The organism is Pseudomonas reactans (assembly GCF_013385825.1).
Taxonomy (GTDB): Bacteria; Pseudomonadota; Gammaproteobacteria; order Pseudomonadales; family Pseudomonadaceae; genus Aquipseudomonas; species Aquipseudomonas reactans.
Genome location: NZ_JACAPG010000012.1, coordinates 1 through 56,221 on the forward strand (window position 1 = coordinate 1; position 56,221 = coordinate 56,221).

Consider the following 56,221-nt stretch of genomic DNA (forward strand, 5'->3'; position numbering starts at 1 on the left):
CCGTAAGGGCGGAACCAATAGCAGCCGTGACCGCAGGAATGGATATGTACTCCGATGATCCAGCCCCACGCCTTTTCGCCCAGCGGACTGCCGCTCCCCCCCATTTCCCGTTATACTCGCCGGCTTTCAAAAGTTCGCCAACGAGTGCTGCCCGCCATGGAAATCAACCCGATCCTTAACACCATCAAGGACCTGTCCGAGCGCTCCGAAACTATTCGGGGGTATCTTTGACTACGATCAAAAGCATGAGCGTCTGACCGAAGTCAATCGCGAGCTTGAAGATCCTGCTGTCTGGAACAAACCTGAATACGCCCAGGAACTGGGCCGCGAGCGCGCTGCGCTGGCGCAGATCGTCGATACCCTTGACGAACTGAACACCGGTCTGGCCGATTGCCGCGACCTGCTGGACATGGCCGTCGAAGAAAACGACGAAGGCGCAGTGGGCGATGTCGTCGCCGAGCTGGCCCGTCTCGAGGAAAACCTCGCCAAACTCGAATTCCGTCGCATGTTCAGCCACGAGATGGACCCGAACAACGCCTACCTGGACATCCAGGCCGGTTCCGGCGGCACCGAGGCCCAGGACTGGGCAAACATCCTGCTGCGCATGTACCTGCGCTGGGCCGACAAGCGCGGTTTCGAAGCGACCATCATGGAACTGTCCGCCGGTGAAGTCGCCGGTATCAAGGGCGCGACCGTGCACATCAAGGGCGAATACGCTTTTGGCTGGCTGCGCACCGAGATCGGCGTACACCGCCTGGTACGCAAGAGCCCGTTCGACTCCGGCAACCGTCGCCACACCTCGTTCTCCGCCGTTTTCGTCTCGCCAGAGATCGACGACAAGGTGGAAATCGAGATCAACCCGGCCGACCTGCGCATCGACACCTATCGCTCCTCCGGTGCCGGTGGTCAGCACGTAAACACCACCGACTCGGCCGTACGTATTACCCACGTACCGACCAACACCGTGGTCAGCTGCCAGAACGAACGTTCCCAGCACGCCAACAAGGACACCGCCATGAAAATGCTGCGGGCCAAGTTGTATGAGCAGGAAATGCAGAAACGCAACGCCGCATCGCAAGCGCTGGAAGACACCAAGTCGGATATCGGCTGGGGTCACCAGATCCGCTCTTATGTGCTCGATGCGTCGCGGATCAAGGATCTGCGCACTAACATCGAACGCAGCGATTGTGACAAGGTACTCGACGGTGATATCGACGAATACCTTGAAGCCAGCCTGAAATCGGGCCTGTAACACCCCAATCTGTGATGGAAAATTTAAAGACATGAGCGACCAACAACTCGACCAGGCCCTGCAACAGGAAGAAAACTCCCTGATCGCCCTGCGCAAGGAAAAGCTTGCTGCCGAGCGCGCCAAGGGCAATGCCTTCCCCAACGACTTCCGCCGCGAAAACTACTGCGATGCCTTGCAGAAGCAGTACGCGGACAAGACCAAGGAAGAGCTGGCAGAGGCTGCGATCCCGGTCAAGGTGGCAGGTCGCATCATGCTCAACCGTGGCTCGTTCATGGTGATCCAGGACATGACCGGTCGCATCCAGGTTTACGTCAACCGCAAGACCTTGCCGGAAGAAACCCTGGCCTCGGTGAAAACCTGGGACATGGGCGACATCATCGCTGCCGAAGGCACCCTGGCCCGTTCCGGCAAGGGCGACCTGTATGTGGAAATGACCAACGTGCGCCTGCTGACCAAGTCGCTGCGCCCGCTGCCGGACAAGCACCACGGCCTGACCGACACCGAACAACGCTACCGCCAGCGCTACGTTGACCTGATCGTCAACGAAGAAGTGCGCCACACCTTCCGTGTGCGCTCACAAGTGATCGCGCACATCCGTACCTTCCTGATGCAGCGTGACTTCCTGGAAGTGGAAACCCCGATGCTGCAAACCATCCCGGGTGGTGCCGCAGCCAAGCCGTTCGAAACCCACCACAACGCGCTGGACATGGAAATGTTCCTGCGTATCGCGCCGGAGCTGTACCTCAAGCGTCTTGTTGTTGGCGGCTTCGAAAAAGTGTTCGAGATCAACCGCAACTTCCGTAACGAAGGCGTTTCGACCCGTCACAACCCAGAATTCACCATGTTGGAGTTCTATCAGGCCTACGCCGACTACGAAGACAACATGGACCTGACCGAAGAACTGTTCCGCGAACTGGCGCAGTTGGTCCTGGGCAGCACCGACGTGCCGTACGGCGACAAGGTGTTCCACTTCGGCGAGCCGTTCGTGCGTCTGTCGGTGTTCGACTCGATCCTCAAGTACAACCCTGAGCTGACCGCCGACGATCTGAACGACATCGACAAGGCTCGCGCCATCGCCAAGAAAGCCGGCGCCAAGGTGCTGGGCTTCGAAGGCCTGGGCAAATTGCAGGTGATGATTTTCGAAGAGCTGGTCGAGCACAAGCTGGAGCAGCCGCACTTCATTACCCAGTACCCGTTCGAAGTGTCGCCGCTGGCCCGTCGCAACGATGACAACCCGAACGTCACCGACCGTTTCGAGCTGTTCATCGGCGGCCGCGAAATCGCCAACGCCTACTCTGAGTTGAACGACGCGGAAGACCAGGCCGAGCGCTTCATGGCCCAGGTGGCCGACAAGGACGCTGGCGACGACGAAGCCATGCACTACGACGCAGACTTCGTCCGCGCCCTGGAATATGGCATGCCGCCAACCGCCGGTGAAGGTATCGGCATCGACCGTCTGGTGATGCTGTTGACCAATTCGCCGTCGATCCGCGACGTGATCTTGTTCCCGCACATGCGGCCACAAGCGTAACCGAAGCGAAATCCGAAGCCGCCTTTTATAAGGCGGCTTTTTTATGTGGCGTCTTTAAGCGTCAAGCAAACAGCGCCAGGTTTTGATCTATTCAAGGATGTGAGTCGTGAACCGCGTAACCGCTCAAGAAGGCGCCGCCGGCATTGCCGCTGCCGTGGCTGAAAGCGTCCAGTACCAGGGCCGCAAGGCCAGTCGTCGGGGTAGCGAGCAACGCAGACAAGACATTCTCGATGCAGCCATGCGCATTGTGGTGCGTGATGGTGTGCGGGCTGTGCGCCATCGCGCGGTGGCCGCGGAGGCGGGGGTGCCGTTGTCGGCCACCACCTACTATTTCAAGGACATTGATGACCTGCTCACCGATACCTTCGCCCAATACGTCGAGCGCAGCGCTGCGTTCATGGGCAAGCTGTGGGTGCGCAACGAAGGCCTGCTGCGCGAGATGGTCGCCTATGGCGATGGCAGCCCGCAGTCACGTTCGCAACTGGCGGATGACATTGCGCGCCTGACTGCCGATTACGTCTTGCGTCAGCTGACCAACCGTCGTGAGCACTTGATGGCTGAGCAGGCGTTCCGTCAGGAAGCCTTGCTCAACCCGCGTCTGGCCGAGTTGGTACGTTCCCACCAGCAGATTCTGTTGCAGGGCACCGGGCAGTTTTTCCAGGTGCTGGGCTCCCGTGAGCCACAACAGGATGCCAAAGTGTTGACGGCGATAATCAGTCGGATGGAATATCAGGGCCTGCTGGGCGGCGCAGAGCCTCTGACCGGTGAAGAGATGCTTGAGATTCTCAAGCGTTACATGCATTTGGTGTTGGCCTCGGTCTGACACCGGGGGATGTTCAATGAAAACCTGGCGTGTGGTTGTAATCGCCTTGTCGTTCCTGCTGCTCAGCGGTTGCCTGGTGACTTTCAAGGACCCGCTGCCGGCCCATGACGCCGCGCCGCAGGCTTTGCTGGGCCAATGGTCGAGCAAAAATGCCTGGGGCGAGCCGCTCAACCTGCACATCAGCGCCGTTGGTGATTACCGTTACAAAGCCGTGAGCTACCCTACAGCCAAGCCGGGCCAGCGTGACGAGTATCTGTTCAGCGTTTCGCGCCATGGCAGCCGCTGGTATTTGTCGGCGCCGCTGCCGGCCAAGCTCGGTGGGCATTTCATCCTCGCGGGCTTCGAAATCAACGAAAAGCATGAATTGGTGGTCTACAACCTCGACCTGGAGCAGATCCATCAAGCCATAGACCAAAAGGCGTTGCACGGCAGTACCGTGGAAACCGTCGAAGGTGCTGGCGTGTTGGTGGACAGCCCCTTGGACCAGGTGTTTGCCTACCTGGATGACCCGGCCAACGCCGATGTATTCGTGGAAGCCGTGCGCTACCAGCGTGCGGGCAAATAACGTTTAAAGAGGAAGCACCGGGTGGACGATTACCAGCAGACGATACGCACCTTGTCTGATCGCATTGTGCTGGCGCAAACACCGATTCGCGTCCTCGACGCCGTGAAGTGGGACGAGAATATTCGCCAGGGATTCCTCAAGGCCAAGGGCAAGGAAATGCCGGCGGTGAGTCGCGACTACTACCTCAACCGGCCGCTGGCGTTCGACTCCAGCGCGGTGAAGCTGGAGTTCCAGAACATCGAGCGCGACATCACCCGTCGCCTCGGCCAGTTCAGCCCGGTGGGGCAGATCATGCGCCGCATGTGCAAGGAATACCGCATGGTGGTGCGCATGCTCGAAGCGCGCGGCACCGAGGATTTCGGGCTGATTTCCCAGGAGCTTTATGGCGCCGCCTCCGATGCGTTTCACGCCGGCGACCCGACGCTGGCCGACCTGGGTCTGATGCTTTCGGACTACCTGAACAATATCGACGGCCGTGGTGACCTCAAAGATGAAGCCAAGACCCTCACCGCGAAGGACGCCGTGGCCCTGCTGCAAACCCGCTTGAACAAAGTGTTTGGCGAGGCCGAAGAGACCATCCGCGTGTTCGAGTCCGACGGTATCGTCGCCGACGCGGCGGCGGGCGCCGACTACATCAAGATCCGCGCCGATGCGATGTTCAACGACCGCGACGTGCGTGCCCTGGAGGTGCATGAAGGCCTGGTGCATGTCGGCACCACCTTGAATGGCCAGAACCAGCCGATCTGCACCTTCCTGTCCAAAGGCCCGCCGTCGTCCACCGTGACCCAGGAAGGCCTGGCGATCCTGATGGAAATCATTACCTTCGCCTCCTACCCGAGCCGCCTGCGCAAGCTGACCAACCGCACCCGCGCCATCCATATGGTGGAAGAGGGCGCCGACTTCCTGCAGGTGTTCGAGTTCTTCCGCGAGCAAGGCTTTGAAATGGCCGAAAGCTACGGCAACGCCAGTCGCGTTTTCCGTGGCTCGGTGCCGACCGGTCTGCCGTTTACCAAGGATTTGTCCTACCTCAAGGGCTTTATCATGGTCTACAACTACATCCAGCTCGCCGTGCGCAAAGGCAAGCTGGAACAAGTGCCGCTGCTGTTCTGCGGCAAGACCACCCTGGAAGACATGCGTACCCTGCGCCAACTGGTGGACGAAGGCCTGGTGGTACCGCCAAAGTACCTGCCGGAGCAGTTCCGCGACATGAATGCACTGGCGGCGTGGATGTGTTTCTCCAACTTCCTCAACCACTTGAGCCTGGATCGGATCGAGGCGGATTACTCCAATATCCTTTAATTACCGTCTCCCTTGTAGGAGCGAGCTTGCTCGCGAAGAAACTTAAGGCGCCGCGTGCTTTCAGGGGACCCGCGTCATCGTTGACGTTTTTCGCGAGCAAGCTCGCTCCTACGGGAGGGCGCTATTTCTGATGAGGCTTCAACGGATGAGAATCCTCGGCATTTTGTGCCTGCTACTCACATTGAACGGCTGCAGCTCGCTGCTGTTCTATCCCGAGCTCGGCCTGCCGTTCACGCCGGAAAAAGCCCACCTGCACTACCGCGACGTCACCCTGACCACCACTGACGGCGTGAAGCTCCACGCCTGGTGGCTGCCGGCCAAACCCGGTGTGCCGCTCAAGGGCACGGTGCTGCATTTGCACGGTAACGGCGGCAACCTGGCCTGGCATCTGGGCGGCAGTTGGTGGTTGCCCGAACAAGGTTATCAAGTTCTGCTGCTGGACTATCGCGGCTACGGCTTGTCGGAAGGCAAACCCTCGCTGCCCGCGATCTATCAGGATGTGGACGCGGCGTTCCGCTGGATCGACAAGGCGCCTGAAACCCATGGCCAACCGCTGATCGTCCTCGGCCAAAGCCTGGGCGGGGCGTTGGCGGTGCATTACCTGGCTGCCCATCCGGAGCGCCAATCCCAGCTCAAGGCCCTGGTGCTGGACGGTGTGCCTGCCAGTTATCGTGACGTAGGACAATTTGCCCTGAGTACCTCCTGGTTAACATGGCCATTCCAGGTGCCCCTGTCCTGGCTGGTGCCGGACGGCGACAGTGCAATCTATGCCATGCCCCAACTCACCGGTGTGCCGAAGTTGTTGTTCCACAGCCTGGACGACCCGATTGTGCCCGTGGCCAATGGCATCCGCCTCTATCAGGCCGCACCGCCGCCACGGGTGTTGCAACTGACCCGGGGTGGGCATGTGCAGACCTTTGCCGACAAGACCTGGCAAACCGTGATGCTGCGCTACCTGGACGACCCGCAGCACTTCAACGGCTTGCGCCGCCTGGGCGAAATTCCGAACTACCCCATTCCTAAAGTTGATTCATCAGAGAGCCCGCAATGAGCGAAGAACGCAACATGATCCCGCTGATCCTCACCGGCATTGGCACCATCATCGGCACCGTCGGTTGCCTGTGGTTCTACGGTTACCTGCACTTCGCTAAACCGGAAGATGCGTTGCTGCTAAGCGACTTCACCATGCTCAAGACCGTGCCGGGCGAGGACTACAAGATCTCCCTGACCCCGGCTGCGCAAGTGGCGCAGTGCGTGGATGGCGTGCTGGTGATGTTCGATACGGAGCAGAAAGGCCTGACGGGTGTGCTCGTGAACAATAAGAAACAGGCGGTGCGTTGCATGGGCCAGGAGACGCCGCAACTGCAGCAATAACCGAGACAGGCGGAACCATATTTCGTACGAGACCACTGATGGGGGTGTCAGCAAAACTGAGACACAACTTCTTTGATCGTGGACTTACGGAGCGTGAATATGGTGGATGGTATCGGTGGCGCGGGGAATATGGTCGGCAGCCTATTTGGTGGTATGGACCAGATGCAGCAGGCGGGTGGCCAGCAGAAGCAGCAGTTGGACCCGGAAATGCTGAAGAAGATGCTGGAAGATATGTTGGCCGGTGCGAGTGGTAGCCAGGGCGGCGGCGGAGCAGGGGGCGGTGGTAATGATCCTCAGGCCGAAGGCCAGCGTCAGCAAATCCAGATACCCCAAATGAACAGTGGCCAAGTTAACTTCATGTAAATAAAAGAACCCCGCCGAAGTGCGGGGTTCTTTTTACAGCAATCGATCAGTTGGCAACGGAAGAGCGTGGAGCAACTGGCTGATTGTCGTTGGAGATGGTCACTTCAACGCGGCGATTCATGGCACGGCCGGAGACGCTGCCGTTATCGGCAACCGGGTATTCCTTGCCGTAACCCTGAGTCACGATGCGTGAGATGTCCACGCCCTGCTGAGCCAGTGCACGTTGCACGGACGCTGCACGACGCTCGGACAGGCTCTGGTTGTACGAATCGGAACCGGTGCTGTCGGTGTAGCCTTCGACGATCACCTTGCGGTCCGGGTTGTCGCGCAGGAACTGAGCCAGCTTGGTGATATTCACCAGGCCGCTGGATTTCAGGTCGGACTTGTTGGTGGCGAACAACACATCACCAAACGTCACCAGGGTGCCGCGGTCGGTTTGCTTGGCGTTCAAACTGTTTTGCAGTTGTTTGATCTGTGCATCACGGGCATCCAGCAGAGCGCGAGCCCGTTCGTCGCCGGCGTTTTTCAGCTTGGCTTCGGATTCACGCAGCACGATGGTGTCTTTGGCCACTTCAACGCGCTGGTTGGTCAGGTAAGCCAGTTGGTCGACTTTCTTCTCGTCTTCCTTATCGCGGTAGGCCTTGTCAGCCTTGTCCAGCCATTCGCTGGCGTCCTTGGTTTCCAGTGCCGCAAGTTTGGTGGCTTGCGGGTTGGTCTGCAGGGAGGAGAAGTTGGTCCGCGCGTTTTCCAGGTTCGCGTTCGGCGGAGTGGAGCAGGCCGCCAGTGCAACGCTCATCGCCAGCAGGGCAGGGATCATCAATTGTTTACGCATAGTCGTGTCGTCCTTTCAATTCTTTAACGGGTGCGATTTAGTCACAGGAGGCGTCTTACTTCTGCTGGATAGCAGCCGGACGCATGCCTTCCTTACGCAACTCATCAACAGCCTTCTGGGAATCCTTCACAGCCTGTTCAGCCTTGGCGGCCTGGGATTTGCGCTCTGCGACACGGGCGTCCCACTCGGCTTGTTCAGCCAACTGGCGAGCTTTGTCGTAGTTCTTGTCGTGCATGGCAATTTCGGCTTCTTTGAGCTTGTCCTGGGCCGACTTCATTTCCACCGCTGCGTACTCAGTACCGCCGGCGCTGACAGCGCTGTTCACGGCGGACTGGGTGACCGCGTACTGCTCGGTTGGAGGGTTGCCGGCACAGCCCGCCAGAACGAAGCTGGTGCCGATTGCCAGCGCGGCCAATTTGAGCCCGCGCAGGTGGTTAAACGAGGATTTGGCAGTGCTGGTCTTCATCGTCTTCAACTCCATTGGATAACTCCTGATAAACATCAAAATCCATGTCACTGGTCTGCGGCGGCGGGCTGTGCACTGATGCGCAAATTGCCCTTTAAAACGACCGTTCCAAGTGATGGCTTACTGGCTGTGACCGGAGGCTTTTTTCAAAAGTTCAGAGAAGATGGCGATTTGCCTAAAAAAATATTTGACTGATTGGTCAGCGTAAAAAAGTTGGAACTTCTGCGTTGCGCAGTGGTACGCCGGGCCCTTGAGGAGCCCGGAATACAGGGGGTTGGTGGGGTTGTGTCAGTGCTTCTGTTCGTCGCTGCTGGCCGACAAATCATGCAGATAGCGTCGCGACAGGGTCAGAAAACGAGGGGTGGGGCCGACGTCTTCGTACAGAGGATCGCCTTCTTCATCGGTGGCAATGACGTGCTGGCCCTTGATGTAGGGGAAGCTGGCTTCCAGCTCTTCAAGCGCGGCGCCGATCAATTCTCCGAGCAATTCTTCGGGGTGGCGCTTGGGGTACATCTCGGTAATGGCGGCCAGCCGCGCCGCGGACTCCATATCCAGGTGGATGGCGTACTCGGTCTTGGTCAAGCGACCCTTGGCGTTCTCTTCCCAATGCTGGGCCAGTTCTCGAATTTTCATGGCAACCTCAATGAAGCCCGCTTTTAGCAGGCGGTGATGAGTGTCCAGTCGCCTGCGCGGATAAACGCGACGACTTAAGCTTGAGACTAGCTGCAACTCACAAGGTTTAAAGTCTTGTCATAAATCGAGGCTGGCGGCACTCTGGCACACCTGCGCGTCCCGGATTTCTGGCTGGAGATTGGCTGATGAGTGATATCGATGCACGCTTGCGTGAGGATGTTCACCTGCTGGGTGAGCTGTTGGGCAACACCATTCGAGAGCAGTATGGCGATGATTTCCTCGACAAGATCGAGCAGATCCGCAAAGGTGCCAAGGCTGACCGGCGCGGTGCCGGCGATGAGTTGAGCACCAGCCTCAACCAGTTGCAGGAAAACGAACTGTTGCCGGTGGCCCGTGCCTTCAACCAGTTCCTCAACCTGGCCAACATTGCCGAGCAGTACCAACTGATCCACCGGCGTGATGAGTCGCAGCCGGCACCGTTCGAATCCCGCGTGTTGCCCGAGTTGCTGGCGCGCCTGCAAAGCGAAGGCCACAGCAACGAATCCCTGGCCCGCCAGTTGGGGCGCCTGGAGATCGAACTGGTCCTCACTGCCCACCCCACCGAAGTGGCGCGCCGCACCCTGATCCAGAAATACGATGCCATCGCCGCGCAATTGGCGGCCCAGGATCACCGCGACCTCACCAGCGCAGAGCGCGAGCAGATCCGCCAACGCTTGCAACGCTTGATCGCCGAAGCCTGGCACACCGAAGAAATCCGCCGCACCCGACCCACACCTGTGGATGAAGCCAAGTGGGGCTTCGCGGTGATCGAGCACTCGCTGTGGCACGCGATCCCCAACTATCTGCGCAAGGCTGACCAGGCGCTGCACGCCGCCACCGGTTTGCGCTTGCCCCTGGAGGCCGCACCGATCCGCTTTGCGTCATGGATGGGCGGCGACCGTGACGGCAACCCGAACGTCACGGCACCGGTCACCCGAGAAGTGCTGCTGTTGGCGCGCTGGATGGCCGCCGATTTGTACCTGCGCGATATCGACCACCTGGCCTCTGAACTGTCGATGCAGCAAGCCAGCCCGGCGTTGCAGGCCAAGGTCGGAGACAGCGTCGAGCCTTATCGCGCTTTGCTCAAGCAACTGCGCGAACGCCTGCGCGCCACGCGCCAATGGGCGCACACCGCGTTGAGCAGCAGCACCCCGGCGCCGGCCGAGGTGTTGCAGAACAACCGCGACCTGCTGGAGCCGCTGGAGCTGTGCTACCAGTCACTGCACGAATGCGGCATGGGCGTGATAGCGGATGGGCCTTTGCTCGATTGCCTGCGCCGCGCGGTGACCTTCGGGCTGTTCCTGGTGCGGTTGGACGTGCGTCAGGATTCCAGTCGTCATTCGGCCGCCATGACCGAAATCACCGACTACCTCGGCCTGGGCCGTTACGAGGACTGGAACGAAGAGATGCGCATCAGCTTCCTGATGAAGGAGCTGGCCAACCGTCGACCGCTGTTGCCGGGCTATTTCAAACCGTCGGCGGACACTGCCGAGGTGCTCAACACCTGTAAGGAAATCGCCGCCGCACCGGCTGCATCGTTGGGCTCGTATGTCATCTCCATGGCCGGCGCTGCCTCGGACGTTTTGGCCGTGCAACTGCTGCTTAAAGAGTCGGGCGTGCAACGGCCGATGCGCGTGGTACCGCTGTTCGAAACCCTCGCCGACCTGGATAACGCCGGCCCGGTGATCGAGCAACTGTTGCTGCTGCCGGGCTATCGCGCGCGTTTGCAGGGGCCGCAGGAAGTGATGATCGGCTACTCGGACTCGGCCAAGGACGCCGGCACGACCGCCGCCGCCTGGGCGCAGTACCGGGCGCAGGAGCGCCTGGTGGATATCTGCCGTGAGCAACAAGTGGAACTGCTGTTGTTCCACGGTCGTGGTGGCACCGTGGGGCGTGGCGGTGGCCCGGCTCATGCGGCGATCCTGTCGCAACCGCCGGGCTCGGTGGCAGGGCGGTTCCGCACCACCGAACAGGGCGAGATGATCCGCTTCAAGTTCGGCCTGCCGGATATCGCCGAGCAGAACCTCAACCTTTATCTGGCTGCCGTGTTGGAGGCGACGCTGCTGCCCCCGCCGCCGCCGGAGCCAGCCTGGCGGCATTTGATGGATGAATTGGCGGCAGACGGTGTCAGCGCTTACCGCGCCGTGGTGCGGGAAAATCCGCAGTTCGTCGAGTATTTCCGTCAGTCCACGCCGGAACAGGAGCTGGGGCGCTTGCCCCTGGGCAGTCGCCCGGCCAAGCGCCGTGCGGGCGGGATTGAAAGCCTGCGCGCGATCCCGTGGATCTTCGGCTGGACCCAGACCCGCCTGATGTTGCCGGCCTGGCTCGGCTGGGAAGCAGCGCTGAGCAAGGCTCTGGAGCGCGGCGAAGGTGAACTGCTGGGACAGATGCGTGAACAGTGGCCATTCTTCCGCACCCGCATCGATATGCTGGAAATGGTGCTGGCCAAGGCCGACGCCGACATCGCCCGTCTGTATGACGAGCGGCTGGTGCAGCCGGACCTGCTGCCATTGGGTGTGCATCTGCGCGACCTATTGTCGCAGGCGTGCAACGTGGTGCTTGGCCTGACTGGCCAGTCGCAACTGCTGGCCCATAGCCCGGACACCCTGGAGTTCATCCGCCTGCGCAACACCTACCTCGACCCCTTGCACCTGCTGCAGGCCGAGTTGCTGGCCCGTTCACGCCAGCAGGAAGCGGCGCAGGACAGCCCTCTGGAACAGGCGCTGCTGGTCTCCGTGGCCGGTATCGCCGCAGGTTTACGCAACACTGGCTAGGGTTTTTTGCGTGTTCTCAATAGCTTGCAGATAAACCACGGCGGCCGCCCTGAAACGGGCGGCCGGCGTTTGTGGGGCCGGGTTGCACCCAGGCACACCCTACCTATGACGCATGCCCTGCGCGGGTTCCTGCGACTTTTGGCGGCTTGTGTGGTTAAGGCCTGCTGTGTATCTTGATCAGCCTTTGGCCGCTTGGGCGGCCCGAATTCTATTTTTACGCGATTGGCCCACCGCGGCGAATCCGAGCGTCATCTCTATAAAAAATTGAGGAGCACATCAATGCGCGTCATTCTGCTGGGAGCTCCCGGGGCCGGTAAAGGTACTCAGGCAAAGTTCATCACTGAAAAGTTCGGCATTCCACAAATCTCCACCGGCGACATGCTGCGTGCGGCCGTCAAGGCTGGCACCGAGCTGGGCCTGATCGCCAAGAGCGTGATGGACAGCGGTGGCCTGGTGTCCGATGACTTGATCATCAACCTGGTCAAGGAACGCATCAGCCAGGAAGACTGCAAGAACGGTTTCCTGTTCGACGGCTTCCCGCGCACCATTCCCCAGGCTGAAGCCCTGGTGAAGGCCGGCGTTGAGCTGGATGCCGTGGTTGAAATCGCGGTGGAAGATGAAGAGATCGTCCAGCGCATTGCCGGTCGTCGCGTTCACGAGGCCTCTGGCCGCGTGTACCACACCGTCTACAACCCGCCAAAAGTCGAAGGCAAGGACGATGTGACCGGCGAAGACCTGGTACAGCGTAAAGACGACACCGAAGAAACCGTGCGTCATCGCCTGTCGGTCTATCATTCCCAGACCAAGCCGCTGGTGGATTTCTACCAGAAGCTGTCCGCTGCCCAGGGCAAGCCGAAGTACAGCCACATTCCTGGTGTCGGCTCGGTTGAAGCGATCACCGCCAAAGTGCTGCAAGCACTCAGCTGATCCCTTCATCGGCTTCACGGATAACGGCCCGCTTGCGGGCCGTTGTTGTTTATACTGGCGCACTTTTTTTCGACCTGGACACCCGCACCGATGAGTACCCTGTTGGCCCTGGACACCGCGACTGAAGCTTGCTCCGTTGCCCTGCTGCACGATGGCAAGGTCACGAGCCACTACGAGGTGATCCCGCGTCTGCACGCGCAGAAGCTGTTGCCAATGATCAAGCAACTGTTGGAAGACGCCGGCACTACGCTGACCGCGGTGGATGCCATCGCCTTCGGCCGTGGCCCGGGTGCGTTTACCGGTGTGCGTATTGCCATTGGTGTGGTGCAGGGGTTGGCATTTGCGTTGGAGCGCCCGGTATTGCCGGTGTCCAACCTGGCCGTACTGGCCCAGCGCGCCTTGCGGGAACATGGCGTTCGTCAGGTTGCGGCGGCTATCGATGCACGCATGGATGAGGTGTATTGGGGTTGCTACCGCGAAACGGCAGGCGAGATGCGCCTGGTGGGTGTAGAAGCCGTGCAGCCGCCTGAATCCTCCGTATTGCCGGGTGATGCCAGCGGTGACTGGTTCGGTGCCGGCACCGGTTGGGGTTATGGCGAACGCATTGCTGTGCCGTTGATTGGCCAGGATGCTGCGATGTTGCCGCATGCTGAAGATTTGCTGGCCCTCGCGCGGTTTGCTTTTGAACGTGGAGAGGCAATTCCTGCAGACCAGGCAGCACCCGTTTATCTACGCGATAAAGTGGCTCAGACCAAAGCCGAACGCGGCCTTTAATTGTGGCGAGCGGGTTTGTCGAATCGTCGAACCGCCCGCGTTGGGCTGCGAAGCAGCCCTAAAAACCCGCGATTCACCGCTAATCTGCACCAATCGTCAGAATTTGCCCCCCGTTTTAAACCTTTTTCAAATTATGTGTTCTAGTTATCACCAGAGCATTTGCGCACCATGGACGATGCTGCCAAAATGCCATTACTGATAGCGAGTTCGCGCCCATGCGTATTGATGGCTTTTCCTCACAGTCCTACCCAATCAAGCGCAAGCCACGTAAGGCAAACGTCACGGTAGACGAGTCCGTCGAGGATTCGCCAGACTTCATCGAGGTCCAGTCCGACGCACAGGCCAACGCTCAAGCCCGTATCAGTGGTCTTCCCGCCCGTCAGCAAGACATGGTCTTCCCACGCTCCATGAGCAAAAGCGTCGCCACCGCCCTGGCCAGTTACCTGACCACCGCCGGTTTTGTCGAATGGGATATGGAAGTGCTGGGCCTCGACATCCATATCTGATGCGTCTGCCTTACTACCTCGGTTGCCCGTCCTGGAGTGAAAATGCCTGGCGCGAGTACCTGTACCCCGCCGATGCCCGCTCCAGCGATTACCTCGCGCTCTATTCCCAAGTCTTCAATGCCGTCGAAGGCAACACCACGTTCTACGCGCGTCCATCAGCCGCCACGGTGCAACGCTGGGCTGAAATCATGCCCGACAATTTCCGTTTCACGGCCAAGTTTCCCGGTGATATCAGCCACAGTGGCAACCTGATTGAACAACTGCCAGCTGCGGAAAGCTTTGTGGGCTTGATGAGTCCCCTGGGAGAGCGCGTGTCCCCGCTATGGTTGCAACTGCCCGCGACGTTCACACCGCAGCGTCTGGGGGAGTTGGCAGGCTTCATTGATGGCCTTGAGCGGCCCATGGCGGTGGAAGTTCGTCATTCGGAATTCTTCGCCAAAGGCGACGCCGAGCGCATGCTTAACCGCTTGCTACGGGATCGGGGCGTTGAGCGCATCTGCCTGGACCCCCGCGCATTGTTCAGTTGCACGTCCACGTCAGCCGCCGTGCTGCACGCCCAATCGAAAAAGCCCAAGGTGCCACCACGGCCGGCGGCACTGACGCAGTTTCCCCAAGTGCGTTTTATCGGGCATCCCGAATTGGAAGCCAACGACCCGTTCCTGGTGCCGTGGGTGGAAAAAGTCGCCGGTTGGATTGAAGAAGGCCGCACACCCTACGTGTTCCTGCACACTTCGGACAATCGCCTCGCCGCCCAACTGGCGCTGCGTTTCCATGATCAGTTGATGGCCCGCCTGCTGGGCCTGCCCGCATTGCCAGTGTTGGATCGTGCCCCCGCCGTGGAGCAACTGGGGTTACTCTAAGGCTCCTTTTCCCGCCAGGAGCCAGACATGGATGCCCAAACCCTTCGCGCCGAAACCTTCAAGGCCTTGCACGAACGTGACCGCGCATTCGTGATGCCCAATCCGTGGGATGCAGGCTCTGCCGTGATGCTGGCCAGCCTGGGGTTTGAAGCCCTCGCCACCACCAGTGCGGGCTACGCGTTCAGCCTGGCGCGCCCGGATGCGGAAGGGGCGTTGTCCCTGGAAGACACCTTGATCAACGCCGGCATGATTGCCCAGGCCACGGCGTTGCCGGTGGCGGCGGACCTGGAGAACGGCTTCAGCGACACCCCCGAAGGCTGCGCCCAGACCATCCTGCGTGCCGCCGCCACCGGCATTGTCGGCGGCTCCATTGAAGACGCCACAGGCATTGCCGCTGACCCTATCTATCCTTTCGACCTGTCCGTCGAGCGTGTAGAAGCCGCGGTGGCTGCCGCGCGCAGCCTGCCATTCCCGTTCACCCTGACGGCCCGTGCGGAAAACCTCCTGCATGGTCGCCTGGATTTGCCCGACACCATCCGCCGCTTGCAAGCCTACGCCGAAGCCGGTGCCGACGTGCTGTATGCGCCGGCCCTGCGCAGTGCCGAGGAAGTGCTGGCGGTGGTCAAGGCGGTGGCGCCCAAGCCGGTGAACGTGTTGATGTCCGGCGGCTTGAACCTCAGCGTCGCGCAGCTCAGCGCGATGGGGGTGCGGCGGATCAGTGTCGGCTCGGCTCTGGCGTTGGCTGCCTATGGCGAGTTCTATCGTGCCGCCCAGGAAGTGTACGAACTGGGCACGTTCACGTTTACCGAGCGCAAGATGCCGTTCAGCCAGGCCAACGAGTTCTTCAAGGGCTAAGGGGTGCGTTTTTTCAAGTTGATGGTCGTGCTGCTGATCCTGGCCGGCGCCTTTGCCGTCGGCGTCTGGCGTGGCTGGGTGCCGCTGCCGGCCGATTGGAACCCTTGGGCCCCGCTGGATGTGCGCGCCAGCCCGAATTTGCTCACCCGCTACAAGCTGGGGCGCCTGCAGGATGACCCGGCGTTGTGCGACCAAGTGCTGGAGACCTCGGGCCTGCGCGTCAACCATCAAGCCGATACGCCCGCTGATGCGGCGTGTCCGCTGCGCAACACCTTGCGCGTTCAGGGTGCCGCGGTTGGCCTGAGCAGCAGTTTTCTCGCCAGTTGCCCGCTGGCGGTGGCGTTCGCCCTGTTCGAGCGCCACAGCCTGCAGCCGGCGGCCCAAGCGGTGTTCGGCCAGGCGGTGACGCGGGTCGATCATCTGGGCAGCTTTGCCTGCCGCAATATGTACAACCGCGCCGAAGGGCGACTCAGCCAGCATGCGTCGGCCAATGCTCTGGATATCGCCGGTTTCCGCCTGGCGGACGGGCGCAGTATCAGCGTACTCAAGGATTGGCCGGGGGACGGCGATAAGGCGCGGTTCCTGCGTCAGGTCCGCGACAGTGCCTGCGATGATTTCAACGTGGTGCTGAGCCCGGATTACAACGCCGCGCACCGAAACCATTTCCATTTGGACATGGGGCGTTGGTGGGTGTGTCGCTGAGTGTCAGGCGGCCAGGCGCAGGTTCTGGGTGACCAGCGGGCGCGCCCAGTAGTAGTCGAAGTCGAGCGCTTTTTGCTGCGCGACCAGCTCTTCGGTCGGGTACGGCGTGGCGGCTGGCGGCAGCAGGTCCAGTTCGAATTCGGCGATGGGCAAGTGCAGTGGGCGTGGCTCCGGCGCCGGGCCAGGCTCTGGCAACGGTTGGCCGGCGGTCAGCACGATTGGGCGCACCCAACCGCTTTCGAAGTTCTGCTGGCGCTGCTGGGCGACGATTTCTTCTTGCGGGAATGGCGTGGCAGCCGGTGGCAGCAGCTCGGTTTCGAACTCGGCGATCGGCAGGAACAGTGGCTCCGGTGGGGCGATTTCGGTGTCTTTCACGTCGCACTCACGCTGGGTGAGGATCTGCGATAGCAGGTCGGCGCCGGCGCTGGGTTCTACCGCTGGGTCCGCCGGTGCCTGCGCCTGCACGGCCAGCGCGTCCGGCGTATCGCCGAGCTGTTCGGCCAACGCACGGGCGAAGAAGTCCTGCCACACATGACTCACCCCGGCCAGCGCTTGAGTATTGCGCAGGCCGTAGTGGTTGTGGGTCGGCAGTACACCGATGGTTAGGGGAAGAATGTCTGACATTTTTCTCGGTCGACGCTCAGCTCTGGCAAAATACCTGACTGTTGTTTTTATCGGCCGCTGTTTGCCGATCCTTAATATTTTTGAGCGTAGCGATTGATGAGCGAACAACCAGCGGCCAGCCGCATCCAGGTCGAGGCCTTGGGCGAAGGGTTCCAGGGCCGTGCCGAGCAATGGGCGTCACTGCTGGGTTTACCGATGCACTTGGCGGATGCGGACTTTTCCCTGCAAGTGGGGGAGCACGGCCTACAGCTGCAACAGCTCGGGCCTGATGCACCAGGGCCGGTGCGGGTGGATTTTGTCGAAGGCGGTGCGGCACATCGTCGACTGTACGGTGGTGGCAGCGGGCAGATGATCGCCAAGGCCGTCGGCATCGCCCAAGGCGTGCGCCCACGGGTGCTGGATGCCACGGCCGGCCTGGGCAAGGACGCCTTCGTGCTGGCCAGTCTAGGCTGCGAGATGAGCCTGATCGAGCGCCAGCCGCTGATCGGCGCCTTGCTCGAAGACGGTCTGGCACGTGGCGCGGATGATTTTGAGGTGGCACCGATCGTGGCGCGCATGCAGTTGCTCAAGGGCAACTCCATCGACGTGATGCGCAATTGGGAAGGTGAGCCGCCCCAGGTGATCTACCTCGATCCGATGTTTCCACACCGTGAAAAAACCGCCTTGGTGAAGAAGGAAATGCGCCTGTTCCGACCACTGGTGGGGGATGATCCAGACGCACCGGCGCTGTTGGCCGCCGCCCTGGCCCTGGCCAGCCACCGTGTGGTGGTCAAGCGTCCGCGCAAGGCACCGTGCATCGAAGGGCCTAAGCCGAGTCATGCGTTGGATGGCAAATCCAGTCGCTATGACATCTATCCCAAGAAAGCACTCAAGGGCTGAGGGCCTTATCGCCGGCAAGCCGGCTCCTACAATCCCTGTAGGAGCCGGCTTGCCGGCGATAGCGCTGGTTCAGACAACGACCCTCTTAAACCCTATACGCCCGCATAAACAACCCCACCACCTCCTGCACATGGGCTTCGGCGGCTTCTTCACTCAGTTGCCCGCCGCAGCCATACAGCAAGCAGAAATTCGCCGTGCCCTTGAGCAGGCAGAAGAAATGCTCGGCCGCCGTAAAGGGCTTGTCGATGCTTAGCGCGCCGTTCTGGTCGATTTTGCCGAGCAGGCGCTCCATGCCCTGCAGCATGCGCATGGGACCGGCCTCGAAGAAGATCTGCGAGAGTTTCACGTCCTGATTGCCGGTCGTCATCATCAGGCGATGCAGGTTGACTGATTCCTCACTGTTGATCAGGCGATGGAACCCCCGCGCGATATTTAACAACACAGTCTCCACAGGCATGCCCGCAGGCAACTCGAAGTACATCACCGGCAGTTGCTCTTCGCACTTGGCCACCACGGCGGCGGTGAACAACGTCTCTTTATCGTTGAAGTGGCTGTACACGGTCAGTTTCGACACGCCGGCCTCAAGGGCCACTGCATCCATGCTGGTACTGGCGTAGCCGTTGCTCAAAAACAGGATTTTCGCTGCTTCGAGGATTGCCTGGCGTTTTGCCATGTCCTTGGGGCGCCCGGGGCTATTGGTGTTTACGGGATTGTCGGACATTTTCACCTTTAATACTGGACTGGTGAGTTTGGTATTAATAACATACCCGCCAGTATAATTATTCCTAGATCTATTTGCGAAAGGTCCTACAGCATGCGCAGCACCTTCCTGCCCTTTGCGTTGCCTATCAGCCTGATCTTCCTGCTGGCCGCCTGCGGCCATGAAGAAGCGGCCCAGACTACCATCCGACCGGCCATGGTGGTGCAGCCGCAGCCTTCTTCACAGTCGATGGACAGCTACCCCGGTGAAGTGCGCGCCCGTTATGAACCGGACCTGGCCTTTCGCATCGGTGGCAAAGTCAGCAAGCGGTTGGTGGAAGAGGGCGAGCGGGTCAAGGCCAACCAGGCGCTTGCCGAACTCGACCCGCAAGATGTGCGCCTGCAACTGGAAGCGACCCGTGCCCAAGTCGCCGCCGCCGAGGCCAACCTGAGCCTGGTGCGCGCCGAGCGTGACCGCTACAAGACCTTGATGGACCGTCAGATGGTCAGCCGCTCGCAGTACGACAATTCCGAAAACCTTTACCGATCCGGCGAAGCCCGACTCAAGCAGATCAAGGCCGAGTTCGACGTGGCCAGCAACCAGGCTGGCTATGCGGTGCTACGTGCGCCACAGGATGGCGTGGTGGCCAAACGTGCGGTGGAAGTCGGGCAGGTGGTGTCCGCCGGCCAGACCGTGTTCACCCTCGCTACCGATGGCGAACGTGAAGTATTGATCAGCCTGCCGGAGCAGGGTTTTGGTCGTTTCAAGATCGGCCAGCCGGTGTCGGTCGAGCTGTGGAGCCAGCCCGACCAGCGCTTCAGCGGCCGCATTCGAGAGCTGTCGCCGGCTGCCGATCCAAAGTCGCGTACGTTCGCTGCCCGTGTGGCGTTCACCGGCGGCAAGGTCCCGGCCGAGCTGGGCCAGAGCGCCCGCGTGTTCATACAGGTCGACGGCGATATTCCGCTCTCGGTCCCACTGTCGGCCCTCAGCGCGGAGAACGGTGCGTCCTACGTGTGGCGTGTACAGCCGGACAACACTCTCAAGCGCACGCCCGTGCGCATCGGTGCCTTCGGTGAAAAAACCGTTCCGGTACTGGAAGGTTTGAGCCCTACGGATTGGGTCATTGCTGCCGGTGTACATGTGCTTCACGAGGGCCAGCAAGTGCGCCCTGTGGATCGCTCCAACCGTGTGGTGAATCTGGCGGCCAAGGAGTAGTCCCCGATGGGTTTCAATCTTTCCGAATGGGCGTTGCGTAATCGCCAGATCGTCTTGTTCCTGATGATTCTGCTGGCAGTGGTCGGCACCTTGTCCTACTCCAAACTGGGACAAAGTGAAGACCCGCCGTTCACCTTCAAGGCCATGGTGATCAAGACCAACTGGCCTGGCGCCACGGCCCAGGAAGTCTCCCGGCAAGTCACTGAGCGCATCGAGAAAAAACTCATGGAAACCGGTGAGTACGAGCGCATCGTCTCGTTCTCGCGCCCCGGTGAATCCCAGGTCACCTTCATGGCCCGCGACTCCATGCATTCGGCGCAGATTCCTGAGCTGTGGTATCAGGTGCGCAAGAAGATCAGCGATATCCGCCAGACCTTGCCACCGGATATACAGGGTCCGTTTTTCAACGATGAATTCGGCACCACCTTCGGCAATATCTACGCCCTGACCGGCGACGGCTTTGACTACGCGGTGCTCAAGGACTACGCCGACCGTATCCAGATTCAGCTGCAGCGCGTGGCGGATGTGGGCAAGGTCGAGCTGCTGGGCCTGCAGGACGAGAAGATCTGGATCGAACTGTCCAACCTCAAGCTGGCGACCCTCGGTTTGCCGCTGGCAGCGGTACAGAAGGCGTTGCAGGAGCAGAACGCAGTCTCCACTGCCGGGTTCTTTGAAACCCCGAGCGAACGCGTGCAACTGCGCGTATCGGGTAACTTCAAGAGCGTGGAAGAGATCCGCAACTTCCCGATTCGCGTGGGCGACCGTACCTTCCGCATCGGCGACGTGGCCGACATCCACCGTGGCTTCAACGACCCGCCGGCACCGCGCATGCGTTACATGGGCGCAGACGCGATCGGCCTGGCCGTGGCCATGCGTGACGGCGGCGATATCCTGGTACTGGGCAAAGCCCTGGAAGGAGAATTCGCACGCCTGCAGAAGAACCTTCCAGCCGGCATGGAGCTGCGCAAGGTGTCGGACCAACCGGCGGCGGTGAAAACCAGCGTCGGCGAATTCGTGCAGGTACTGGCCGAAGCGCTGGCTATCGTGTTGCTGGTGAGTTTCTTCTCCCTCGGCGTGCGTACCGGCATGGTGGTGGCCCTGGCGATTCCGCTGGTGTTGGCGATGACCTTTGCCACCATGTATTACCTGGGCATCGGCCTGCACAAGATTTCCCTCGGCGCCTTGGTGCTGGCGCTGGGTTTGCTGGTGGACGACGCGATCATCGCCGTGGAAATGATGGCGATCAAAATGGAGCAGGGTTACGACCGGCTCAAGGCCGCCAGCTTTGCCTGGACCAGCACCGCATTCCCGATGCTCACCGGTACGCTGATCACCGCAGCGGGCTTCCTGCCGATTGCCACGGCGCAATCGAGCACCGGCGAGTACACCCGTTCGATCTTCCAGGTGGTGACCATTGCATTGCTCGCCTCGTGGGTAGCTGCGGTGGTGTTTGTACCCTACCTGGGGGAAAAACTCCTGCCGGACCTGGCGAAGATTCATGCGGCCAAGCACGGCACCGATGGCCCGGATCCCTACGGCACACCCTTCTATCAACGCGTAAGACGCCTGGTGGAGTGGTGCGTGCGTCGGCGTAAAACCGTGATCGTCCTGACCCTGCTGCTGTTTATCGGCTCGGTGGCGCTGTTCCGTTTTGTGCCGCAACAGTTCTTCCCGGCTTCCGGCCGCCTGGAACTGATGGTGGATCTGAAATTGGCCGAAGGGGCGTCCTTGAGCAACACCGCCGACCAGGTCAAACGCCTGGAAGCCTTGCTCAAGGAGCACGCGGGCATCGACAACTACGTGGCCTATGTCGGCACCGGTTCGCCGCGTTTCTACTTGCCCCTTGACCAACAACTGCCGGCCGCCAGCTTCGCCCAGTTTGTCGTGCTGGCCAAAACCATCGAGGAGCGTGAAAGCCTGCGCACCTGGCTGATCGAAACCCTCAACGAACAATTCCCTGACCTGCGCTCACGGGTTACACGCCTGGAGAATGGTCCGCCTGTGGGCTATCCGGTGCAGTTTCGCGTGACCGGCGAACATATCGAAGAAGTCCGCGCGCTGGCTCGGAAAGTCGCTGCAAAGGTTCGCGAAAATACCCACGTGGTCAACGTGCACCTGGACTGGGAAGAACCGAGCAAGATCGTCTACCTCAATATCGATCAGGACCGCGCCCGTGCCCTCGGCGTGAGCACGGCCAACCTGTCGAAATTCCTGCAGAGCTCGTTGACCGGGTCCAGCGTCAGCCAATACCGCGAGGACAACGAGTTGATCGAAATCCTCCTGCGCGGCACCGTGCATGAACGCACCGAGCTGTCGTTGCTGCCAAGCCTGGCGGTGCCAACCGACAATGGCAAAAGCGTGGCGCTGTCGCAGATCGCCACCCTCGAATACGGTTTTGAGGAAGGCATCATCTGGCACCGCAACCGTCTACCCACGGTGACCATCCGCGCAGACATCTATGGCAAGGAACAACCGGCGACCCTGGTCCAGCAAATCCTGCCGACCCTGGAAAGCGTACGCGCTGAGCTGCCGGATGGTTACTTGCTGGACGTCGGCGGCACGGTCGAAGATTCCGCCCGTGGGCAGAACTCGGTAAAAGCCGGCGTGCCGTTGTTCATCGTGGTGGTGCTGACGCTGCTGATGCTGCAACTGCGCAGCTTCTCACGCACGGCGATGGTGTTTCTGACGGCGCCGCTGGGCTTGATTGGTGTGACGCTGTTCCTGCTGGTATTCCGCCAGCCCTTCGGGTTTGTGGCCATGCTCGGCACCATCGCCTTGTCGGGGATGATCATGCGCAACTCGGTGATTCTGGTGGACCAGATCGAACAGGACATCAAGGCCGGCCTGGCGCCGTGGCAGGCGATTATCGAAGCCACCGTCCGACGCTTCCGCCCGATTGTGCTGACAGCCCTCGCGGCGGTTCTGGCGATGATCCCGCTGTCGCGCAGTGTGTTCTTCGGGCCGATGGCGGTGGCGATCATGGGTGGATTGATTGTGGCGACGGCGTTGACATTATTATTCTTGCCGGCGCTTTACGCGGCTTGGTTCCGCGTCAAGAAGGATGTCCAATAATATAAGTTGGGGAGGGCGTGTGTAAAAGTTCATGCGCCCGATAACGACACGCAGTGGGAAATGCCTGACACCGGATGACTGCTGTTGCAGTCTACGTGCCTCCCACCGATTTAATTAAAGTGCGGGAAGTTTTTTTTCTACGGTTTTTATAATTGAAGTGTTAGTGTCGGCCAGTGGTGTAATGCGCTGCAGTGTGTGGTCCAGATGGGTGACGGAGTTCGTATATAAGTGGCACAAAAAACTGTCCTCTCCGGTGATTTTGTAGCACACAACACATTCAGTCATTTGCGCAAGTAACTGCTCCACCACCTGAAAGTTTCCCGTCAAGGGTTTAACCCTTACCAGTGCTTGCAGTGCAAAGCCAAGTGCCTGTGCGTCTAACTCTACGCTGAACCCGCTGATGACTCCCGCGACCTCCAAGCGCTTGAGGCGTTCGCTGCAGCCTGGCGCGGACAGCCCTACCTGGCGGCTCAGTGCGCGAATCGATGCGCGGGCATTGTGATGGAGGGCAGTAATCAGCGCGCGATCAATCGGGTCTAGTTTTGCATCGATCTTTGTAAGCTTTTTCATTAGATGGACCTTACGAACATTGATGAAATAGCATGAAAATCTTACATACCACGATTCCGTAAAAAAACAATGGCTTTTTTGAAAGCCCCTGCCTATTGTTTTTGCCAGCAGTCGTAGGCAGTACTGCGTTGCTCTTTCAACTTGATCTATTTGTCGAGGGATTGAAATGAACTACGTACTTGATGAGGCTCGCCTGCAAGACCATCACGCTACTAACTTTCCTGAATCAAGCGTATTTGCACTGCGCCATGAGTTTTCCCGTAACGGGTTTATAAAAGTGTGCAATGTTGTCGACGACGACCTGCGCGAAAAGATAACAAGTGAGGTCAACAGTCTGATCGATCGTCAGCTTGAACGTCGCGACTTGCACTTGGCAACCACTGATAATACGCCACGCTACATGAGTGTAGTGCGCAGCGAGTTCATTGCTGAAAACAGCGCGCTGATCAACACGCTGTCCAAGTCCAGTGTACTGCTCGATACCTTGTCCCAGATCGCAGGGGCTCAAATTGTCGCGTCTGTTTCCAAGGATGAGGAATACCTGATCACCAAGCAGGAGCACAAAGGTGATACCCACGGGATGATGATAAGGAGCATCGTATGCCTGATACCCTGCTGCCCATTTACCAAGCCGTGCTGGCTTTCGCTATCGCCGCTATCGCTTTGCTCGCCAGCCCAGGCCCTGCCACGCTGGCATTGGCGGCAAGCGGGGCGGCCTATGGCATGCGGCGTTCGACGCGTTTTTTTGTCGGAATCACGCTAGGACTGGTGATCGCCATGACATTGGTCGCCACAGGCCTGTATGTGGTGCTGCACCGTTTCCCGATGCTGGCGACGGCGCTGACGGTCATCTCCATCGCCTATATCTTTTGGCTGGCCTACCGCATTGGTACTGCGCCGCCGATCGAGCAGGTGCAGTCCGCAGTCACGCCGGGCTGGGGCGCCGGCTTTGTGCTAGGTGTTGCGAATATCAAGGCGTATGCGGCGTTCGCTGCATTGTTGGGCAGTTTCACCTTGGGCACGGCGCCTGCGTGGGAGCAGGGTACAAAGGCGTTGATCTGCCTGTTGGTGTGTGTGGTGTTCGATTTTTTGTGGCTGTTTGCCGGCAGCCGGATGCGCAGGTTGTTCATCCATCCGACCTGGAGCCGGCGACTTAACGTAAGCTTCGCGATTTTGATGGTAGCGACGGTTGCCTGGTCGTTGACGCTGGCGCGGTAGCGCTATCGGTGCAAAGGCGTTCGATCATTTTCGCCCGAGGATAATCTTAATGTTTGGGACCGTTTCTGCACTGGTGTTGTTACTGGTAGTGCCTGGGCCGACCAACACCTTGTTAATGCGTGCAGGGGTGCTTTTTGGCTTCTGGGCTTCATGGCGTATGGCTTTTATCGAATGCCTGGCTTATTTGCTTCAGGTGTCGGTCTGGGGCGTGGGGTCGTTCTATCTGTCGGCTTGGTCACCGTGGACGGTGAAGATCGCGCAGTTGGCGGCAGTCTGCTATCTGCTGCGACTTGCCTACACCTTGTGGCAGCACAAGAACAGCACGGACGGCCCGACCCGCGACCGTTTCTCCGGGCCCTATTTCTTCTGGCTGACGGTCTTGAACCCCAAGGGCCTGCTGATTGTGTCGTTTATCGCGCCGGTCGGCACTTTTGCCACGTTGCCCGACTATGTCGGCTTCATGATCACGCTGGCGCTGGTGGTGATACCGGTAGGGTCTGCCTGGATCGTGCTGGGCAGTCGTTTCGAAGGGATTCAAAAGGCCTGGCTGACACCGTTGAAGATCAATCGGGCGACGTCCGTGGCTATTGGCTGCTTCGCTACGATCATGATGGGACGGCTGGCTGACTCGGTCCTTCACTGAGGCTACACATGCCGATGCAAACGACGCTCCAGGATCAGGGAACGTTGCATCCATGGCATTCCACTCAGACTTGCCTGATGGACAGGCGCAGATTCTGGCTTTGCTTGTTGGCGGCCAGGTTCTTTCAATGAGTTTATGGAGTGTCACATGTCGTTTTTTAGTGCGATTGCAGCGTTCAAAGGTGCGTTTCTCGGTGCTTTGGTGGGCAGTCAACTGCCTCGCAAAGGCTATGAGCCGGCTACACCTCAGACGCCAGGGTATGAAAAACCCTGCCATCATCACACCCAATCGAATCAGTTCGGTTACAACCACCCTCGACCAGCCAGGCCCGGGGACTACCATCTCCACCCACAGATGGGCGTTGAGCAGCCGTTGCCGAGCCGACCTTTGTATCCGCTGTTTTCGTTGAATCGCTAAGGGACTAGCGTAAGACCGTTGCGCCCAAGTCCGTTGCGAGCGGCTTGGGCGCACCGAGTGAGTGCGTTACAGCGCGCCGAAGACTTTCTTCGCCAGGCTGGTCGCGGCGGCCGCCGGGTTCTCACGAATGGTTTCTTCCTGCTTCGCAATCATCTTGAACAACCCGTCCAGCGCCTGCTCGGTCACGTAGTTCTCAACGTTGGCGCTCTTGGCATCCACCGCGCCAAAGGCCGCGGCCTTGCCGGCCAGGGCATTGTATTGCTGGGCGACGCCGACCTTGTCGGTCGCGGCCTTGACGATCGGCAGGAATTTGGTGCGGATTTGTTCGCGGCTGCTTTTGTTCAGGTACTGGGTGGCCGAGTCCTGGCCGCCACTGAGAATGCCCTTGGCGTCTGTCACGCTCATGTTCTTCACGGCATTGACCAGGATTGGCTGGGCCTGAGTCACGGCGGTTTCGGCGGCTTTGTTCATGCTGGTTTCCAGCTGGGTCACCTGGTCACCCATGCCGAACATTTTCAGTTTGTCGGCAACTTTTCCCAGCTTGCCAGGCAGGCCGATTTTCACGTCCGGGTTGTTGCTGAAACCACCGGGTACACCCAGTTGCTTCACGGCGATCTGCGCGCCTTGGGTCAGGGCGTCCTTGAGGCCGCCACTGGCGTCGCCCTGGGACAGGCTGCTCAAGTCCAGGGCCATGGCGTTGGCGCCGAGCAGCAGGCCGGCACACAGGGCAGTAAAGCGAAGGGAGTTACGGAGCATGGGCGCTTCCTTTTTGATCTGGCTTAGGTTCTAGAGACTATCAGTGGGCGACAGCATCAACCCGCAGGCGCAGCGGTTGCGCGTCCTGGCCATTGAGCTGCACAGCGTGCCGTTCGGTGGTGATAAACAGTAGCTTGCCATCCAATTCGATGCGAGCGCTCACCGAATAACTGTGGCCGGGTTTGACTTGCGCCGGGTCGTAGCTCAGGTGGAACGGCAGTGGCACCTGGCCTTTGACCGGGCCTTTCTGCTCGGCCAGGGTGACGGCTGGGGCGTCCATCAACGACACATCTTGCAGGGTGACGCTCAAGGTCGCGGTCGGTGGCAGAGCGATACGTTGCAAGTAGAACACTTCGCCATCGAGGCTGGCCTTGGGCGTAGGGCTCATGGATTGGCAGGCTCCGAGCAGGGCGGTGAGGCCCAGGAGGATGATCTTTTTCATGGTACAGCTCCTTTTCAACGGCGCCGGCATCCAACGGGCGCCTTCTTAAATCTAGCGGGTTTCTTCTGGTTCTACCGTTGCTTCTGCAGCCCCATCCACCCGATGCAACGCTACTTGCCGGATCGACAGGCGGATATCTGCTGGCAGCACACGCTTGGCCGCGCCTTCGGCCAGCTCACCGAGCAGGTCGTGGTAGCTCAACTTGCCGGCCTCATCGCGGCGCAGCACATCTTGCTCCAGCAATGTCTGGATGAAATGTCGGAAAAGGCTCTTATCGAAGAACTCTGGGGCGTTGAGGCCATGCAGGATCGACAGGCGCTGGGCCATGATCGTGCACAGGTCTTCCAGTTCTTCTGCGCTGATGCTGTTCTGGCCGCTGTTGAGCAGCAGCGAAATCGCCATATAGAAGCGTTGCAGGGTCTGGGCGATGCTCTTGGACAGCAGCGTCAGCAGTACAAAGTGTCGCGAGCTTGGCGCCGGGCGCAGGTACACGTTGTTTTCGAAGCGCAGCAGGCCTTGCTCGACGAAGGCTTCCAGCCATTGGTCGATCACCGTGTCCAGCTCTTCCAGCGACCAGCGAATGAACAGCTCCGATTGCAGGTACGGATACAACGCATGGGTATAGCGCAGGATCTGGTCGCGGCTCATCCGCGAACTGCTCTGAAAGAAGCTCGCCAGCAGCGCCGGCAGGGCAAAGATGTGCAAAACGTTGTTGCGGTAATAGGTCATCAGGACGGCGTTCTGCTCGTCCAGGTACAGAATCTTGCCCAGGGCATCACTCTGTTCCGACAGCAGGTCCATGTCCTTCACATGCTTGATCAGCGCCAGGCCATCGCCTTCGGGCAAGGTGGTGTGAGGCGAGTAGGGCACGCGGCGCAGCAACGCCAGGTACAGGTCCAACTGGCGCGCCATGGCTTGTTCGTCCAGGGCCAGGCGGGTGGTGGACAGCAGTGCCAGTGCCACCAGGTTCACCGGGTTCACGGCGGCGGCTTCGTTCAAGTGGCGGGCCACCTGTTCGCCGAGGCGGTTGGTGGTTTCGTTGAGCCACGCCGGTTTGTAGTTTGGGCCCAGGTCCTGGGCGCGCCAGTCCGGTTGTTCGCTGTCGAGGAATTCGGCCAGCTTGATCGGCTCGCCGAAGTTGACCGCGACTTGGCCAAAGCGCTGCTTGAGCGCGCCGACCACTTTGAAAATATCGAAAATCGACTCTTTCTTCTTGCTCGCGCCGCGCAGCTCGCCGAGGTAGGTGCGGCCTTCGAGTACGCGCTCATAGCCGATATACACCGGCACAAACACGATCGGCATGCGCGAGGAGCGCAAGAAGCTGCGCAGGGTGATCGCCAACATGCCGGTCTTCGGCTGCAACATGCGCCCGGTGCGTGAGCGACCGCCCTCGACGAAGTACTCCACCGGGAAACCCTTGGTAAACAGGGTGTGCAGGTATTCGTTGAACACTGAGGTGTACAGCGGGTTGCCCTTGAAGGTGCGGCGCATGAAAAACGCACCGCCACGGCGCAGCAGGCTGCCGATCACCGGCATGTTCAAGTTGATACCGGCGGCGATGTGCGGCGGGGTCAGGCCGTTTTTGAACAGCAGGTAGGACAGCAGCAGGTAGTCGATATGGCTGCGGTGGCACGGCACATAGATTACCTCGTAACCCTGGGCAACCTTTTGCACACCTTCGATGTTATTGACCTTGATGCCGTCGTAGATCTTGTTCCAGAACCAGCTGAGCACCACTTCGAGGAAGCGGATCGCGGTGTAGGTGTAGTCCGAGGCGATTTCGTTGCCGTAGCGCAGGGCCTGGGCCTTGGCTTTTTCCGGGCTGATCTTCTCCCGCTCGGCTTCATCGGCAATGGCCTGGCGCACCAGCGGCATGTTGACCAGGCCCTTCACCAGGTTGCGCCGGTGGGACAAATCGGGACCGATCACCGCCGTCTTCAGGTTACGAAAGTGCACGCGCAGGATGCGTTGGGCCATGCGCACGGTACGTTCGTGACCTTTATTGTGCTCGATCAATTCACGCAGGTTGATAGGCGCAGAGAATTGCACGCGGGTCTTGCGACCGAGGATCAGGATGCTCAACAGGCGGCGTAGACGCCCGGTGACTGCCCAGCTGTCGGCGAACAACAGCTTCCACGGACTGGACTCGCTCTCGGGGGACTGGCCCCAGAACACACTGACCGGAATGATTTGTGCATTCTCTTCGGCGTGTTCGGTGAGGGTGTTGACCAGACGGGTCAGTGTGGGCGGCGCGCCGCGCTTGTCCTGGCGACCGAGCCAGTCCGGTTCCGGCGTGAGGTAGAAGAACGCCGCCGGTTCCATCAAGGGGCCTACCGATACCGGCAGCACCGGACGCGGCAGGCCAGCTTTGGTGCACTCGGCGTCGACCACGGCCAATTCGGTGAGGGAAGGCGATTGCAGGACGTAGAACACCGGCCGGCTGCGGTCCAGGTTAAGGGTCAGGGACGACTGGTTGATCGTCTCCGAGCGAACCCAGAGGTACAACAGTCGGCGCAAGGTGCCGAACACTAGACGGCGGAACGGGGAACGGGTCATAGGCGTGCTGCTTCAAGTGGAAAAAACCGAGCAGGCGCTCGGGCGGGTAGTGTGCCGTATTCGCCGAAAATCGGCAAAAAAGCAGCGATGTAAACTTGAGTTGATCGTTTTTGAGCCTGTCTTATACTCGGCAGTTCAATGCGAGCGACTCAACAATAAAAATGCATGTGGGAGTAAGACAGATGGCAACGCGCGAAACCGGCAATGTGAAGTGGTTCAACGATGCAAAGGGTTATGGCTTCATCCAGCGCGAAGACGGCAAGGATGTGTTTGTGCACTACCGCGCCATTCGCGGTGAAGGCCACCGCTCACTGGCCGAGGGCCAGCAGGTGGAATACGCCGTGGTGACCGGCGAGAAGGGGTTGCAGGCGGAGGATGTGGTCGGCCTGTAAGGCCGTATGTAGGAGCGAGCTTGCTCGCGAAGATCGCCAACGATAACGCGTTCGTCCTGGATGAGCGCGGTGTCCTGAAGTTTTTCGCGAGCAAGCTCGCTCCTACATGTTCATGCTGTTTTCCAGGTGATCTGCTCTTCACCGTCTTCGCTGATGCGAATCCAGGTGTCAGCGCTTTCTTCACCTTCTTCCTCAACCCAAGTCCCCGGCGCGCAACGCACTTCCACGTTCAGCGCAGCAAACGCGGCGCGGGCGCAGGCGATGTCGTCGTCCCATGGGGTCTGGTCGCTTTCCAGGTACAGGCTGTTCCATTTGCCGACGGCTTTGGGCAGCCAGGTGACGGGCACATTGCCGGCCTTGCACTTGTAGGTCTGGCCTTTCTGGACCCAGTCGGAGCAAGGGCCGAGGGCGGCGCCCAGCCAGGCGGCGATGGCCTTGTGGTCGACGTCGGCGTCCTTCAGGTAAATCTCGATATCGGGTTGGCGCATGGATGTTCCTCGTTGCGGGATTCGAAAATCCATTCGCGGATGCTGGAAAGTCAGTTATTGAAGCACGAAATAGTCGTAGCGCATCGACACAGTGACCACCAGCGGCTCGGCCGCCTCGATCACCTGTGCGCGACGCTCGGCACTGGCACGCCAGCCGTGGGGCGTCATCGCCAGCAGGTTGGCACGGTCCTTGGGCTCGGACAGGTTCAGGGTGAATTCCAGCGTCTCGCTGTGCGCCAGGCTCATGCCGTCCGGCACCAGGGCCAGGTGCTTGTCGTCGGTGTACTCGCGTACTTCGTCGTACAGGCGCTCGCGCAGTTCCATCAGGTGGCCGCTGGTCGGGCCGACTTTCATCAGGCCGCCGCCTGGGCTGAGCAGGCGCTTGGCCTCTTCCCAGTCCAATGGGCTGAATACACTGGCGAGAAACTGGCAGCTGCCTGACGCCAGCGGCACACGGGCCATGCTGGCGATCAGCCAGGTCAGCGAAGGGGTGCGCTTGCACGCCCGCTTGACCGCTTCCTTGGAGATGTCCAGTGCGTAGCCGTCGGCATGGGGCAGGGCGTCGGCGATTTGCGCCGTGTAGTAACCCTCGCCGCAACCGATGTCCACCCAGCGCTGCGGGGCGCGCTCGGCGGCCAGTTCCGCCAGGCGCTTGGCCACCGGGGCGTAATGCCCAGCGTTGAGAAAGTCACGACGGGCCTCGACCATGGCGAGGTTATCACCGGGATCCCGGCTGTTCTTGTGCTGCACCGGCAACAGGTTCAGGTAACCCTGGCGTGCACGGTCGAAACGGTGTCCGGCCGGGCACGCCACGCCATTGTCCACCGCGTTCAGCGGTGCGCTGCAAAGGGGGCACGCGAGCATCAGGCGAGCAACTTGATCAGGGTCTGGTAGTAGATCTCGGTCAGCACGTCGAGGTCGCTGGCGAGGATGCGCTCGTTGACCTGATGGATTGTCGCGTTGACCGGGCCCAACTCAACCACCTGGGTGCCGAGGGTGGCGATGAAACGCCCATCCGAGGTACCGCCGCTGGTGGACGCCTTGGTCTCACGCCCGGTGATCGCCTTGATGCTGGCCGAGACTGCATCCAGCAGCGCGCCCGGCTCGGTGAGGAACGGCAGGCCCGACAACGCCCACTCCACGTGCCAGTCCAGGCCATGTTTATCGAGGATCGCCGCAACGCGCTGCTGCAGGCCTTCAACGGTGGACTCGGTGGAGAAGCGGAAGTTGAACACCGCCGTCAGGTCACCCGGAATCACGTTGGTCGCGCCAGTACCTGAATTGAGGTTGGAGATCTGGAAACTGGTCGGTGGGAAGAAGGTGTTGCCGTCGTCCCAGTGCTCGGCGGCCAATTCGGCCAGGGCCGGTGCGGCCAGATGGATCGGATTCTTCGCCAAGTGCGGGTAGGCCACGTGGCCTTGTACGCCGCGCACGGTCAGGGTCGCGCCGAGGGAACCGCGACGGCCGTTCTTGACCACATCGCCAACCAGCGTAGTGCTCGACGGTTCGCCGACGATGCACCAGTCCAGGCGCTCCTTGCGCGCGGCCAGGCGTTCGATCACGGCTTTGGTGCCATGGTGCGCCGGGCCTTCTTCATCACTGGTAATCAGGAAGGCCACCGAGCCCTTGTGGTCCGGGTAGTCGGCGACAAAACGCTCCGACGCCACCAGCATCGCCGCCAGGCTGCCCTTCATGTCCGCCGCGCCACGCCCGCAGAGCATGCCGTTTTCATCGATCAACGCGTCGAACGGGTCGTTCTGCCAGGCCTGCACCGGGCCGGTCGGCACCACATCGGTATGACCGGCGAAGCACAGCACCGGGCCTTCGTGCTTGCCATGGGTGGCCCAAAAGTTGTCCACGTCTTCGATGCGCATTGGCTCAAGCGCAAAACCGGCGTCGCCCAGGCGCTGCATCATCAGCTTCTGGCAATCGGCGTCAATCGGCGTGACCGATGGGCGACGGATCAGGTCGATGGCAAGTTGAAGGGTCGGCGAAAGGTCGGCATGGGCCGTCATGGGGGGAACTCCGGGAAGCATATTATGGGGCGGCAACGTTCTACTGTAGGAGCCGGCTTGCCGGCGATGTTCGTAAGGGCAGCGCGCCTCTTTCAGACAGAGCGCGTCATCGTTGACGTCCATCGCTGGCAAGCCAGCTCCTACAGTTAAAGCAAGGCGTGCAAAACGGCCGTTATCTTATAGCAAAACGGCGGCCAGAGGCCGCCGTTTAGTGCATTGAGCAAGTTTTTACGCCGCTGGCGCGGGTTCCGGCGCCGCCGCAGGTTTCGGCAGCGAAGACAGGAACGCCATGATCAGTGCCGCCACATACGGCAGCGACTGCACCAGCAACATCACCACCCAGAAGCGGATGTCATTGCTTGGCAGGCCCTGCACCAGGTAAATCCCCAGTGCCGCGCCCCACAACAGCAGCATGATGAACATTTCTTCGCGAGCTTCGGAAATCGCCACCCAGAAACCGTGGTTATCCGCGTTTTTCGGGGTGCGGAAGAACGGAATGCTGGTGGTGAAGAAGCCATACAGCACCGCCTTGGCAATGGTGTGTGACAACGCCAGGCCGGCCAGGGCCGCGCAAAACGCATCCTTCAAGTTCACGCCTACCGCGCGACGGTAGAGGAAGATGATCTTGCCCACCTTGAACACAAACAACGCCAACGGCGGGATCGCGAAAATCAGCAGCGGCGGGTCAACCCGTGTCGGCACGATGATCATCGCCGCCGACCACAACAACGCGCCGACGGTGAAGAAGATGTTCATGCCGTCCGCCACCCACGGCAGCCAGCCCGCGAGGAAGTGGTAGCGCTGGCCACGGGTCAACTCGGTGTCCTTGCCGCGCAACAGGCTTGCGGTGTGACGCTTGATGATCTGGATCGCGCCGTAAGCCCAGCGGAAACGCTGTTTCTTGAAGTCGATAAAGGTATCCGGCATCAGGCCCTTGCCATAGCTGTCGTGGTAATACGCCGCCGACAGGCCTTTCTCGAATACGCGTAGGCCGAGTTCGGCATCTTCGCAGATGCACCAGTCGGCCCAGCCCAGTTCTTCAAGCACCGAGCGACGGGTCATGGTCATGGTGCCGTGCTGGATGATCGCGTCACGGTCGTTGCGGGTGACCATGCCGATATGGAAGAAGCCCTTGTATTCCGCGTAGCAGAGCTTCTTGAAGGTGCTTTCGTTCTGGTCGCGATAATCCTGCGGCGACTGCACCACGGCGATTTTCGGGTCGGCGAAGTGCGGCACCATGTGCTTGAGCCAGTTCGGCGATACGCAGTAGTCCGAGTCGATCACCGCGATCACTTCGGCGTCCTTGGCGGTGTGCGGGATCAGGTAGTTCAGCGCGCCACCCTTGAACCCGGCCAGGGGCGCGACGTGGAAGAACTTGAAGCGCGGGCCCAGGGTTTCGCAGTAGTCGCGCACCGGTTCCCATACCGCTGGGTCCTTGGTGTTGTTGTCGATGATCAGGACTTCGTAGTCCGGGTAATCCAGTGCCGCCAGGGCGTCGAGGGTCTGTTTGACCATCTCCGGCGGTTCGTTGTAGCACGGCACATGGATCGACACTTTCGGACGGTAGTCCGAGTCCCCTTCAACCGGCAGGAATTCACGCCGACGCTTGTGGGTCCACACCGCTTCCGCCAGTTCGTGGGCTTCGGTCAGCAACACGATAAACACGCCCAGGGCGCCGAGGGCGAGAAGGATGCCCACGGTGACACTGAACCAGGTGCTGTATTGCTGGCTGTAGTCGTAGCCGATCCACACCAGCACCGAACCGCAGAGGAACGCGATAAAGGTCAGGAAGGTACGGCCGCGTTGGCGCAGCGCCGAGCCGTCGATCATCAACAGGGTCAGGGACAGCAGCGCGAGCACCACCGAACCGATGGCCAGCACGCGCCATTGCGGGATCGCGACCACTGGCCCTTCAAAGTTGAATTTCTGCTGGCGTGCGGCGTTGTACACGCCCCAGTAAGCGCCCGCCGAGCCTTCGTCGCTGACTTTCCACGGCTGATCGAAGGCCTCGATCACGAAGTAGTTGAAGCCCTGGCGATTCAGCTTGTTTACCAGCGTCCGCAGGTAGATCGCCTGGTCGGCCGGGGAGGTTTCATTGCCCCCGCGCATGCGGCCGTTGCTCGGCCAGCCCACTTCCGACAGCAGCAGCGGTTTTTTCGGGAACAGTTTCTTCAGGTCGCGGGCGCGGTCGAGTACGTACTGGCCGGCCTTGTCCATCGGGATGTATTCCCAGAACGGCAGGATGTGCGCGGCGATCAGGTCGACGTGCTTGGCCAGTTGCGGGTTCTTTTCCCAGATATGCCATTGCTCGGACGTGGTCACCGGTACTTTCACGGCGGCGCGCACCCGGTCCAGCAGCACGATCAACGCTTCAGGGGTGATTTCTTCACGGAACAGCGCTTCGTTGCCGACCACCACCCGCACGACACTGCGCGAGCTGTTGGCGATTTCGATGGCGCGCTGGATTTCTCGCTCGTTGCGCTCAAGGTCCGGGCTGATCCAGATCCCCAGGGTCACGCGCAGGCCGAACTCTTCCGCCAGCTTGGGGATATCCCCCAGGGTGCCGTCGACCGAGTAGGTACGGATGTTGTCCGTCAGCTTGCTCATGATCTCGAGGTCGCGACGCATCTGGTCGTCGGTCGGGTACTGGTCTTTCTGCGGGTACTGGCCTTGCTGGAACGGCGAGTAGGAAAAACCGGAGATCTGTTCAGGCCAATTGGGGGTGGTGACGGGGCGGTTGATCAGCGCCCAGAAACCGGTGAACAGCGCGGCGATTGCCAGCACGATCACCAGGTTGAGTCCAAATTTACGCGATGCCATGGCTATTTCGGGTTCCAAAGGGTGTGGAACGAAAAGAGGTGTCGGCCTGCGCCGAACGGCGCGCATCCTACACCGGCCCTTCCCTGACCGTACAGCAAGCAGAGAAAAACCGGACATTAGTCAGCGAAAGGCCATCTAAGTTCTTTACTTGTAGCTTGTCGCTTCGAACTTGTCGCTCTGTAGTCCATAATGCGCGCCGGTTTTTGGGGTAATGGTCATGAGTACAGAAGATCCGCGGTTTGCAGGCGTCGCCCGCTTGTATGGCATAGAAGGCCTGGAACGCTTGAAAGCGGCCCATGTGGCGATCGTCGGCGTCGGCGGCGTGGGTTCGTGGGCGGCGGAAGCGATCGCCCGTTGCGGGGTCGGCGAGATTTCGCTGTTTGACCTGGACGACGTCTGCGTCAGCAACAGCAACCGTCAGTTGCACGCGCTGGACAGCACCGTGGGTAAGCCCAAGGTCGAGGTGATGGCTGAGCGCCTGCGCGGTATCAACCCGGATTGCACGGTGCATGCGGTGGCGGACTTCGTGACCCGCGACACCATGGCCGAATACATCACGCCAGACATCGATTGCGTGATCGACTGCATCGACGCGGTCAACGCCAAGGCCGCGCTGATCGCCTGGTGCAAGCGCCGCAAGATCCAGATCATCACCACCGGTGGCGCCGGCGGGCAGATCGACCCGACGTTGATCCAGGTCTGCGACCTGAACCGCACCTTCAATGACCCTTTGGCGTCGAAAGTGCGCTCGACCCTGCGCCGCGACTACAACTTCTCCCGCACCGTGACCCGTCATTACAGCGTGCCGTGTGTGTTTTCCACCGAACAGCTGCGCTATCCCAAGCCGGACGGCAGCATTTGTTTGCAGAAGAGTTTTGTCGGGGATGGCGTGAAGCTGGACTGCGCGGGCGGCTTTGGTGCGGTGATGATGGTGACGGCCACGTTCGGCATGGTGGCGGCCACCAAGGCGGTGGATAAGATTGTGGCCGGCGTGCGCCGGCCTTCAGAGCGGGTCAAAAACGCCTGACGGGTTGGGCCTCAGGCTAGCGCAAAGTCGTACAGCAGCTTGAGGTTCAGTACCACGATCACGGCGGTAACTGCCCACGCCAGCACGGCGACCCAGGTGGACACCACAAACTCGCCCATCTTGCGCCGGTCGGTGACGAACCGCACCAGCGGAATCGCTGCGAAGGGCAACTGCATCGACAGCACCACTTGGCTGAAGATCAATAACTGTGCCGTGCCTTTCTCGCCATACAGCGCAGTGACGATAATCACCGGAATCACCGCCAGACCCCGTGTCAGCAGGCGGCGCATCCAGTGCGGCAAGCGCAGGCGCAGGAAGCCTTCCATCACGATCTGCCCGGCCAGCGTCGCTGTCACCGTGGAGTTGACGCCCGATGCCAGCAGGGCCACTGCGAATAGCGTCGACGCAATGCTTAAACCCAACAGCGGCGAAAGCAGTTCAAAGGCCTGTTCGATTTCAGCCACATCCGTGTGCCCGCTGGTGTGAAACGCCGCTGCCCCGACAATCAGAATCGCCGCGTTGATAAACAGCGCCAGCATCAGCGCGATGCTGCTGTCGGTCGTCGCCCACTTGATGGCGTCGCGTTTGCCGGGGTTGTCGCGTGGGTAATTGCGGGTTTGCACGATCGAGGAGTGCAGGTACAGGTTATGCGGCATGACCGTCGCCCCGAGGATGCCGATGGCGATGTAGAGCATGGCCGGGTTGGTCACCACTTCAGTGGATGGAATAAAGCCGTTGATAATCGCAGCGATTGGCGGCGCGGCGGCGGCGACCTGCACTGCAAAGCAGGTGCCGATGACGATCAACAGGGCAATCACAAAGGCTTCCAGGAAGCGGAAGCCCTTGTTCATTAAAAGCAGCAGCAGGAAGACGTCCAGCGTGGTCAGTAGCACGCCGCCCATCAGCGGAATGCCAAACAGCAGTTTCAGGGCGATGGCGGTGCCGATGACTTCGGCCAGGTCGCAGGCGATGATCGCCAGTTCGCAGATGACCCAAAGGGCGAAGCTGACCGGACGCGGGTAATGATCGCGGCACGCCTGCGCCAGGTCGCGCCCGGTGGCGATGCCCAGGCGTGCCGACAATGCTTGCAGCAAGATGGCCATCAGGTTTGACAGCAGGATGACGCACAGTAGCGTGTAGCCAAATTGCGCGCCACCGGCCAGATCGGTCGCCCAGTTGCCGGGGTCCATGTAGCCGACCGACACCATGTAGCCCGGCCCGGAAAACGCCAGCAAGCGGCGTAGCCAAGTGCCCGTCGCGGGAACATTCACGCTTGCATTGACTTCGGACAGGCTTGGCTGGCGATGCGAGGCGTCGGCAAATTGCCAGGCGGCAGGGGTAGAAGGGAGCACAGGCTTGGACATGGCACAACTCCAGTGGACCGAAAGCGATACTGCAGAGATCGCCGTTCCAGAGAGACGTAGCCGTGAATGAAGAATTTAAGCCTGGCTCACGCTCAGTGCGCGCATGCGTTGAAGGACCGCGTTGAGCCCGTTGCTGCGCGAGGGTGAAAGCTGGCGTGACAAGCCCAGTTGGGCAAACCAGTCAGGCAGGTCGACTGCCTGCAACTCGGCGGCAGACAAACCGTTGACCCGTGCCAGCAGCAAGGCCACCAGCCCACGGATCATGCGTGCATCGCTACTCGCGGCGAACTGCCAGTGGCCATTGTGCAGACGGCCGACCAGCCACACCAGGCTTTCGCAGCCCTGCACGAGGTTGGCGTCGACTTTATCCTCATCCGCCAGGGCCGGCAGGCGCTCACCCCATTGCATCAGCATCCGTGCGCGCTGTTCCCAACTGCCGACAGCCTGAAAAGCCTCCAGCGCGGCCACTGCCTCCACCGGCAAGTTCATCGCAGCATATCCAAGGATTGATCCAGTGCCTCAAAGAAGCGTTCCAGGTCATCGGAATCGTTATACAGCGCCAGGGACACACGAATCGCCCCCGACAGATGCATCGCCTTTAGCAACGGCATGGCGCAGTGATGCCCGGCGCGCACGGCGATGCCTTGCTCGGTCAGCAGGTGCGCGAGGTCGGCGTTATGCACGCCGTCGACCACAAAGCTGACCAACGCCACCTGGGGCGAACCCAGCACGCGCACGCCATTGCGCGCCTTGAGCCCGCGCAACAGGTAGTCATGCAACGCCGCTTCATGGGCAATCACGGCCTGTTGATCCAGCGAACTCAGGTAATCCAGGCTGGCGCCCAGGCCGATCACGCTGGCGATCGGCGGGGTGCCGGCCTCGAAACCCAGCGGCGCCGGGCGGAAGCTGGCGCTGTGGTAATCGGCCTGTTGCACCATCTCGCCGCCGAACTGCCAGTGACGCACGTGGTGCAGGGCCTCGTTACGGCCAAACAGCACGCCGACGCCGTCCGGGCCATACAACTTATGGCTGGAAAACACGTAGAAGTCGCAACCCAGGGCCTGCACGTCGTGACGACCATGGACGATGCCCTGGGCGCCGTCGATTACGGTCAGCGCGCCGTGTGGCTGGGCGAGTGCCATCAGAGCGTCCAGCGGCAGCCAGGCGCCGAGCACGTTGGATAGCTGGCTCACGGCCAGTAGCCGTGTACGCGGGCCGATCAGCTCGGCAGCGGCAGCCAGGTCGATCACGCCGTCATCACTCAGTGGCAGTACCACCAGGCTCAGTGCGCGGCGCTTGGCCAATTGCTGCCAGGGCAGCAGGTTGGCGTGGTGTTCCAGGGCGCTGATGACAATCTCATCGCCCGCATTGAATAAGTGTTCAAGGCCATAGGCCAAGAGGTTCAGCGCAGAGGTCGCGCCGTGGGTGAACACAATCTGCCCGCTGTCGCCTGCATTCAACCACTGCGCGACCTTGCTGCGGCTGTCTTCAAACGCCTGGGTCGCATGGGCGCCTGGCAAATGCTGGGCCCGGTGCACATTCGCTGCGCCGTTGGCGTAGTAATGGCTGATGGCATCCAGCAAGGTCTGGGGTTTTTGCGTGGTGGCGGCGTTGTCCAGGTAGGTCTGGTCTTGCCGTTGCAGGGTGGCGATGGCCGGAAAGTCGGCGCGCCAGGGGGAGGGCACTAGCATGGTGTTCAAGACTCGTATAAGCGAGCCCCAGGGTCGGGGCCCGCTAGGGGCATCGAGTGGCTGCTTAGTTGTGAGCGTGCAGCGCTTCGTTCAGTTCGATGGCCGATTTGTGGGTTTTGCACTCCACGGCACCGGTCTCGGAGTTGCGGCGGAACAGCAGGTCCGGCTGGCCGGCCAGCTCACGCGCCTTGACCACTTTGACCAGTTGGTTCTGCTCGTCCAGCAGCGCAACCTTGGTGCCGGCAGTGACGTACAGGCCTGACTCAACGGTGTTGCGGTCGCCCAGCGGGATACCGATACCGGCGTTGGCGCCGATCAGGCAGCCTTCGCCAACCTTGATCACGATGTTGCCACCGCCCGACAGGGTGCCCATGGTGGAGCAACCACCGCCCAGGTCCGAGCCCTTGCCGACGAATACGCCCGCCGATACACGGCCTTCAATCATCCCCGGGCCTTCGGTGCCGGCGTTGAAGTTGACGAAACCTTCGTGCATCACGGTGGTGCCTTCGCCGACGTAGGCGCCCAGGCGGATACGCGCGGCGTCAGCGATACGCACGCCGCTCGGCACCACGTAGTCGGTCATTTTCGGGAACTTGTCCACCGAGAACACTTCCAGCAGCTCGCCACGCAGGCGGGCTTCCAGCTGGCGTTCGGCCAGTTCGTTGATATCGATCGCGCCCTGGCTGGTCCAGGCCACGTTTGGCAACTGCGGGAACACACCGGCCAGGCTCAGGCCGTGGGGCTTTACCAGGCGGTGGGACAGCAGGTGCAGCTTGAGGTAGGCCTCAGGCGTGGAAGTCAGTGCGGCGTCTTCGGCCAGCAGGGTGGCGACCAGTGGCGTGTGGCTTTCAGCCAGGCGATTGAGCAGCGCGGCTTGGGTAGCGTCGACATTCTTGAGCGCATCAGCCAGTTGCAGCGCTTGGCTGATGGTGAAGGTGATCGCCTGGTTGCCTTCGGTGTAGCCGAGGATCGGCGTGATGGCGTTGATGATTTCTGCCGACGGGTTGAGCAGCGGTTGTGCGTAAAACACTTCCAGCCAAGCACCTTGGCGGTTCTGAGTGCCGACGCCGAAGCCCAGGCTGAACAGGGAATTGGACATGCTGTTACCTCTACAAAAATGGAAAGGGCTGGCCTACTTGAGGGCCGCCGAATAACTATCTGGCTTGAAGCCAATCAGGGTTCTGTCACCGAGATCAAGCACCGGGCGCTTGATCATCGAAGGTTGTGCGAGCATCAATTCAATGGCTTTCGACTGATCGAGATCGGCTTTGCGTTCGTCTTCGAGTTTGCGAAAGGTGGTGCCCGCACGGTTCAAAACCACCTGCCAACCGTGCTCGTCGCACCATTGGGTCAAGTGTTCGCGGTCGATACCGGCCGTTTTGTAGTCGTGAAACTCATAGTTGACGCCGTGCTCATCGAGCCAGGTGCGCGCCTTTTTCATGGTGTCGCAGGCTTTGATGCCGAAAAGGTGCAACGTTTTGCTTGAAGCGGTCAAGGAATTGCCCCCCTTTGGACCAAGTGGAAACGAAAGGTCACGGATTATGCCATGACCAGCGGTCTCTGGTGCCCCTCGTCATGCTGGCGTGCGACTTATGTGCAAATGCCAGCCGGCAGCATAGGTCGTTAATATGGCACTTCAACGGCGAGTTGTTGCCTGATGTGTGTCGTTGCAAGTCGATTGTCCGGGAAACCCGCGTTATGCAAACCGCCTACACCGTTCTTATCCTGCTGATGCTGGTCAGCGTTTCGCGTCTGGTTGGACGTGTCATTCCTCTGCCGTTGCCCCTAGTACAGATTGCCGCCGGCGCCTTGCTGGCCTGGCCGACGCTGGGGCTGCACGTGGCGCTGGACCCCGAGTTGTTCCTGTTTCTGTTCCTGCCGCCGTTGTTGTTCTCCGATGGCTGGCGGATGCCCAAGCGCGAGTTGTGGCGCCTGCGCGGGCCGATCCTGACACTGGCGGTGGGCCTGGTGCTGTTTACCGTAGTGGGCGCCGGTTACTTCATTCATTGGATTTTGCCGACGATCCCGTTGCCGGTGGCCTTCGCCCTGGCGGCCGTGTTATCGCCGACGGATGCCGTGGCGGTGTCTGCCATTTCCCAGAACCGCTTGCCCACGCCGCTGATGCACATGCTCCAGGGCGAGGCCTTGATGAATGATGCCTCGGGCCTGGTGACCTTCAAGTTCGCCCTGGCGGCGGCGTTGACCGGGGTGTTTTCCCTGGCGGATGCCAGCCTCACATTCGTGCTGGTGGCAGTCGGTGGCCTGGCGGTCGGCGTGGCCCTGAGTTGGCTGGTCGGCCGGTTGCGCGCGTGGATGATCGCCCGGGGCTGGGACGACCCGGCAACTCACGTGGTGTTCATGTTGCTGCTGCCGTTTGCGGCCTATGTGCTGGCCGAGCGCTTGGGCGCATCGGGCATTTTGTCGGCGGTGGCGGCGGGCATGATGCAAAGCTGGCTCGACCTGTTGCCGCGCCAGACCAGCACGCGCCTGCTCAATCGCAGTGTGTGGTCGCTGCTGGAGTTTGCTTTTAATGGCTTGATCTTCTTGCTGCTGGGGCTGCAACTGCCGGACATCATCAAGGCGGTGGTCAGCCATGAGCCGACACTGTGGCCGACCCTGTTTTATCGCTGCCTGGATGTGGTCGCGATCTTCCTGGTGCTGGTGGTGCTGCGCTTTATCTGGGTGCAGAGCATCTGGCGGCTGTCGGGCTTGCTGCGCAGGTTGCGTGGGAAAAGCGAACTGACGCTGGTACCGACCGCGCGTTCCTGTTGGCTGTTGACGGTCGGCGGCGTGCGTGGTGCGGTGACGTTGGCGGGTGTGATGTCGGTGCCCTTGCTGCTGGCTCCGGGCCAGGATTTTCCCGAACGTGACTTGCTGATCTTCATCGCGGCGGGCGTGATCCTCTTATCGCTGATTGCCGCCTGTATCGCCTTGCCGCTGTTGTTGCGCGGTATCGAAAAGAGCCCCGATGAAAAGCGTCACAACGAAGTGCGCGAAGCCTGGAAGAAAACCGCCGTGGCCGCGATCCATGCCCTGGAAACCGAAGAGCCCGGTGAGGCCGGGACCCAGGATGCGGCCCAGTCGGCATTGGCCGCTGAGCTCAAAGCACGATTGATGTCGGAATATCGCCATCAATTGGAGGTGTTCAACGACTCGACCGAAGCCCAAATGCTGGCGCAGCAGTTGGACCAGTTGGAGCGCAAGCTTCGGCTCAAAGCCCTGCGTGCGCAACGCCTTGAGTTGTACAGTCTGAGTCGGCATCACGAAATCGCGGATGATGTATTGCGGGAGGTATTGGCGGAGCTTGATATGAGTGAGGCGAACCTGGGATTGAAAAAGTAGCGTTTTCGCCCTTATTGGCTCTGGGGTAGGTTTTTTTTGCCCAGGCAATGTCCCCGGCACTGAGTGTCGAGCCTCTTGAGTGAAACTCGTTGCTAGTGGTCAAGCCGGGGTCGATGGAGTAATGCATGATCGAGTCTGGATCGTAGGGCAAAAAATCGTAGGACTCGCTGCGCAGTAGCGGTAGAAAGTTGGTTTGCTGATAGGGTTGTGGGTAGTTCATGTCAAGAGCAGCATGATTCCACTGGACATTGGCATTGGGATGTTGATGCGCGTGGTGTGCGCCCAGCATGTGCCCGAACTCATGCAGCACGGTTTGGTTGAATGACGGCAACGTATGATCTATTGGCAGGCTCATCGTTGGGGCTCCATACAAAGCACGTTGAGCGTCGTTACCTATCCGTGAGGAGCCGCCCGCGTCGCCTACTATGTTCTGCGTAATTCTAACGTCGCCCTCGTCGCCCGATACGAACTCGAATGTGAGGCTGATATGGGTTGACCACTCGCTGGCGGCGTTTTTGACTGCCAGTACATAGGGGGCATCCATCGGGTAATCGTGCATCGCGATCTTGATGGTGCTGTTTTGTGGCCAGTATTTAGCGGGTTCACCCACATTGCGTCGACGTCTGGAAAGGCGTTCGGGTTGATCGACGCCGTCGTTCGAGCGATCAGTGGGGGGAGGGGAGCAGGGGGTAAAAACGGTGGCTGAGATCATGGCGTTTTCCCATTGGAGTCAGTGACGAATCTGTCATCTGATTTGTCCTGAACGCAGGGAAAGTTCCAGCATTGAGTGTCGGCGATTGTTACCTTGGCCCGTGATATCTGTCAGATACCACGGGCTTTAGCGTTTTAGCGGCGGCTAATGAAGGCCCGGATCCGCTCAGCCGCTTCCACACACTCCGCCAACGGCGCAACCAACGCCATGCGCACACGGCCGGCGCCAGGGTTGAAGCCATCCACCTCCCGCGACAGGTACGAACCTGGCACGACGGTCACATGTTCTTCCACGAACAGGTCGCGGCAGAAAGCAGCGTCGTCGCCATTCACATTCGGCCACAAATAGAAGCCGCCATCTGGGCTCTCTACGTCCAGTACCGGCTTGAGAATCGCCAGTACTGCGTCGAATTTCTCGCGATACAAGTCACGATTGGCCAGCACGTGGGCTTCGTCCTGCCAGGCAGCAATACTGGCCAGTTGGGTTTGCACCGGCATCGCACAGCCATGGTAGGTGCGGTACAGCAGGAAGGCCTTGAGGATGTCTGCGTCGCCGGCCACAAAACCGGAGCGTAGGCCCGGCAGGTTCGAGCGCTTGGACAGGCTGTGGAACACCACGCAGCGCTTGAAGTCCTGGCGGCCCAGTTCGACGCACGCGCTCAACAGGCCGGGCGGCGGGGTTTGTTCGTCGAAGTACAGTTCGCTGTAGCACTCGTCGGCGGCGATGACGAAGTCGTATTCGTCGGCAAGGGCAATGAGTTTTTTCAGGGTGTCGACCGGGATCAGCGCGCCGGTCGGGTTGCCCGGCGAGCACAGGAACAGGATCTGGCAGCGTTTCCAGATGTCTGGCGTCACGGCGTCGAAGTCCGGGTTGAAGCCATTGGCGTCCAGGCACGGCAGGTAGTGCGGCTTGGCTCCGGCCAGGAACGCGGCGCCTTCGTAGATCTGGTAGAACGGGTTCGGGCTGACCACCAGTGCGTCGTCGCCACGGTTGACCACGGTCTGGGTGAAGGCGAACAGCGCTTCACGGGTGCCGTTGACCGGCAGGATGTTGCGCGCCGGGTCGAGCCAGCCCTTGGGCACGTTGAAGCGACGTTCGCACCAGGCACCGATGGCTTCGCGCAGGGCTGGGATGCCCAGGGTGGTCGGGTACACGGCCATCTGGTCGAGGTTGTTGCTCAATGCTTCGGCCACGAAGGTGGGCGATTTATGTTTCGGTTCGCCGATGGACAGCGCAATCGGGCGCTTGTCCGGGTTCGGCGTGACGCTGCCCAGTAGGGCGCGCAGTTTCTCGAACGGGTAGGGCTGGAGCTGGTTCAGGGCGTTGTTCATGTAAGCCTCTATGACGGTGTACACAGACCCTGTAGGAGCTGGCTTGCCAGCGATGGCATCGCGTCGGTGTACCTGATACACCAAGGTGCTCGCATCGCCGGCAAGCCGGCTCCTACAAAGGGCGTGTTTACAAAGTTAAAAATTCATATGGTCAGGCGTGTCAGCTCGACGCCGGGTTCCTGGGTGACGCTTAGCTGCTGGACGATGGCTTCCTGTAAACGCAGGCACAGTTCCGGATCGGACAACGGCTGGTTGTCGGCATCGGTAATGAAGAACACGTCTTCCACGCGTTCGCCGAGAGTCGCAATCTTGGCGTTCTGCAACGACAGGTCGAACTCCAGGAATATGCCGCCGATGCGCGCCAGTAGGCCCGGACGATCCGGAGCGCTGAGCTCCAGCACCGTCACCGGGCGCTGGGCGTCATTGGAAATGGTTACCTGGGGCGCAAACGCAAAGTGCTTGAGTTGGCGCGGTACGCGACGCTGGATGATGGTCGGGTAGTCGTCAGGGTTGCGCAGGGCCTCGGTCAGGCCTTCGCGGATCTTTTTCACGCGTGCCGGGTTATCGCCAATCGAGTCGCCATCGGTGTCGAGCACGATATAGGTGTCGAGGGTGAACTGGCTGCTGGAGGTGATGACGCGGGCGTCATGGATGTTCAGGTTGAGCTGGTCCATGGCTGCCACGGTCACGGCGAAGAAGTCGTGCTGGTCCGGCGCGTAGATGAAGATCTGCGTGCCGCCCTCGAATTCGCGCTGGGTGGTTTCCTTGATCAGCACCAGCGGACCGCCATCGGCGGGCTGTTGCAGGATTGCGTCAGTGTGCCAGGCCACATCGCCGGCGGTGTGGCGCAAGAAGTAATCGTCGCCCAGTTGCGACCACAATTGCTCGACGTCGTCCGGATCGTTGCCGCCGCGCACCAGAATGTCCAGGGCCGCGCTCTGGGTGCGGCGGATCTGTTCTTCGCGGTCCACCGGGTTCTCCAGGCCACGGCGCAGGGCGCGCTTGGTCTCGGTGTAGAGCTGGCGCAACAGGCTGGCACGCCAGGAGTTCCACAGCGTCGGGTTGGTGGCGTTGATGTCGGAGACAGTTAGCACGTACAGGTAGTCGAGGCGGGTTTCATCGCCGACGATCTGCGCAAAGTCGTGGATCACCTGCGGGTCGGACAAGTCCTTGCGCTGGGCGGTGGTCGACATCACCAGATGGTTCTGCACCAGCCAGACGATCAGGCGGCTGTCCCAGACGGGCAGTTGGTGGCGCTGGCAGAAGGCCTCGGCATCAACCGCGCCCACCTCAGAGTGGTCGCCATGCCGACCCTTGCCGATGTCGTGGTACAGGCCGGCCAGGTAGATCAGCTCGGGCTTGGGCAGCTTGGCCATGAGTTTGCTGGCCAGCGGGAATTTCTCTGACACTTGCGTGTACTGAAGCTTACGCAGGTGCTTGATCAGGTTCAGGGTATGGGCGTCCACGGTATAGATGTGGAACAGGTCGTGCTGCATCTGTCCGACGATAAAGCCGAACTCCGGCAGGTAGCGCCCCAGGATGCCGTAACGGTTCATGCGTCGCAGGTTGCGGTGGATACCGATCTTGCACTTGAACAGCTCGATGAACAGGCTGGTGTTGCGGATATCGTTACGGAAATCGTCGTCGATCAGGTGACGGTTCTCCCGCAGCAGGCGGATGGTGTCGGCGCGTACGCCTTTGATTTCCGGCTGCTGGGCCATCAGCACGAAGATTTCCAGCATGGCGAATGGCGTGCGGCGGAACACGTTGTCGTTGCGTGCCTCGATATAGCCGTCGTGCAGTTGGAAGCGTGCGTTGATCGGCTGCGGCGGCGCTTCGTCTTCGGGGGCCAGGATCACCTCTTCGAAGTGCTGGATGATCAGGTCGCTGAGCTGGGCAATGCTCATGACCACCCGGTAATACTGCTGCATGAAGCTTTCGATGCTGGTCTTCGCGTCCTCGCCTTCAAAGCCCAGCAGGGTGGCGATGGAGCGCTGGTGGTCGAACAGCAGGCGGTCTTCGGAACGGCCGGCGAGCATGTGCAGGGCGTAGCGCACCTTCCACAGGAACTCCTGGGACGAGGCCAGCAGGGCGTTTTCGCTCTCTACCAGGAAGCCCTCGCCAGCCAGGGCGCGCAGGTTCAGGGTGCCGTACTGGCGACGGGCAACCCACAAAATCGTCTGGATATCCCGCAGGCCACCGGGCGAGCCTTTGACGTTGGGTTCCAGGTTGTATTCGGTGTCGTTGTACTTGTGGTGCCGTGCCTTCTGCTCGGCACGCTTGGCCAGGAAGAAGTCCTTGCTCGGCCACATATGCGCGGTGCTGGTGACTTCGAGCATGCGCTGGCGCAGGCGCTCGGGGCCGGCGATGGTGCGGCTTTCCATGAGGTTGGTGATGACGGTGAGGTCGGCGCGGGCCTCTTCGGCGCATTCGTCGACCGAGCGCACGCTTTGGCCGACTTCCAGGCCGATGTCCCACAACAGCGTCAGAAAACGCTCGATGGAATCGCGAAAGATCTCATGATCTGCACTGTCTAGCAGGATCAGCAGGTCGATGTCGGAGTAAGGGTGCAACTCGCCGCGCCCGTAGCCGCCGACGGCCACCAGGGCGATATCGGCGTCTTCACTCCAACTGAACTGTTCCCAGGCCTTTTGCAGGATGTTATCGACGAACCAGGCGCGGTCCTCGATCAGCCGGCGAATGTCCCGGCCACTGCGAAAGCGCTCGTCGAGCACCTCGCGGGCCTGGCGGATGGCCTTCTTGAACGCGGCGATAGGGCTCGCCTTCAGAGCCAGTTCGGCCTGGAACTGGCCACGGTCGAAGAGTTCGGGATCCACCTGGGGCATCGATCGGCTTTCCTTTCTAGCTATAAGTCAGTTACAGGGTTGCGGGAAAACCGAAGCAATCATCACGCCGAAACGCGTGGGATGGTGTCGTCAGCGCGCAGGGTGAAGATCTCGTAGCCGGTCTCGGTGACCAGCAGGGTGTGTTCCCACTGCGCCGAGAGCTTGCGATCCTTGGTGATGGCGGTCCAGCCGTCGCCCAGCACCTTGGTGTCGGCCTTGCCCTGGTTGATCATCGGCTCGATGGTGAAGGTCATGCCTGCTTTGAGTTCCATGCCGGTGCCTGCGCGGCCGTAGTGCAGGATCTGCGGCTCTTCGTGGAACACGGTACCGATACCGTGGCCGCAGAATTCGCGGACCACCGAGAAACCATTCTTCTCAGCGTGCTTCTGGATCACTTCACCGATGTCGCCCAAGCGGCAGCCGGGTTTCACGATCTCGATGGCCTTGTACATGCATTCCTGGGTGACCTGGGACAGGCGCTCGGCCCAGACCGGCACAGTGCCGACGTGGAACATGCGGCTGGTGTCGCCGAAGTAGCGGTCCTTGATCACCGTGACGTCGATGTTCAGGGTGTCGCCGTCCTTCAACGGTTTGTCACCTGGAATCCCGTGGCAGACCACGTGGTTGACCGAAGTGCAGATCGACTTGGGGAACCCCTTGTAGTTCAGCGGGGCAGGGATGGCACCCTGCACATTGACTATATAGTCGTGGCAGATCTGGTTCAGGGTTTCGGTGGTGACGCCGGGCTTGACGTGTTCGGCGATCATTTCCAGCACGTCGGCAGCCAGTTTGCCGGCGATGCGCATGCCGGCGATGTCTTCGGCGGTTTTCAAGCTAACGGTCATACAGGCTCTCTCTAGCGCGATGCGCTGAAATCAATACGGTTTACGGGCGTGCGACAAAAGGTTGCAAAATTCGCACAAGCCACAGAAAACGCGATTCTAACAGACGATGGCCTCAAATCATGAGCCTCTGATGATCGCTTCTCTCTATAAGGTAGGGCTATGTCGGCTCTATTCAAGGGGTTACACGAAAGCGCGCAGCGGCAAATGTGATTGCGTATTCCGTTTTTGCCAATGCTGTGGTATAAAATGCGCCGCTTTCCGGGGATACCCCGCAAAGCTTAAATCCACACACGTGTCGACACGATGACCTGGGTGCCGGAGGCCTTGATGCCGCTGGTTGGTCATTGGGATACGTGGAGGCCAAACCCGACTTATTAAGGAACTATCATGTCCCAAGTCAACATGCGCGATATGCTGAAGGCCGGTGTGCACTTCGGTCACCAGACCCGTTACTGGAACCCGAAAATGGGTAAATACATTTTCGGCGCGCGTAACAAGATCCACATCATCAACCTTGAAAAAACCCTGCCAATGTTCAACGAAGCTCTGACTTTCGTAGAGCGCCTGGCCCAGGGCAAAAACAAGATTCTGTTCGTCGGCACCAAGCGTTCCGCTGGCAAGATCGTTGCTGAAGAAGCAGCACGTTGCGGTTCGCCGTACGTCGATCACCGCTGGTTGGGCGGCATGCTGACCAACTTCAAAACCATCCGTGCTTCCATCAAGCGTCTGCGTGACCTTGAAGTACAAGCCGAAGACGGTACTTTCGCCAAGCTGACCAAGAAAGAAGCGCTGATGCGCTCCCGTGACCTGGAAAAGCTCGATCGTTCCCTGGGTGGTATCAAGGACATGGGCGGTCTGCCTGACGCACTGTTCGTTATCGACGTTGATCACGAGCGCATCGCGATCACCGAAGCCAACAAGCTGGGCATCCCGGTTATCGGCGTAGTCGATACCAACAGCAGCCCGGAAGGCGTTGACTACATCATCCCAGGCAACGATGACGCAATCCGCGCTATCCAGCTGTACATGGGTTCGATGGCTGACGCTGTAATCCGTGGTCGCAACCACGTTGCTGGTGGTACCGAGCAGTTCGTTGAAGAAGCTCCGGTAGCTGCCGCTGAGTAATTAGCGCCCTGGCGTTGACTCAGTAAGCAAAAAGGGGGCTTGGCCCCCTTTTTGCCACCTCGAAAACCGTTTGTCGGCAGCGTAGCTACATCTATTTGTAACGTGCAGCGGCCTACAACGGAGATTCGGGAAGAATTGATCGCCCGTTTGATCGGGTGGAATGGTTGAAAACCTATCCAAGAGGATTTTGAAATGGCAGAGATTACTGCAGCGTTGGTTAAAGAACTGCGTGAGCGTACCGGCGAAGGCATGATGGATTGCAAAAAGGCCTTGACCAAGGCCGGCGGCGACATCGAAAAAGCCATCGACGACATGCGTGCCTCGGGCGCCATCAAGGCCGCCAAGAAAGCCGGCAACGTCGCTGCTGAAGGCGCTATCGCTCTGGTTGAAGACGGTAAAGCTGCCGTTCTGCTGGAAGTGAACTCGCAGACCGACTTCCTGGCCCTGCAAGACGACTTCAAGGCATTCGTTGCTGCCAGCGTCAAGAAAGCATTCGACGAGAAGCTGACTACCGTTGAGCCTCTGATCGAAGCTCAAGAAGCTGATCGCCTGGTACTGGTCGGCAAGGTTGGCGAAAACGTCAACATCCGTCGCCTGACCCGCGTTGAAGGTGATGTGGTTGGTGGTTACCTGCACGGCAACAAGATCGGTGTAGCGGTTGTTCTGAAAGGCGGCGACGTTGAGCTGGCCAAAGACATCGCTATGCACGTTGCTGCAAGCAACCCAGAATTCCTGCTGCCTTCGGAAGTTTCTGATGAAGCCATCGAGCGTGAAAAAGCTGTGTTCCTGAGCCTGAACGCCGACAAGATCGCCGGCAAGCCAGAAAACATCGTTGAAAACATGATCAAAGGCCGTATCAGCAAGTTCCTGGCTGAAGCGAGCCTGGTTGAGCAGGCGTTCGTCAAGAACCCTGAAGTCAAGGTTGGCGAACTGGCCAAGAAAGCCGGTGCTGAAATCGTTTCCTTCACTTACTACAAAGTAGGCGAAGGCATCGAGAAGCCGGTCGACAACTTCGCTGAAGAAGTTGCTGCCCAGCTGGCTGCCGCCAAGCAATAAGACAGTTTTCAACTGTCGCCCGAAAGAGGCTGCCCGCTCACGCGCGCAGCCTCTTTTCAAATGGGAAGGCCGATTTTAATTGGCTTCCCTTCGGAACTGGCTTACAAAGCCGTGTTCCGATGGCGCTGTAGCAGCGTCCAGCTAGAGTGAACGCAAGCCGTAAACGGCTCGCCAAGAATTTTTAAAAATACGCCGCAGGAGAGATTCGCAATGGCTCAGCAGGGCAGTGGTTATCAGGCTCGCTATAAACGCATTCTACTCAAGCTTAGCGGCGAGGCCCTGATGGGCTCGGAAGAGTTCGGGATCGATCCCAAGGTGCTCGACCGCATGGCGCTGGAAGTCGGCCAACTGGTCGGTATCGGCGTGCAGGTCGGCCTGGTGATTGGCGGCGGCAACTTGTTCCGCGGCGCGGCACTGAGCGCCGCTGGCATGGATCGGGTTACTGGCGACCACATGGGCATGCTGGCCACTGTGATGAACGCCCTGGCCATGCGCGACGCCCTGGAGCGTGCCAACATCTCGGCTATCGTGATGTCGGCTATTTCCATGGTCGGCGTGACCGATCACTATGACCGCCGCAAAGCCATGCGCCACCTGAATTCCAAGGAAGTGGTGATCTTCGCCGCTGGTACGGGCAACCCGTTCTTCACCACCGACTCCGCAGCCTGCCTGCGCGCCATCGAAATCGACGCTGACGTGGTGTTGAAGGCGACCAAGGTGGATGGTGTGTACACTGCCGATCCATTCAAAGACCCGCATGCCGAGAAGTTCGATCATCTGACCTACGATGAAGTACTGGATCGCAAGCTGGGCGTGATGGACCTGACGGCTATTTGCCTGTGCCGCGACCACAAGATGCCGCTGCGCGTATTTAACATGAACAAGCCCGGCGCCCTGCTGAATATCGTACACGGCGGCGCAGAAGGGACTCTGATCGAGGAAGGCCAACAATGATCAACGAAATCAAGAAAGACGCCCAGGCGCGTATGCAAAAATCCCTGGAATCCCTGAGCCATGCATTTGGCCAGATCCGTACCGGCAAGGCGCACCCAAGCATCCTGGGCAGCGTGATGGTGCCTTACTACGGTTCCGATACCCCGATCAGCAGCGTTGCCAACATTACTGTTAAAGACTCGCGCACGCTGCAAGTCGTCGCGTTCGAGCGCAACATGCTGGGTGCTGTCGACAAGGCCATCCAGAGCGCCGGTTTGAACCTCAACCCGACCAACCTGGGTGAGCTGCTGCTGATCTCCATGCCGGCCCTGACCGAAGAAACCCGTAAGGGTTTCACCAAGCAGGCGCGTAGTGCTGCCGAGGACGCGCGTGTTGCCGTGCGCAACATTCGTCGCGATGCCCTGGGTGACCTGAAGAAACTGGTCAAGGACAAGGAAATCAGCGAAGACGAAGAGCGTCGTGCCACCGCCGATATCGACAAGCTGACCAAAGATGCCGAGGCCCAAATCACCAAGGCTACCGAAGAAAAAGAAAAGGACCTGATGGCCGTATAAGGGGTCAGGACGCCTTCATGGAAAAGACCAAGCAGACTGTACCCTCTGTGGTGCCGCGCCATGTCGCGATCATCATGGATGGGAATAATCGCTGGGCGAAGAAACGCTTTATGCCGGGTGTTGCCGGGCATAAAGCGGGTGTCGATGCGGTTCGCGCTGTGATCGAGGTGTGCGCCGAGGCCAAGGTCGAGGTGTTGACCTTGTTCGCCTTCTCCAGTGAGAACTGGCAGCGGCCCGCCGAAGAAGTCAGCGCCTTGATGGACCTGTTCTTCAAGGCCTTGCGTCGTGAAGCCAAGCGGCTCAACGACAACAACATCAGCCTGCGCATCATCGGCGATCGCTCGCGCTTTCACCCCGAACTGCAAGCCGCCATGCGTGAAGCCGAGGCCATTACAGCTGGGGCCAATCGATTTGTGCTGCAGATCGCAGCCAACTACGGTGGCCAGTGGGATATCGCCCAGGCTGCACAGCGTCTGGCGCGTGAAGTGCAGGCCGGTCATCTGCGGCCCGACGACATCACGCCCGAGCTGTTGCAAGCCTGCCTGGTGACTGGCGACCTGCCGTTGCCTGACTTGTGCATCCGTACCGGTGGTGAGCACCGCATCAGCAACTTCCTGTTGTGGCAGCTGGCTTATACCGAGCTGTACTTCTCCGACCTGTTCTGGCCGGACTTCAAACACGATGCCATGCGTAATGCGCTGGCCGATTTCGCTTCCCGTCAGCGTCGCTTCGGTAAAACGAGCGAGCAGATCGAAGCTGGAGCCCGGGTTTAAATGCTTAAACAACGAATCATCACAGCACTGATCCTGTTGCCGATCGCCTTGTGTGGATTTTTCCTGCTCGACGGTTCCGCCTTTGCGCTGTTTATCGGCCTTGTGGTCACGCTGGGTGCCTGGGAATGGGCGCGCCTGGCGGGTTTCAGCGCGCAACTGCCGCGCGTTGTGTATGCCGCTGTCGTAGCTGCTTTGGCGTTCCTCCTGTACATCCTGCCGGACATAGCACCGTGGGTGTTGGGGGCGGCGGTGCTGTGGTGGGCGCTGGCGACATTCCTGGTGTTGACCTATCCGGGCACCAGCGGCAAGTGGTCCAGTGTTGCCTGCAAGCTGGTGATTGGTTTGCTGATCCTGCTGCCGGCGTGGCAAGGGCTGGTGGAGATCAAGCGTTATCCAATCGGTAACTGGCTGATCCTGGCCGTCATGGTGCTGGTCTGGGGGGCTGATATCGGCGCCTACTTCTCCGGTCGTGCCTTCGGCAAGCGCAAGCTGGCGCCGGCGGTCAGTCCAGGCAAGAGCTGGGAAGGCGTGTATGGCGGCCTGGCGTTGACACTGGTGATCACGCTGGTCGTCGGTGTAGTGCGTGACTGGTCGGTGAAGGAAATTTTTCTGGCGCTGCTGGCCACTGCCATTGTCGTGTTTATATCGGTCGTAGGTGATCTCACCGAAAGCATGTTCAAGCGTCAGGCCGGAATCAAGGACAGCAGTAACCTGCTGCCAGGTCACGGCGGCGTGCTGGACCGTATCGACAGCCTGACCGCTGCCATCCCGATCTTTGCCGTACTGTTGTGGATGACCGCTTCGTGAGCCGCCTGCAGCAAGTCACCGTGCTGGGTGCTACCGGCTCGGTGGGGTTGAGCACCCTGGACGTGATTGCTCGTCACCCTGATCGCTACCAAGTCTTCGCCCTGACCGGTTTCACCCGCCTGAGCGAACTGCTGGCCTTGTGTGTGCGTCACGCGCCGCGCTTTGCCGTGGTGCCTGAGGCCGCTGCGGCTCGGAGCCTGCAGGATGATCTGCGGGCTGCCGGGCTTGCCACTCAAGTGCTGGTGGGGGAGGAGGGGCTTTGCCAGGTCTCGGGCGATGCTGAAGTGGATACCGTGGTCGCCGCTATTGTCGGCGCTGCGGGCCTGCGCCCAACCTTGGCTGCCGTGGATGCTGGTAAGAAGATCCTGCTGGCCAATAAAGAAGCGCTGGTCATGTCCGGTGCGCTCTTCATGCAGGCGGTGCGTAAGAGTGGCGCGGTGCTGTTGCCGCTGGACAGCGAGCACAACGCAATCTTCCAATGCATGCCCGGCGATTATGCGCGTGGCTTGAGCCAGGTGGGTGTACGCCGGATCCTGCTGACTGCCTCTGGTGGTCCGTTCCGACAAACCCCGCTGGCTGAGCTGGAGCATGTGTCGCCCGACCAGGCGTGCGCTCATCCGAACTGGTCGATGGGGCGTAAAATCTCCGTGGATTCGGCGAGCATGATGAACAAAGGCCTGGAGCTGATCGAGGCGTGCTGGTTGTTCGATGCACGACCGGATCAGGTCGAGGTGGTGATTCATCCACAAAGTGTGATTCATTCTCTGGTCGACTACGTGGACGGCTCGGTCTTGGCACAGTTGGGCAACCCCGATATGCGCACGCCGATTGCCAATGCCCTGGCCTGGCCAGAGCGGATCGACTCGGGCGTAGCGCCTTTGGACCTGTTTGCGGTGGCCCGTCTGGACTTCGAGGCGCCGGACGAGCAGCGGTTCCCTTGTTTGCGACTGGCGCGGCAAGCGGCTGAGGCGGGTAACAGCGCACCAGCAATGCTGAACGCGGCCAATGAAGTGGCCGTGGCAGCGTTTCTCGAACGGCGCATCCGCTTTCCGCAGATCGCGAGTATTATCGAAGACGTCCTGGCCCTTGAGCCTGTCGTGGCGGTGAATGATCTGGCGGCAGTGTTCGAGGCGGATAACAAGGCCCGAGCCTTGGCAGAACAATGGTTGAGCCGCTACGCGCGTTAGCCTGATCTTCAGGCACTGGATTGGAATGCGGAGAAATTAGATGAGTGCGCTTTACATGATTGTCGGCACCCTGGTTGCTCTGGGTGTGCTGGTTACCTTTCACGAATTCGGCCACTTCTGGGTGGCGCGTCGTTGCGGCGTCAAGGTACTGCGCTTTTCCGTCGGTTTCGGCATGCCGCTGGTGCGCTGGCACGACCGTCGTGGTACCGAGTTCGTGATTGCAGCGATCCCGTTGGGTGGCTACGTCAAGATGCTCGATGAGCGCGAAGGCGAAGTACCGGCAGACCAGTTGGACCAATCCTTCAATCGCAAGACCGTTCGTCAGCGCATTGCTATCGTCGCCGCCGGCCCGATCGCCAACTTCCTGTTGGCAATGGTGTTCTTCTGGGTCTTGGCCATGCTGGGCAGCCAGCAGGTGCGTCCGGTCATTGGTGCGGTCGAGTCGGACAGTATTGCCGCCAAGGCTGGATTGGTTGCCGGACAGGAAATTGTATCTATTGATGGCGAACCCACCACGGGCTGGGGCGCGGTCAATTTGCAGTTGGTGCGTCGGCTGGGTGAAAGCGGCATCGTCAAGGTAGTGGTGCGCGAGCAGGATTCCACCAGCGAAACCCCACGTGAGCTGGCTCTCGACCATTGGCTCAAGGGTGCTGATGAGCCTGATCCGATCAAGTCTCTGGGGATCCGCCCATGGCGTCCGGCCTTGCCGCCGGTCCTCGCTGAGCTGGATCCGAAAGGTCCGGCCCAGGCTGCCGGCTTGAAAACCGGTGATCGTCTGTTGGCCCTCGATGGTCAGGCGCTGGGTGACTGGCAGCAGGTGGTCGACCTGGTACGTGTACGTCCTGATACCAAAATTGTGCTGAAAGTCGAGCGCGACGGTGCTCAAATCGACGTCCCTGTGACCTTGTCGGTGCGTGGGGAGGCCAAGGCGGCCGGGGGTTACCTGGGTGCCGGGGTCAAAGGTGTCGATTGGCCGCCATCCATGGTGCGCGAGGTGAATTACGGGCCTTTGGCTGCGATTGGCGAAGGTGCAAAACGCACCTGGACCATGAGTGTGCTGACCCTCGAATCCCTCAAGAAAATGTTGTTCGGCGAGCTCTCGGTAAAAAACTTGAGTGGACCGATAACCATTGCTAAAGTGGCGGGCGCTTCTGCCCAGTCGGGTGTCGCGGATTTCCTGAATTTCCTGGCTTATCTGAGTATTAGCCTGGGTGTTCTGAATTTG

53 protein-coding genes and 1 pseudogene (1 of these 54 cut by a window edge) are annotated in these 56,221 nt (G+C 60.2%); 32 read left to right on the plus strand and 22 right to left on the minus strand.

All coding sequences use genetic code 11. From position 1 onward, the window contains the following. Nucleotides 1–156: 156 nt before the first annotated feature. The 8 genes from prfB to HX868_RS13995 all read left to right on the plus strand — a co-directional run bounded on the left by prfB (nt 157) and on the right by HX868_RS13995 (nt 7,207). A protein-coding gene (gene prfB / locus HX868_RS13960) for a peptide chain release factor 2 (protein WP_100215725.1) occupies nt 157–1,252 on the plus strand; the annotation gives its coding sequence in 2 pieces (ribosomal slippage) (nt 157–228 and nt 230–1,252; 1,095 coding nt in all). A 31-nt stretch (nt 1,253–1,283) separates the two neighbouring features. Then, complete coding sequence (gene lysS / locus HX868_RS13965) at nt 1,284–2,783, plus strand: lysine--tRNA ligase (protein WP_038849273.1); 1,500 nt, start codon at nt 1,284–1,286, stop codon at nt 2,781–2,783. A gap of 106 nt (nt 2,784–2,889) precedes the next feature. Then, the gene (locus HX868_RS13970; RefSeq protein ID WP_016979842.1) at nt 2,890–3,606 is read left to right on the plus strand and encodes a TetR/AcrR family transcriptional regulator; all 717 of its coding nucleotides are present in this window, start codon (nt 2,890–2,892) and stop codon (nt 3,604–3,606) included. A gap of 16 nt (nt 3,607–3,622) precedes the next feature. After that, a complete protein-coding gene (locus tag HX868_RS13975) occupies nt 3,623–4,171 on the plus strand; it encodes a hypothetical protein (RefSeq protein ID WP_177003282.1) in 549 nt (182 codons plus the stop codon). A gap of 21 nt (nt 4,172–4,192) precedes the next feature. Continuing rightward, nucleotides 4,193–5,470, plus strand: coding sequence for a flavohemoglobin expression-modulating QEGLA motif protein (locus HX868_RS13980; protein ID WP_028619119.1), 1,278 nt, complete (start codon nt 4,193–4,195; stop codon nt 5,468–5,470). A 145-nt stretch (nt 5,471–5,615) separates the two neighbouring features. Next, nucleotides 5,616–6,521: an alpha/beta hydrolase gene (locus HX868_RS13985; protein ID WP_177003283.1), complete on the plus strand. Its 906-nt coding sequence runs from the start codon at nt 5,616–5,618 to the stop codon at nt 6,519–6,521. Next, the gene (locus HX868_RS13990; RefSeq protein WP_016979848.1) at nt 6,518–6,844 is read left to right on the plus strand and encodes a PA3694 family proteiin; all 327 of its coding nucleotides are present in this window, start codon (nt 6,518–6,520) and stop codon (nt 6,842–6,844) included. The genes HX868_RS13985 and HX868_RS13990 overlap by 4 nt, the downstream gene beginning before the upstream one ends. A gap of 93 nt (nt 6,845–6,937) precedes the next feature. Then, nucleotides 6,938–7,207, plus strand: coding sequence for a hypothetical protein (locus tag HX868_RS13995; RefSeq protein WP_177003284.1), 270 nt, complete (start codon nt 6,938–6,940; stop codon nt 7,205–7,207). A 46-nt stretch (nt 7,208–7,253) separates the two neighbouring features. On the opposite strand, the gene lptF is transcribed toward HX868_RS13995, so the two are convergent. From lptF to HX868_RS14010, 3 genes are all read right to left on the minus strand, one after another. Next, complete coding sequence (gene lptF / locus HX868_RS14000) at nt 7,254–8,039, minus strand: lipotoxin F family OmpA-related lipoprotein LptF (protein WP_095014934.1); 786 nt, start codon at nt 8,037–8,039, stop codon at nt 7,254–7,256. 55 nt (nt 8,040–8,094) lie between these two features. Next, entirely contained in the window at nt 8,095–8,520 is a 426-nt protein-coding gene (locus tag HX868_RS14005) for a DUF4398 domain-containing protein (RefSeq protein ID WP_177003285.1), read from the minus strand. A gap of 273 nt (nt 8,521–8,793) precedes the next feature. Next, nucleotides 8,794–9,138: a hypothetical protein gene (locus HX868_RS14010; RefSeq protein ID WP_033902821.1), complete on the minus strand. Its 345-nt coding sequence runs from the start codon at nt 9,136–9,138 to the stop codon at nt 8,794–8,796. 185 nt (nt 9,139–9,323) lie between these two features. Between HX868_RS14010 and ppc the strand changes: the two genes are divergently transcribed. The 7 genes from ppc (at nt 9,324) to HX868_RS14045 (ending at nt 16,575) form a co-directional block, all read left to right on the plus strand. Next, nucleotides 9,324–11,951: a phosphoenolpyruvate carboxylase gene (ppc, locus tag HX868_RS14015; protein WP_177003286.1), complete on the plus strand. Its 2,628-nt coding sequence runs from the start codon at nt 9,324–9,326 to the stop codon at nt 11,949–11,951. 279 nt (nt 11,952–12,230) lie between these two features. Next, the gene (adk, locus tag HX868_RS14020; RefSeq protein ID WP_010212617.1) at nt 12,231–12,878 is read left to right on the plus strand and encodes an adenylate kinase; all 648 of its coding nucleotides are present in this window, start codon (nt 12,231–12,233) and stop codon (nt 12,876–12,878) included. A gap of 90 nt (nt 12,879–12,968) precedes the next feature. Further along, nucleotides 12,969–13,652 carry a tRNA (adenosine(37)-N6)-threonylcarbamoyltransferase complex dimerization subunit type 1 TsaB gene (gene tsaB, locus HX868_RS14025; RefSeq protein WP_177003287.1) on the plus strand — a complete coding sequence of 228 codons (684 nt, stop codon included), beginning with the start codon at nt 12,969–12,971 and terminating at the stop codon, nt 13,650–13,652. 215 nt (nt 13,653–13,867) lie between these two features. Then, the gene (locus HX868_RS14030; protein ID WP_016979856.1) at nt 13,868–14,158 is read left to right on the plus strand and encodes a hypothetical protein; all 291 of its coding nucleotides are present in this window, start codon (nt 13,868–13,870) and stop codon (nt 14,156–14,158) included. Beyond that, entirely contained in the window at nt 14,158–15,018 is an 861-nt protein-coding gene (locus tag HX868_RS14035; RefSeq protein ID WP_177003288.1) for a DUF72 domain-containing protein, read from the plus strand. The genes HX868_RS14030 and HX868_RS14035 overlap by 1 nt, the downstream gene beginning before the upstream one ends. Nucleotides 15,019–15,045: 27 nt before the next feature. Continuing rightward, the gene (locus HX868_RS14040) at nt 15,046–15,873 is read left to right on the plus strand and encodes an isocitrate lyase/PEP mutase family protein (RefSeq protein ID WP_177003289.1); all 828 of its coding nucleotides are present in this window, start codon (nt 15,046–15,048) and stop codon (nt 15,871–15,873) included. Between the two features lie 21 nt (nt 15,874–15,894). Next, nucleotides 15,895–16,575: an extensin-like domain-containing protein gene (locus HX868_RS14045; RefSeq protein ID WP_218168694.1), complete on the plus strand. Its 681-nt coding sequence runs from the start codon at nt 15,895–15,897 to the stop codon at nt 16,573–16,575. Between the two features lie 3 nt (nt 16,576–16,578). Here HX868_RS14045 and HX868_RS14050 read toward each other — a convergent pair whose 3' ends face one another. After that, entirely contained in the window at nt 16,579–17,199 is a 621-nt protein-coding gene (locus tag HX868_RS14050) for a hypothetical protein (protein ID WP_016979859.1), read from the minus strand. A gap of 96 nt (nt 17,200–17,295) precedes the next feature. Here HX868_RS14050 and HX868_RS14055 point away from each other — a divergent pair, with 96 nt between their 5' ends. Further along, nucleotides 17,296–18,078, plus strand: coding sequence for a class I SAM-dependent methyltransferase (locus HX868_RS14055; protein ID WP_177003291.1), 783 nt, complete (start codon nt 17,296–17,298; stop codon nt 18,076–18,078). An 85-nt stretch (nt 18,079–18,163) separates the two neighbouring features. On the opposite strand, the gene HX868_RS14060 is transcribed toward HX868_RS14055, so the two are convergent. After that, nucleotides 18,164–18,799: a TetR/AcrR family transcriptional regulator gene (locus HX868_RS14060; RefSeq protein WP_177003292.1), complete on the minus strand. Its 636-nt coding sequence runs from the start codon at nt 18,797–18,799 to the stop codon at nt 18,164–18,166. A gap of 93 nt (nt 18,800–18,892) precedes the next feature. On the opposite strand from HX868_RS14060, the gene HX868_RS14065 reads away from it, so the two are divergent. Both HX868_RS14065 and HX868_RS14070 read left to right on the plus strand, forming a co-directional pair. Beyond that, nucleotides 18,893–19,993: an efflux RND transporter periplasmic adaptor subunit gene (locus tag HX868_RS14065; RefSeq protein ID WP_016975820.1), complete on the plus strand. Its 1,101-nt coding sequence runs from the start codon at nt 18,893–18,895 to the stop codon at nt 19,991–19,993. Between the two features lie 6 nt (nt 19,994–19,999). After that, nucleotides 20,000–23,065 (plus strand): efflux RND transporter permease subunit, encoded by a 3,066-nt coding sequence (locus HX868_RS14070; protein ID WP_177003293.1) that lies wholly within the window; start codon nt 20,000–20,002, stop codon nt 23,063–23,065. A 114-nt stretch (nt 23,066–23,179) separates the two neighbouring features. Here HX868_RS14070 and HX868_RS14075 read toward each other — a convergent pair whose 3' ends face one another. Continuing rightward, nucleotides 23,180–23,635, minus strand: a complete 456-nt coding sequence (locus HX868_RS14075; protein ID WP_177003294.1) for an Lrp/AsnC family transcriptional regulator — start codon at nt 23,633–23,635, stop codon at nt 23,180–23,182. Between the two features lie 166 nt (nt 23,636–23,801). On the opposite strand from HX868_RS14075, the gene HX868_RS30750 reads away from it, so the two are divergent. Genes HX868_RS30750 through HX868_RS14090 form a run of 3 tightly spaced genes read left to right on the plus strand, consistent with a single transcriptional unit; the run spans nt 23,802 to nt 25,496 of the window. Beyond that, nucleotides 23,802–24,398: a HalD/BesD family halogenase gene (locus HX868_RS30750; RefSeq protein WP_246355537.1), complete on the plus strand. Its 597-nt coding sequence runs from the start codon at nt 23,802–23,804 to the stop codon at nt 24,396–24,398. Continuing rightward, the gene (locus HX868_RS14085) at nt 24,332–24,853 is read left to right on the plus strand and encodes a LysE family translocator (protein WP_246355531.1); all 522 of its coding nucleotides are present in this window, start codon (nt 24,332–24,334) and stop codon (nt 24,851–24,853) included. Before HX868_RS30750 ends, HX868_RS14085 begins: the two co-directional genes overlap by 67 nt. Before the next feature lie 49 nt (nt 24,854–24,902). Further along, a complete protein-coding gene (locus HX868_RS14090; RefSeq protein ID WP_177003296.1) occupies nt 24,903–25,496 on the plus strand; it encodes a LysE family translocator in 594 nt (197 codons plus the stop codon). Between the two features lie 483 nt (nt 25,497–25,979). Here HX868_RS14090 and HX868_RS14095 read toward each other — a convergent pair whose 3' ends face one another. From HX868_RS14095 to plsB, 3 genes are read right to left on the minus strand one after another with little or no spacing between them, the layout of a single operon-like run. Further along, nucleotides 25,980–26,669, minus strand: coding sequence for a DUF4197 domain-containing protein (locus tag HX868_RS14095; protein ID WP_177003297.1), 690 nt, complete (start codon nt 26,667–26,669; stop codon nt 25,980–25,982). 40 nt (nt 26,670–26,709) lie between these two features. Next, nucleotides 26,710–27,111, minus strand: coding sequence for a YbaY family lipoprotein (locus HX868_RS14100; protein WP_177003298.1), 402 nt, complete (start codon nt 27,109–27,111; stop codon nt 26,710–26,712). A 51-nt stretch (nt 27,112–27,162) separates the two neighbouring features. After that, a complete protein-coding gene (gene plsB / locus HX868_RS14105; protein WP_177003299.1) occupies nt 27,163–29,667 on the minus strand; it encodes a glycerol-3-phosphate 1-O-acyltransferase PlsB in 2,505 nt (834 codons plus the stop codon). A 182-nt stretch (nt 29,668–29,849) separates the two neighbouring features. Between plsB and HX868_RS14110 the strand changes: the two genes are divergently transcribed. Continuing rightward, nucleotides 29,850–30,059, plus strand: a complete 210-nt coding sequence (locus HX868_RS14110; protein ID WP_003219353.1) for a cold-shock protein — start codon at nt 29,850–29,852, stop codon at nt 30,057–30,059. A 110-nt stretch (nt 30,060–30,169) separates the two neighbouring features. Here the strand turns inward: HX868_RS14110 and HX868_RS14115 are convergent, their stop codons facing one another. From HX868_RS14115 to HX868_RS14130, 4 genes are all read right to left on the minus strand, one after another. Further along, the gene (locus HX868_RS14115) at nt 30,170–30,547 is read right to left on the minus strand and encodes a hypothetical protein (RefSeq protein ID WP_095014947.1); all 378 of its coding nucleotides are present in this window, start codon (nt 30,545–30,547) and stop codon (nt 30,170–30,172) included. 54 nt (nt 30,548–30,601) lie between these two features. Continuing rightward, nucleotides 30,602–31,411, minus strand: a complete 810-nt coding sequence (locus HX868_RS14120) for a putative RNA methyltransferase (protein WP_177003300.1) — start codon at nt 31,409–31,411, stop codon at nt 30,602–30,604. Continuing rightward, nucleotides 31,411–32,562, minus strand: coding sequence for a succinyl-diaminopimelate desuccinylase (dapE, locus tag HX868_RS14125; protein WP_016975832.1), 1,152 nt, complete (start codon nt 32,560–32,562; stop codon nt 31,411–31,413). The genes HX868_RS14120 and dapE overlap by 1 nt, the downstream gene beginning before the upstream one ends. 228 nt (nt 32,563–32,790) lie before the next feature. Continuing rightward, a complete protein-coding gene (locus HX868_RS14130; RefSeq protein ID WP_033902802.1) occupies nt 32,791–35,382 on the minus strand; it encodes a glycosyltransferase in 2,592 nt (863 codons plus the stop codon). A gap of 217 nt (nt 35,383–35,599) precedes the next feature. Here HX868_RS14130 and tcdA point away from each other — a divergent pair, with 217 nt between their 5' ends. Beyond that, nucleotides 35,600–36,409 carry a tRNA cyclic N6-threonylcarbamoyladenosine(37) synthase TcdA gene (gene tcdA / locus HX868_RS14135; RefSeq protein ID WP_016975834.1) on the plus strand — a complete coding sequence of 270 codons (810 nt, stop codon included), beginning with the start codon at nt 35,600–35,602 and terminating at the stop codon, nt 36,407–36,409. An 11-nt stretch (nt 36,410–36,420) separates the two neighbouring features. On the opposite strand, the gene HX868_RS14140 is transcribed toward tcdA, so the two are convergent. The 5 genes from HX868_RS14140 to HX868_RS14160 form a co-directional block, all read right to left on the minus strand. Beyond that, nucleotides 36,421–37,773 carry an Nramp family divalent metal transporter gene (locus HX868_RS14140; RefSeq protein WP_177003301.1) on the minus strand — a complete coding sequence of 451 codons (1,353 nt, stop codon included), beginning with the start codon at nt 37,771–37,773 and terminating at the stop codon, nt 36,421–36,423. A 75-nt stretch (nt 37,774–37,848) separates the two neighbouring features. Then, nucleotides 37,849–38,262 carry a SufE family protein gene (locus tag HX868_RS14145; protein ID WP_177003302.1) on the minus strand — a complete coding sequence of 138 codons (414 nt, stop codon included), beginning with the start codon at nt 38,260–38,262 and terminating at the stop codon, nt 37,849–37,851. Next, nucleotides 38,259–39,464: an aminotransferase class V-fold PLP-dependent enzyme gene (locus tag HX868_RS14150; RefSeq protein WP_177003303.1), complete on the minus strand. Its 1,206-nt coding sequence runs from the start codon at nt 39,462–39,464 to the stop codon at nt 38,259–38,261. The genes HX868_RS14145 and HX868_RS14150 overlap by 4 nt, the downstream gene beginning before the upstream one ends. Before the next feature lie 64 nt (nt 39,465–39,528). Then, nucleotides 39,529–40,563, minus strand: a complete 1,035-nt coding sequence (dapD, locus tag HX868_RS14155; protein WP_177003304.1) for a 2,3,4,5-tetrahydropyridine-2,6-dicarboxylate N-succinyltransferase — start codon at nt 40,561–40,563, stop codon at nt 39,529–39,531. 33 nt (nt 40,564–40,596) lie between these two features. Beyond that, the gene (locus HX868_RS14160) at nt 40,597–40,905 is read right to left on the minus strand and encodes an arsenate reductase (RefSeq protein ID WP_236318523.1); all 309 of its coding nucleotides are present in this window, start codon (nt 40,903–40,905) and stop codon (nt 40,597–40,599) included. Between the two features lie 257 nt (nt 40,906–41,162). Here HX868_RS14160 and HX868_RS14165 point away from each other — a divergent pair, with 257 nt between their 5' ends. Next, the gene (locus tag HX868_RS14165) at nt 41,163–42,806 is read left to right on the plus strand and encodes a Na+/H+ antiporter (RefSeq protein ID WP_123476543.1); all 1,644 of its coding nucleotides are present in this window, start codon (nt 41,163–41,165) and stop codon (nt 42,804–42,806) included. Between the two features lie 175 nt (nt 42,807–42,981). On the opposite strand, the pseudogene HX868_RS31220 reads toward HX868_RS14165, so the two are convergent. From HX868_RS31220 to map, 4 genes and pseudogenes are all read right to left on the minus strand, one after another. After that, nucleotides 42,982–43,518: pseudogene (locus HX868_RS31220) on the minus strand (zinc metalloprotease); the annotation flags it as partial. A 134-nt stretch (nt 43,519–43,652) separates the two neighbouring features. Continuing rightward, the gene (dapC, locus tag HX868_RS14170; RefSeq protein ID WP_177003305.1) at nt 43,653–44,849 is read right to left on the minus strand and encodes a succinyldiaminopimelate transaminase; all 1,197 of its coding nucleotides are present in this window, start codon (nt 44,847–44,849) and stop codon (nt 43,653–43,655) included. 143 nt (nt 44,850–44,992) lie between these two features. Next, nucleotides 44,993–47,695 carry a [protein-PII] uridylyltransferase gene (locus tag HX868_RS14175; RefSeq protein WP_061435544.1) on the minus strand — a complete coding sequence of 901 codons (2,703 nt, stop codon included), beginning with the start codon at nt 47,693–47,695 and terminating at the stop codon, nt 44,993–44,995. A 62-nt stretch (nt 47,696–47,757) separates the two neighbouring features. Further along, nucleotides 47,758–48,540 (minus strand): type I methionyl aminopeptidase, encoded by a 783-nt coding sequence (gene map / locus HX868_RS14180; protein WP_012722594.1) that lies wholly within the window; start codon nt 48,538–48,540, stop codon nt 47,758–47,760. Between the two features lie 387 nt (nt 48,541–48,927). Here map and rpsB point away from each other — a divergent pair, with 387 nt between their 5' ends. From rpsB to rseP, 8 genes are all read left to right on the plus strand, one after another. Further along, on the plus strand, nt 48,928–49,665 hold the full coding sequence (gene rpsB / locus HX868_RS14185; RefSeq protein ID WP_003189158.1) for a 30S ribosomal protein S2: 738 nt from the start codon (nt 48,928–48,930) through the stop codon (nt 49,663–49,665). A 192-nt stretch (nt 49,666–49,857) separates the two neighbouring features. Further along, nucleotides 49,858–50,721, plus strand: coding sequence for a translation elongation factor Ts (tsf, locus tag HX868_RS14190; RefSeq protein ID WP_016975843.1), 864 nt, complete (start codon nt 49,858–49,860; stop codon nt 50,719–50,721). Nucleotides 50,722–50,931: 210 nt separating this feature from the next. Beyond that, entirely contained in the window at nt 50,932–51,675 is a 744-nt protein-coding gene (pyrH, locus tag HX868_RS14195) for a UMP kinase (RefSeq protein ID WP_003189161.1), read from the plus strand. Further along, nucleotides 51,672–52,229: a ribosome recycling factor gene (gene frr / locus HX868_RS14200; protein WP_012722596.1), complete on the plus strand. Its 558-nt coding sequence runs from the start codon at nt 51,672–51,674 to the stop codon at nt 52,227–52,229. Before pyrH ends, frr begins: the two co-directional genes overlap by 4 nt. 17 nt (nt 52,230–52,246) lie before the next feature. Continuing rightward, nucleotides 52,247–53,002: a polyprenyl diphosphate synthase gene (gene uppS / locus HX868_RS14205; protein ID WP_177003306.1), complete on the plus strand. Its 756-nt coding sequence runs from the start codon at nt 52,247–52,249 to the stop codon at nt 53,000–53,002. After that, nucleotides 53,003–53,809, plus strand: coding sequence for a phosphatidate cytidylyltransferase (locus HX868_RS14210; RefSeq protein WP_177003307.1), 807 nt, complete (start codon nt 53,003–53,005; stop codon nt 53,807–53,809). Continuing rightward, complete coding sequence (gene ispC, locus HX868_RS14215) at nt 53,806–54,996, plus strand: 1-deoxy-D-xylulose-5-phosphate reductoisomerase (RefSeq protein WP_177003308.1); 1,191 nt, start codon at nt 53,806–53,808, stop codon at nt 54,994–54,996. Before HX868_RS14210 ends, ispC begins: the two co-directional genes overlap by 4 nt. A 40-nt stretch (nt 54,997–55,036) precedes the next feature. Continuing rightward, nucleotides 55,037–56,221, plus strand: the 5' portion of a protein-coding gene (rseP, locus tag HX868_RS14220; protein WP_177003309.1) for a sigma E protease regulator RseP. 168 nt of this gene lie beyond the right edge of the window; 1,185 of the gene's 1,353 nt are visible here — the first part of the coding sequence; its start codon is at nt 55,037–55,039; its stop codon lies off the right edge, out of view.

Excerpts from the sequence above, each read along its gene's own strand:
- lysS (WP_038849273.1), top strand. The coding sequence starts at position 1,284 with ATGAGCGACCAACAACTCGACCAGGCCCTGCAACAGGAAGAAAACTCC.
- HX868_RS13975 (WP_177003282.1), top strand. The coding sequence starts at position 3,623 with ATGAAAACCTGGCGTGTGGTTGTAATCGCCTTGTCGTTCCTGCTGCTC.
- HX868_RS13985 (WP_177003283.1), top strand. The coding sequence starts at position 5,616 with ATGAGAATCCTCGGCATTTTGTGCCTGCTACTCACATTGAACGGCTGC.
- HX868_RS13990 (WP_016979848.1), top strand. The coding sequence starts at position 6,518 with ATGAGCGAAGAACGCAACATGATCCCGCTGATCCTCACCGGCATTGGC.
- lptF (WP_095014934.1), bottom strand. The coding sequence starts at position 8,039 with ATGCGTAAACAATTGATGATCCCTGCCCTGCTGGCGATGAGCGTTGCA.
- HX868_RS14005 (WP_177003285.1), bottom strand. The coding sequence starts at position 8,520 with ATGGAGTTGAAGACGATGAAGACCAGCACTGCCAAATCCTCGTTTAAC.
- HX868_RS14010 (WP_033902821.1), bottom strand. The coding sequence starts at position 9,138 with ATGAAAATTCGAGAACTGGCCCAGCATTGGGAAGAGAACGCCAAGGGT.
- ppc (WP_177003286.1), top strand. The coding sequence starts at position 9,324 with ATGAGTGATATCGATGCACGCTTGCGTGAGGATGTTCACCTGCTGGGT.
- adk (WP_010212617.1), top strand. The coding sequence starts at position 12,231 with ATGCGCGTCATTCTGCTGGGAGCTCCCGGGGCCGGTAAAGGTACTCAG.
- tsaB (WP_177003287.1), top strand. The coding sequence starts at position 12,969 with ATGAGTACCCTGTTGGCCCTGGACACCGCGACTGAAGCTTGCTCCGTT.
- HX868_RS14030 (WP_016979856.1), top strand. The coding sequence starts at position 13,868 with ATGCGTATTGATGGCTTTTCCTCACAGTCCTACCCAATCAAGCGCAAG.
- HX868_RS14035 (WP_177003288.1), top strand. The coding sequence starts at position 14,158 with ATGCGTCTGCCTTACTACCTCGGTTGCCCGTCCTGGAGTGAAAATGCC.
- HX868_RS14040 (WP_177003289.1), top strand. The coding sequence starts at position 15,046 with ATGGATGCCCAAACCCTTCGCGCCGAAACCTTCAAGGCCTTGCACGAA.
- HX868_RS14045 (WP_218168694.1), top strand. The coding sequence starts at position 15,895 with ATGGTCGTGCTGCTGATCCTGGCCGGCGCCTTTGCCGTCGGCGTCTGG.
- HX868_RS14050 (WP_016979859.1), bottom strand. The coding sequence starts at position 17,199 with ATGTCAGACATTCTTCCCCTAACCATCGGTGTACTGCCGACCCACAAC.
- HX868_RS14055 (WP_177003291.1), top strand. The coding sequence starts at position 17,296 with ATGAGCGAACAACCAGCGGCCAGCCGCATCCAGGTCGAGGCCTTGGGC.
- HX868_RS14060 (WP_177003292.1), bottom strand. The coding sequence starts at position 18,799 with ATGTCCGACAATCCCGTAAACACCAATAGCCCCGGGCGCCCCAAGGAC.
- HX868_RS14065 (WP_016975820.1), top strand. The coding sequence starts at position 18,893 with ATGCGCAGCACCTTCCTGCCCTTTGCGTTGCCTATCAGCCTGATCTTC.
- HX868_RS14070 (WP_177003293.1), top strand. The coding sequence starts at position 20,000 with ATGGGTTTCAATCTTTCCGAATGGGCGTTGCGTAATCGCCAGATCGTC.
- HX868_RS14075 (WP_177003294.1), bottom strand. The coding sequence starts at position 23,635 with ATGAAAAAGCTTACAAAGATCGATGCAAAACTAGACCCGATTGATCGC.
- HX868_RS30750 (WP_246355537.1), top strand. The coding sequence starts at position 23,802 with ATGAACTACGTACTTGATGAGGCTCGCCTGCAAGACCATCACGCTACT.
- HX868_RS14090 (WP_177003296.1), top strand. The coding sequence starts at position 24,903 with ATGTTTGGGACCGTTTCTGCACTGGTGTTGTTACTGGTAGTGCCTGGG.
- HX868_RS14095 (WP_177003297.1), bottom strand. The coding sequence starts at position 26,669 with ATGCTCCGTAACTCCCTTCGCTTTACTGCCCTGTGTGCCGGCCTGCTG.
- HX868_RS14100 (WP_177003298.1), bottom strand. The coding sequence starts at position 27,111 with ATGAAAAAGATCATCCTCCTGGGCCTCACCGCCCTGCTCGGAGCCTGC.
- plsB (WP_177003299.1), bottom strand. The coding sequence starts at position 29,667 with ATGACCCGTTCCCCGTTCCGCCGTCTAGTGTTCGGCACCTTGCGCCGA.
- HX868_RS14110 (WP_003219353.1), top strand. The coding sequence starts at position 29,850 with ATGGCAACGCGCGAAACCGGCAATGTGAAGTGGTTCAACGATGCAAAG.
- HX868_RS14115 (WP_095014947.1), bottom strand. The coding sequence starts at position 30,547 with ATGCGCCAACCCGATATCGAGATTTACCTGAAGGACGCCGACGTCGAC.
- HX868_RS14120 (WP_177003300.1), bottom strand. The coding sequence starts at position 31,411 with ATGCTCGCGTGCCCCCTTTGCAGCGCACCGCTGAACGCGGTGGACAAT.
- dapE (WP_016975832.1), bottom strand. The coding sequence starts at position 32,562 with ATGACGGCCCATGCCGACCTTTCGCCGACCCTTCAACTTGCCATCGAC.
- HX868_RS14130 (WP_033902802.1), bottom strand. The coding sequence starts at position 35,382 with ATGGCATCGCGTAAATTTGGACTCAACCTGGTGATCGTGCTGGCAATC.
- tcdA (WP_016975834.1), top strand. The coding sequence starts at position 35,600 with ATGAGTACAGAAGATCCGCGGTTTGCAGGCGTCGCCCGCTTGTATGGC.
- HX868_RS14140 (WP_177003301.1), bottom strand. The coding sequence starts at position 37,773 with ATGTCCAAGCCTGTGCTCCCTTCTACCCCTGCCGCCTGGCAATTTGCC.
- HX868_RS14145 (WP_177003302.1), bottom strand. The coding sequence starts at position 38,262 with ATGAACTTGCCGGTGGAGGCAGTGGCCGCGCTGGAGGCTTTTCAGGCT.
- HX868_RS14150 (WP_177003303.1), bottom strand. The coding sequence starts at position 39,464 with ATGCTAGTGCCCTCCCCCTGGCGCGCCGACTTTCCGGCCATCGCCACC.
- dapD (WP_177003304.1), bottom strand. The coding sequence starts at position 40,563 with ATGTCCAATTCCCTGTTCAGCCTGGGCTTCGGCGTCGGCACTCAGAAC.
- HX868_RS14160 (WP_236318523.1), bottom strand. The coding sequence starts at position 40,905 with ATGAAAAAGGCGCGCACCTGGCTCGATGAGCACGGCGTCAACTATGAG.
- HX868_RS14165 (WP_123476543.1), top strand. The coding sequence starts at position 41,163 with ATGCAAACCGCCTACACCGTTCTTATCCTGCTGATGCTGGTCAGCGTT.
- dapC (WP_177003305.1), bottom strand. The coding sequence starts at position 44,849 with ATGAACAACGCCCTGAACCAGCTCCAGCCCTACCCGTTCGAGAAACTG.
- HX868_RS14175 (WP_061435544.1), bottom strand. The coding sequence starts at position 47,695 with ATGCCCCAGGTGGATCCCGAACTCTTCGACCGTGGCCAGTTCCAGGCC.
- map (WP_012722594.1), bottom strand. The coding sequence starts at position 48,540 with ATGACCGTTAGCTTGAAAACCGCCGAAGACATCGCCGGCATGCGCATC.
- rpsB (WP_003189158.1), top strand. The coding sequence starts at position 48,928 with ATGTCCCAAGTCAACATGCGCGATATGCTGAAGGCCGGTGTGCACTTC.
- tsf (WP_016975843.1), top strand. The coding sequence starts at position 49,858 with ATGGCAGAGATTACTGCAGCGTTGGTTAAAGAACTGCGTGAGCGTACC.
- pyrH (WP_003189161.1), top strand. The coding sequence starts at position 50,932 with ATGGCTCAGCAGGGCAGTGGTTATCAGGCTCGCTATAAACGCATTCTA.
- frr (WP_012722596.1), top strand. The coding sequence starts at position 51,672 with ATGATCAACGAAATCAAGAAAGACGCCCAGGCGCGTATGCAAAAATCC.
- uppS (WP_177003306.1), top strand. The coding sequence starts at position 52,247 with ATGGAAAAGACCAAGCAGACTGTACCCTCTGTGGTGCCGCGCCATGTC.
- HX868_RS14210 (WP_177003307.1), top strand. The coding sequence starts at position 53,003 with ATGCTTAAACAACGAATCATCACAGCACTGATCCTGTTGCCGATCGCC.